Origin of the sequence: Ancylobacter sp. FA202, from assembly GCF_000380205.1 — a bacterium.
Taxonomy (GTDB): domain Bacteria; phylum Pseudomonadota; class Alphaproteobacteria; order Rhizobiales; family Xanthobacteraceae; genus Ancylobacter.
This window is the reverse complement of sequence record NZ_KB904818.1, coordinates 2,716,592-2,771,662: the sequence shown is the minus strand read 5'-3', so window position 1 is coordinate 2,771,662 and position 55,071 is coordinate 2,716,592. Positions and strand designations below refer to the sequence as shown.

The 55,071-nt window shown below is 66.2% G+C and carries 57 protein-coding genes and 2 tRNA genes (1 of these 59 running past the window's edge); 25 read left to right on the top strand and 34 right to left on the bottom strand.

The genetic code is table 11. The annotated features are described in order from the left end of the window. From A3M1_RS25890 to A3M1_RS0112540, 7 genes are all read right to left on the bottom strand, one after another. On the bottom strand, nt 1–244 hold the 5' portion of the coding sequence (locus A3M1_RS25890) for a hypothetical protein (RefSeq protein ID WP_245261663.1). Its footprint begins 263 nt before the window's first position; the window shows 244 of its 507 coding nt (coding positions 1–244); the start codon lies at nt 242–244; the stop codon falls past the left edge of the window. A 150-nt stretch (nt 245–394) separates the two neighbouring features. Next, nucleotides 395–4,042 (bottom strand): hypothetical protein, encoded by a 3,648-nt coding sequence (locus tag A3M1_RS0112565; RefSeq protein ID WP_018389325.1) that lies wholly within the window; start codon nt 4,040–4,042, stop codon nt 395–397. Between the two features lie 124 nt (nt 4,043–4,166). Further along, nucleotides 4,167–4,664: a hypothetical protein gene (locus tag A3M1_RS0112560; RefSeq protein WP_156029633.1), complete on the bottom strand. Its 498-nt coding sequence runs from the start codon at nt 4,662–4,664 to the stop codon at nt 4,167–4,169. Nucleotides 4,665–4,856: 192 nt separating this feature from the next. Further along, nucleotides 4,857–5,039 (bottom strand): hypothetical protein, encoded by a 183-nt coding sequence (locus A3M1_RS0112555; protein ID WP_018389323.1) that lies wholly within the window; start codon nt 5,037–5,039, stop codon nt 4,857–4,859. 2 nt (nt 5,040–5,041) lie between these two features. Beyond that, on the bottom strand, nt 5,042–5,548 hold the full coding sequence (locus tag A3M1_RS26905; protein ID WP_245261662.1) for a hypothetical protein: 507 nt from the start codon (nt 5,546–5,548) through the stop codon (nt 5,042–5,044). 434 nt (nt 5,549–5,982) lie between these two features. Beyond that, nucleotides 5,983–6,324: a hypothetical protein gene (locus tag A3M1_RS0112545; protein WP_018389321.1), complete on the bottom strand. Its 342-nt coding sequence runs from the start codon at nt 6,322–6,324 to the stop codon at nt 5,983–5,985. A gap of 70 nt (nt 6,325–6,394) precedes the next feature. Continuing rightward, the gene (locus A3M1_RS0112540; RefSeq protein ID WP_018389320.1) at nt 6,395–6,793 is read right to left on the bottom strand and encodes a hypothetical protein; all 399 of its coding nucleotides are present in this window, start codon (nt 6,791–6,793) and stop codon (nt 6,395–6,397) included. A 291-nt stretch (nt 6,794–7,084) separates the two neighbouring features. Here A3M1_RS0112540 and rnk point away from each other — a divergent pair, with 291 nt between their 5' ends. Continuing rightward, nucleotides 7,085–7,516: a nucleoside diphosphate kinase regulator gene (gene rnk, locus A3M1_RS0112535; RefSeq protein WP_018389319.1), complete on the top strand. Its 432-nt coding sequence runs from the start codon at nt 7,085–7,087 to the stop codon at nt 7,514–7,516. Nucleotides 7,517–7,618: 102 nt separating this feature from the next. On the opposite strand, the gene A3M1_RS27180 is transcribed toward rnk, so the two are convergent. Further along, nucleotides 7,619–8,134: a Bro-N domain-containing protein gene (locus A3M1_RS27180; protein WP_371258747.1), complete on the bottom strand. Its 516-nt coding sequence runs from the start codon at nt 8,132–8,134 to the stop codon at nt 7,619–7,621. A 450-nt stretch (nt 8,135–8,584) separates the two neighbouring features. After that, complete coding sequence (locus A3M1_RS0112530) at nt 8,585–9,010, bottom strand: Rha family transcriptional regulator (protein ID WP_018389318.1); 426 nt, start codon at nt 9,008–9,010, stop codon at nt 8,585–8,587. A gap of 30 nt (nt 9,011–9,040) precedes the next feature. Between A3M1_RS0112530 and A3M1_RS26900 the strand changes: the two genes are divergently transcribed. Further along, complete coding sequence (locus A3M1_RS26900; protein WP_245261661.1) at nt 9,041–9,604, top strand: hypothetical protein; 564 nt, start codon at nt 9,041–9,043, stop codon at nt 9,602–9,604. Between the two features lie 212 nt (nt 9,605–9,816). Here the strand turns inward: A3M1_RS26900 and A3M1_RS26470 are convergent, their stop codons facing one another. Continuing rightward, nucleotides 9,817–10,155, bottom strand: a complete 339-nt coding sequence (locus A3M1_RS26470) for a hypothetical protein (protein WP_156029635.1) — start codon at nt 10,153–10,155, stop codon at nt 9,817–9,819. A gap of 200 nt (nt 10,156–10,355) precedes the next feature. Further along, a tRNA-Gln gene (locus tag A3M1_RS0112520) sits at nt 10,356–10,430 on the bottom strand. A 177-nt stretch (nt 10,431–10,607) separates the two neighbouring features. Between A3M1_RS0112520 and A3M1_RS0112515 the strand changes: the two genes are divergently transcribed. Together A3M1_RS0112515 and A3M1_RS0112510 are read left to right on the top strand one after the other, a co-directional pair. Next, a tRNA-Pro gene (locus A3M1_RS0112515) sits at nt 10,608–10,684 on the top strand. Nucleotides 10,685–10,823: 139 nt separating this feature from the next. Next, on the top strand, nt 10,824–11,726 hold the full coding sequence (locus A3M1_RS0112510; RefSeq protein WP_018389316.1) for an amidoligase family protein: 903 nt from the start codon (nt 10,824–10,826) through the stop codon (nt 11,724–11,726). Between the two features lie 123 nt (nt 11,727–11,849). Here the strand turns inward: A3M1_RS0112510 and A3M1_RS0112505 are convergent, their stop codons facing one another. Then, on the bottom strand, nt 11,850–12,395 hold the full coding sequence (locus A3M1_RS0112505; protein WP_018389315.1) for a ferritin-like domain-containing protein: 546 nt from the start codon (nt 12,393–12,395) through the stop codon (nt 11,850–11,852). Nucleotides 12,396–12,492: 97 nt separating this feature from the next. After that, a complete protein-coding gene (locus A3M1_RS0112500) occupies nt 12,493–13,107 on the bottom strand; it encodes a carbonic anhydrase (protein WP_018389314.1) in 615 nt (204 codons plus the stop codon). A gap of 110 nt (nt 13,108–13,217) precedes the next feature. Here A3M1_RS0112500 and A3M1_RS0112495 point away from each other — a divergent pair, with 110 nt between their 5' ends. Further along, nucleotides 13,218–14,129, top strand: a complete 912-nt coding sequence (locus A3M1_RS0112495; RefSeq protein WP_018389313.1) for an MBL fold metallo-hydrolase — start codon at nt 13,218–13,220, stop codon at nt 14,127–14,129. Nucleotides 14,130–14,194: 65 nt separating this feature from the next. Here A3M1_RS0112495 and A3M1_RS0112490 read toward each other — a convergent pair whose 3' ends face one another. Beyond that, a complete protein-coding gene (locus A3M1_RS0112490) occupies nt 14,195–14,980 on the bottom strand; it encodes a DUF1499 domain-containing protein (RefSeq protein WP_018389312.1) in 786 nt (261 codons plus the stop codon). 22 nt (nt 14,981–15,002) lie between these two features. Further along, nucleotides 15,003–15,731 carry an HAD family hydrolase gene (locus A3M1_RS0112485; RefSeq protein ID WP_018389311.1) on the bottom strand — a complete coding sequence of 243 codons (729 nt, stop codon included), beginning with the start codon at nt 15,729–15,731 and terminating at the stop codon, nt 15,003–15,005. Between the two features lie 58 nt (nt 15,732–15,789). On the opposite strand from A3M1_RS0112485, the gene A3M1_RS0112480 reads away from it, so the two are divergent. Together A3M1_RS0112480 and A3M1_RS0112475 are read left to right on the top strand one after the other, a co-directional pair. Further along, on the top strand, nt 15,790–17,148 hold the full coding sequence (locus A3M1_RS0112480) for an extensin family protein (protein WP_018389310.1): 1,359 nt from the start codon (nt 15,790–15,792) through the stop codon (nt 17,146–17,148). Between the two features lie 91 nt (nt 17,149–17,239). After that, nucleotides 17,240–18,622 carry an aminotransferase gene (locus A3M1_RS0112475; protein ID WP_018389309.1) on the top strand — a complete coding sequence of 461 codons (1,383 nt, stop codon included), beginning with the start codon at nt 17,240–17,242 and terminating at the stop codon, nt 18,620–18,622. A gap of 222 nt (nt 18,623–18,844) precedes the next feature. Here the strand turns inward: A3M1_RS0112475 and A3M1_RS0112470 are convergent, their stop codons facing one another. Beyond that, a complete protein-coding gene (locus A3M1_RS0112470; RefSeq protein ID WP_026221297.1) occupies nt 18,845–19,447 on the bottom strand; it encodes a L,D-transpeptidase in 603 nt (200 codons plus the stop codon). A 294-nt stretch (nt 19,448–19,741) separates the two neighbouring features. Between A3M1_RS0112470 and A3M1_RS0112465 the strand changes: the two genes are divergently transcribed. Both A3M1_RS0112465 and A3M1_RS0112460 read left to right on the top strand, forming a co-directional pair. Next, nucleotides 19,742–19,990, top strand: a complete 249-nt coding sequence (locus A3M1_RS0112465) for a hypothetical protein (RefSeq protein ID WP_018389307.1) — start codon at nt 19,742–19,744, stop codon at nt 19,988–19,990. A gap of 253 nt (nt 19,991–20,243) precedes the next feature. Beyond that, a complete protein-coding gene (locus A3M1_RS0112460; RefSeq protein ID WP_018389306.1) occupies nt 20,244–21,221 on the top strand; it encodes a magnesium transporter CorA family protein in 978 nt (325 codons plus the stop codon). A 78-nt stretch (nt 21,222–21,299) separates the two neighbouring features. Here the strand turns inward: A3M1_RS0112460 and A3M1_RS0112455 are convergent, their stop codons facing one another. Both A3M1_RS0112455 and pdxH read right to left on the bottom strand, forming a co-directional pair. Beyond that, nucleotides 21,300–22,040 (bottom strand): SDR family NAD(P)-dependent oxidoreductase, encoded by a 741-nt coding sequence (locus A3M1_RS0112455; protein ID WP_018389305.1) that lies wholly within the window; start codon nt 22,038–22,040, stop codon nt 21,300–21,302. A gap of 48 nt (nt 22,041–22,088) precedes the next feature. Next, nucleotides 22,089–22,715, bottom strand: coding sequence for a pyridoxamine 5'-phosphate oxidase (gene pdxH / locus A3M1_RS0112450; protein ID WP_018389304.1), 627 nt, complete (start codon nt 22,713–22,715; stop codon nt 22,089–22,091). 141 nt (nt 22,716–22,856) lie between these two features. On the opposite strand from pdxH, the gene A3M1_RS0112445 reads away from it, so the two are divergent. The 8 genes from A3M1_RS0112445 (at nt 22,857) to A3M1_RS0112410 (ending at nt 29,186) form a co-directional block, all read left to right on the top strand. After that, complete coding sequence (locus A3M1_RS0112445; protein WP_018389303.1) at nt 22,857–23,243, top strand: RT0821/Lpp0805 family surface protein; 387 nt, start codon at nt 22,857–22,859, stop codon at nt 23,241–23,243. 101 nt (nt 23,244–23,344) lie between these two features. Continuing rightward, complete coding sequence (locus tag A3M1_RS0112440) at nt 23,345–24,301, top strand: DnaJ C-terminal domain-containing protein (RefSeq protein WP_018389302.1); 957 nt, start codon at nt 23,345–23,347, stop codon at nt 24,299–24,301. A gap of 136 nt (nt 24,302–24,437) precedes the next feature. Further along, complete coding sequence (gene fabI, locus A3M1_RS0112435; RefSeq protein ID WP_018389301.1) at nt 24,438–25,235, top strand: enoyl-ACP reductase FabI; 798 nt, start codon at nt 24,438–24,440, stop codon at nt 25,233–25,235. Between the two features lie 23 nt (nt 25,236–25,258). Beyond that, nucleotides 25,259–25,867, top strand: coding sequence for a hypothetical protein (locus A3M1_RS0112430; protein WP_018389300.1), 609 nt, complete (start codon nt 25,259–25,261; stop codon nt 25,865–25,867). Then, nucleotides 25,864–26,451 carry a histidine phosphatase family protein gene (locus A3M1_RS0112425; RefSeq protein ID WP_018389299.1) on the top strand — a complete coding sequence of 196 codons (588 nt, stop codon included), beginning with the start codon at nt 25,864–25,866 and terminating at the stop codon, nt 26,449–26,451. Before A3M1_RS0112430 ends, A3M1_RS0112425 begins: the two co-directional genes overlap by 4 nt. Before the next feature lie 22 nt (nt 26,452–26,473). Further along, nucleotides 26,474–27,853: a M17 family metallopeptidase gene (locus A3M1_RS0112420; RefSeq protein ID WP_018389298.1), complete on the top strand. Its 1,380-nt coding sequence runs from the start codon at nt 26,474–26,476 to the stop codon at nt 27,851–27,853. A gap of 113 nt (nt 27,854–27,966) precedes the next feature. Continuing rightward, a complete protein-coding gene (locus A3M1_RS0112415; RefSeq protein WP_018389297.1) occupies nt 27,967–28,317 on the top strand; it encodes a MarR family transcriptional regulator in 351 nt (116 codons plus the stop codon). Nucleotides 28,318–28,337: 20 nt separating this feature from the next. Further along, on the top strand, nt 28,338–29,186 hold the full coding sequence (locus A3M1_RS0112410) for an NlpC/P60 family protein (protein WP_018389296.1): 849 nt from the start codon (nt 28,338–28,340) through the stop codon (nt 29,184–29,186). Here A3M1_RS0112410 and A3M1_RS0112405 read toward each other — a convergent pair. The 7 genes from A3M1_RS0112405 to A3M1_RS0112375 form a co-directional block, all read right to left on the bottom strand. After that, nucleotides 29,183–29,830 carry an NUDIX domain-containing protein gene (locus A3M1_RS0112405; protein ID WP_018389295.1) on the bottom strand — a complete coding sequence of 216 codons (648 nt, stop codon included), beginning with the start codon at nt 29,828–29,830 and terminating at the stop codon, nt 29,183–29,185. The two genes, A3M1_RS0112410 and A3M1_RS0112405, sit on opposite strands and share 4 nt — an antisense overlap. Further along, nucleotides 29,827–31,458 (bottom strand): ABC transporter ATP-binding protein, encoded by a 1,632-nt coding sequence (locus tag A3M1_RS0112400; RefSeq protein ID WP_018389294.1) that lies wholly within the window; start codon nt 31,456–31,458, stop codon nt 29,827–29,829. Before A3M1_RS0112400 ends, A3M1_RS0112405 begins: the two co-directional genes overlap by 4 nt. Further along, on the bottom strand, nt 31,455–32,621 hold the full coding sequence (locus tag A3M1_RS0112395) for an ABC transporter permease (protein ID WP_018389293.1): 1,167 nt from the start codon (nt 32,619–32,621) through the stop codon (nt 31,455–31,457). Before A3M1_RS0112395 ends, A3M1_RS0112400 begins: the two co-directional genes overlap by 4 nt. Before the next feature lie 2 nt (nt 32,622–32,623). Further along, on the bottom strand, nt 32,624–33,730 hold the full coding sequence (locus A3M1_RS0112390) for a microcin C ABC transporter permease YejB (protein ID WP_018389292.1): 1,107 nt from the start codon (nt 33,728–33,730) through the stop codon (nt 32,624–32,626). Nucleotides 33,731–33,888: 158 nt separating this feature from the next. Further along, a complete protein-coding gene (locus A3M1_RS0112385) occupies nt 33,889–35,748 on the bottom strand; it encodes an extracellular solute-binding protein (RefSeq protein ID WP_156029636.1) in 1,860 nt (619 codons plus the stop codon). 188 nt (nt 35,749–35,936) lie between these two features. Beyond that, complete coding sequence (locus A3M1_RS0112380) at nt 35,937–37,811, bottom strand: extracellular solute-binding protein (RefSeq protein ID WP_018389290.1); 1,875 nt, start codon at nt 37,809–37,811, stop codon at nt 35,937–35,939. 246 nt (nt 37,812–38,057) lie between these two features. After that, nucleotides 38,058–38,846: a cytochrome c family protein gene (locus A3M1_RS0112375; RefSeq protein ID WP_018389289.1), complete on the bottom strand. Its 789-nt coding sequence runs from the start codon at nt 38,844–38,846 to the stop codon at nt 38,058–38,060. A 217-nt stretch (nt 38,847–39,063) separates the two neighbouring features. On the opposite strand from A3M1_RS0112375, the gene A3M1_RS0112370 reads away from it, so the two are divergent. Then, nucleotides 39,064–39,846, top strand: a complete 783-nt coding sequence (locus A3M1_RS0112370; protein WP_081620349.1) for a 3-deoxy-manno-octulosonate cytidylyltransferase — start codon at nt 39,064–39,066, stop codon at nt 39,844–39,846. Then, nucleotides 39,843–40,694: a prephenate dehydratase gene (locus A3M1_RS0112365; protein WP_018389287.1), complete on the top strand. Its 852-nt coding sequence runs from the start codon at nt 39,843–39,845 to the stop codon at nt 40,692–40,694. Before A3M1_RS0112370 ends, A3M1_RS0112365 begins: the two co-directional genes overlap by 4 nt. Nucleotides 40,695–40,751: 57 nt before the next feature. On the opposite strand, the gene fabI (A3M1_RS0112360) is transcribed toward A3M1_RS0112365, so the two are convergent. The 3 genes from fabI (A3M1_RS0112360) to fabA all read right to left on the bottom strand — a co-directional run bounded on the left by fabI (A3M1_RS0112360) (nt 40,752) and on the right by fabA (nt 43,431). Then, a complete protein-coding gene (fabI, locus tag A3M1_RS0112360) occupies nt 40,752–41,585 on the bottom strand; it encodes an enoyl-ACP reductase FabI (protein ID WP_018389286.1) in 834 nt (277 codons plus the stop codon). A gap of 34 nt (nt 41,586–41,619) precedes the next feature. Beyond that, nucleotides 41,620–42,840, bottom strand: coding sequence for a beta-ketoacyl-ACP synthase I (fabB, locus tag A3M1_RS0112355; RefSeq protein ID WP_026221295.1), 1,221 nt, complete (start codon nt 42,838–42,840; stop codon nt 41,620–41,622). A gap of 84 nt (nt 42,841–42,924) precedes the next feature. Next, a complete protein-coding gene (fabA, locus tag A3M1_RS0112350) occupies nt 42,925–43,431 on the bottom strand; it encodes a 3-hydroxyacyl-[acyl-carrier-protein] dehydratase FabA (RefSeq protein WP_018389284.1) in 507 nt (168 codons plus the stop codon). A 451-nt stretch (nt 43,432–43,882) separates the two neighbouring features. On the opposite strand from fabA, the gene irrA reads away from it, so the two are divergent. Continuing rightward, nucleotides 43,883–44,407 carry an iron response transcriptional regulator IrrA gene (irrA, locus tag A3M1_RS0112345; RefSeq protein ID WP_018389283.1) on the top strand — a complete coding sequence of 175 codons (525 nt, stop codon included), beginning with the start codon at nt 43,883–43,885 and terminating at the stop codon, nt 44,405–44,407. A gap of 66 nt (nt 44,408–44,473) precedes the next feature. On the opposite strand, the gene A3M1_RS0112340 is transcribed toward irrA, so the two are convergent. Beyond that, nucleotides 44,474–45,316: a LysR family transcriptional regulator gene (locus A3M1_RS0112340; RefSeq protein WP_018389282.1), complete on the bottom strand. Its 843-nt coding sequence runs from the start codon at nt 45,314–45,316 to the stop codon at nt 44,474–44,476. A gap of 95 nt (nt 45,317–45,411) precedes the next feature. Here A3M1_RS0112340 and A3M1_RS0112335 point away from each other — a divergent pair, with 95 nt between their 5' ends. Further along, entirely contained in the window at nt 45,412–45,813 is a 402-nt protein-coding gene (locus A3M1_RS0112335) for a 4-oxalocrotonate tautomerase (RefSeq protein WP_018389281.1), read from the top strand. Nucleotides 45,814–45,816: 3 nt separating this feature from the next. On the opposite strand, the gene A3M1_RS0112330 is transcribed toward A3M1_RS0112335, so the two are convergent. Further along, nucleotides 45,817–46,365, bottom strand: coding sequence for an SH3 domain-containing protein (locus tag A3M1_RS0112330; protein ID WP_245261659.1), 549 nt, complete (start codon nt 46,363–46,365; stop codon nt 45,817–45,819). A 239-nt stretch (nt 46,366–46,604) separates the two neighbouring features. Between A3M1_RS0112330 and A3M1_RS0112325 the strand changes: the two genes are divergently transcribed. Next, entirely contained in the window at nt 46,605–47,606 is a 1,002-nt protein-coding gene (locus tag A3M1_RS0112325; protein ID WP_018389279.1) for a D-glycerate dehydrogenase, read from the top strand. Nucleotides 47,607–47,854: 248 nt separating this feature from the next. Here A3M1_RS0112325 and A3M1_RS26895 read toward each other — a convergent pair whose 3' ends face one another. Next, entirely contained in the window at nt 47,855–48,670 is an 816-nt protein-coding gene (locus A3M1_RS26895; RefSeq protein WP_245261658.1) for a hypothetical protein, read from the bottom strand. 26 nt (nt 48,671–48,696) lie between these two features. On the opposite strand from A3M1_RS26895, the gene A3M1_RS0112315 reads away from it, so the two are divergent. Further along, a complete protein-coding gene (locus tag A3M1_RS0112315) occupies nt 48,697–49,461 on the top strand; it encodes a hypothetical protein (protein ID WP_245261657.1) in 765 nt (254 codons plus the stop codon). Between the two features lie 357 nt (nt 49,462–49,818). On the opposite strand, the gene A3M1_RS0112310 is transcribed toward A3M1_RS0112315, so the two are convergent. Continuing rightward, nucleotides 49,819–50,667, bottom strand: coding sequence for a molybdopterin-synthase adenylyltransferase MoeB (locus tag A3M1_RS0112310; RefSeq protein ID WP_198291132.1), 849 nt, complete (start codon nt 50,665–50,667; stop codon nt 49,819–49,821). Nucleotides 50,668–50,760: 93 nt separating this feature from the next. Here A3M1_RS0112310 and A3M1_RS0112305 point away from each other — a divergent pair, with 93 nt between their 5' ends. Together A3M1_RS0112305 and A3M1_RS0112300 are read left to right on the top strand one after the other, a co-directional pair. Then, nucleotides 50,761–51,984: a hypothetical protein gene (locus A3M1_RS0112305; protein WP_018389275.1), complete on the top strand. Its 1,224-nt coding sequence runs from the start codon at nt 50,761–50,763 to the stop codon at nt 51,982–51,984. A gap of 112 nt (nt 51,985–52,096) precedes the next feature. Continuing rightward, nucleotides 52,097–53,782, top strand: coding sequence for an alpha-keto acid decarboxylase family protein (locus tag A3M1_RS0112300; protein ID WP_018389274.1), 1,686 nt, complete (start codon nt 52,097–52,099; stop codon nt 53,780–53,782). 211 nt (nt 53,783–53,993) lie between these two features. Here the strand turns inward: A3M1_RS0112300 and A3M1_RS0112295 are convergent, their stop codons facing one another. Further along, nucleotides 53,994–54,527, bottom strand: coding sequence for a hypothetical protein (locus A3M1_RS0112295; protein WP_018389273.1), 534 nt, complete (start codon nt 54,525–54,527; stop codon nt 53,994–53,996). Nucleotides 54,528–54,655: 128 nt separating this feature from the next. Further along, nucleotides 54,656–55,021, bottom strand: a complete 366-nt coding sequence (locus tag A3M1_RS0112290) for a type I restriction-modification enzyme R subunit C-terminal domain-containing protein (RefSeq protein WP_157626321.1) — start codon at nt 55,019–55,021, stop codon at nt 54,656–54,658. Nucleotides 55,022–55,071 lie beyond the last annotated feature (50 nt).

The following is a 55,071-nucleotide window of genomic DNA, read 5'->3' as shown; positions in this document are numbered from 1 at the left end:
GAATCCCTGCTCGGGAAATACGATACTCTCTCAATATGTCCAATAAATTGCTCCTGACATATTTAAGAGCATCTGGGACTTCAAATGCAGCAGGGATTATTATCTGCTCCACACTCTCGATGGCCTGCGCCTCTGAGTCGTATACCGCGAAGACCACGCCAGTCGGCGCTACTCTTATGCCAATTGTGTGCATGATACCCCCAACCGTGGAAGGGATGTTTGCTACTTTTCCATCGGCAATCAAGGTGCAATTTTGACTGCGCTCAACTTCGAAGCGGGTAAGGTGCTCCAGCCAGAAAAGGCCGCCACTGCACAGCGCGTACGCCTCCTGCGCCCGCGCTGATTCCCCAAGGCAGCGCTTTCACACCGCCTTGGGGTCTTTTTCATCCCGCTCTCACCGCCCCTTCGGCGCGAAGTCGGGAAGGTCGCGGGACATGGCGCCGAACAGCATCACCATGGGCAAGGTGTTCTGCCAAATGAGCGGCCGGAGGATATCCCGTATCTCGCCACGCGACATGCGGCGGTCATCCGCCAAGGCGGCCATCAGCGCCCGCATAGCCTTCGGGATGTCGTCCGCGAGGCCAGTGGTGGGGTTACCGAACCAGAGGTCCGAGGTCTGGTCGGTGGAACGGCTGTTGAAGACGCCCGGCTGCCCGAAGGCGCGCGCGAAGGTGTCCACCAGAAGCGGCAGAAGCGCCGTCATTCCCGTCCGCTGAAGGCCGCCCATCGCGATGCCCTGAAGGGACAGGCGTTCCTCAAGCTGCTTCTCGGAGAGCATCGGCGCGTTCGCCACCGTCTGCGCGATATGACCGAGCTGCCCCGCCACCATTGTGCCGAGGAACATGGACATGCTCTCGCGGTCCCTCCAGTGCATGGCGTGGAGCATCTGCTTGGAGTGGGCCGCGACGACGAAGGTGCGGAACTGGAGCACCGTGGCTGCCACCGGGTGAGACATCCACGGCGCGAGGAGGCCGGGGCTGTTCGTCATCACCATGCGGCTGCCCTGCACATGCACCGCGCGTTCAAAGTGCGCGGCGGCCTCAAGGTCATCCCACTGGTCCAGATTGAGCCGCGCCAGTTTGAAGGAAGAACCGTCCTTCAAGGTCCGGTGCTTCTTTATCTGGTTCAGAACCCGCTCTGCCATGGCGTCCGTCAGTCCCATCTTGCGGAGCCGCTCCACCGGCACCGTGATTTCCCCCGAGGCCGCGCGAGAGAACCAGTGCACCACCGCAGAGGTGGACCAGCGGTGCAGCCATGTGTTCATGGCGTTGAGCCCTGATATCTCCATGGTGGCCCGCTTGGCCGCCCCAAGGGCTCTCTCTACGCGCACCATGAGGGGGCTGCGGTCGAAGGCCGTTCCGAACTCCCCTTCGGTGGACAGATTCCAGTCGCCAGCCGTGCGGATGCGCTCGGCACCGCGCCCGAAGACGCCCTCCAGCTCAGCCGCGAACTCGTCCTTGAGTTTGCCTGTGCGGACATCTCTCAGGAGCGCCCGCAAGCTCGGCATGCTGGACATGGCCGCCTTGAAGCCGGAGGAGAAGATGGCACCCACCTCGGGGAACTGAGCGAACCCGATCTGCCCCGCGACACGGACGAAGCCGTATTCGCGCCACAGCCGGAGCCACTGCGCATAGGCCGCGCTATGGTCGTGCAGGGGAACGCCCGCCGCGCTCTTATGGAGATATTCGATGCGCCGCTGGTCCTTCACCAAGGCGGCCTGCGGCTGGTCTATTTCATCCGCAACGGCGGCCATCTTCTGTAGATAGTGCTCCAGCTTCCCCGGCCCCGCGAGGCCGTCAATGAGAAGATGCCGCTGCCCCTCCACCACCTTCTCGACGAGCACCTGAGACAGGGCAACATGGCCGGCCATCTGATGGTTATAGGACGCCATCAGCTTGCCGATGTCCTCCTCAAGGAGCAATTCCCCGATGGTGGTCTCAAGGCCATCCGGCATCCTGATGCGGAGCCCCTCATCCAGAAGGACGCGGTGCTTGGCACGGGTGACGGAGCCCCTGTCCACCGGCCGTGCCATCGTCGCCATGACGTTCTCGATGGCCTCCGGGTCCACGCCGGGGATGTCGTGCAGGGCCGCGCGAAGGCCCTCAAGGTCATTCGAGAAGAGCCCGTCCGCCGCGCGCGCCTCCATCCCACGGGCCACCTTGCGGTGCGTGGTGAGCCATCCCCGGCTGATAGCGTGGAGCGCCTTCGGGTCGATATCGGGCTGAGCTTGGCGCATCGCTGCGGCAAACGCATCGGCCACCCCGTTATGCCCGTAGCGGCGCAGGGCGTCCCCGAGCTTGGTGTGGGAGATGACACGGTTCACATAGTTGGGCAGGGATGGCACCGTGGGGTCGAAGCCGGGGACCGGACGGCGCTGTCCGGGGAGACCTATGGCGCGGCCGGGGTCCACCGCGAGGGTGTGATAGTCGTCATACCATCTGCCCACGTCCTTCACGGCCTTCAGCACCTCCGGGTCGAAGGTGCGGGTGGGGTCCTGATTGCGCCGCGCGCGGGTGACTTCCTTCTGGAACTCCACGCGCGCTTTCTCGCGCGCGAAAGGACCAAGCCCGCGTGCATCGGCCCACGCCTTCAGATGCGGCTCAATGGCAAGCGCGCGGCGCGTGTCCATGACCTGCTGGAGCCGTGCGCGCTCCTGCGTGGCACTCCACAGGGCCGGGACATCCTTGTCCAGATTGCCCGTGCCGTCTTCCCCTAGGGCGTTTCCGAGCATGCGGGTAAGCTGGTTCTCGGAAGCCTTGGTCCGGCCGGTAGCATCGAAGCGCACGGGTGCCATGCCGGTCTTCGGGGCGTTCGTTCCATCAGCAAGGCGGATGAAGTCGTTGGCGTCCTGAGCAAGGGGCACCTGTTCTATGCCCTGAGCGGCGCCCACGGAGCTGTCCTTCGGCCGCAGGGGCTCCACGCCGTACTTGGCCTCCGTCTTCTCCACCGCCTCCTTCGAGGTTTCACGAATAACCTGCGCTTCGGGTGCCATGTGCGGCATCTTGCTCAGCGCGCCGAAAGCCGCCCCCATGAACGCTCCACCGGCGCCCGCGAGGAGCACCGCGTCCCACTCCGGGTTCGGCTTGAGGTTCTCCTCCACGCCCGCGAGGCCGGCATTGACCGCCGCCCCGGCCACCCCCGCGCTGAGGACACGCTGCATGCGGGAGAGCTTGGTGCCCCACATGATGGCGTTGCCGGTGCCTGCCGTGGCGACACCCACGCCGATGCCGATAGGGTCCCCGATGGCGGCGCCTACGGAGAGCAGAGCGCCCGTGATGCCGGCCTCGGAGAGTGTCCGCTGCCGGTCCATCTGAGCGAGCAGCTCGCGCCGGATCGAGTCCGCTTGATCGGCCGAATACGCGTTCTCAAAGGCCCGCCACCGGTCGCTCGGGATGCCCTGAGTGAGGGCCTTGAGGCGCTCATCGGTCATCTGGAAGTCGGGGTCATCGGGCAGGAGCCACGGCTTGGTGACGAGCCACCCGGTGAGGGAATGCTCGCGCGCCGCTGCCATGGCGGTTTCCCCGATACCTGGCCCCGGAGCGGCCTCAGCCGCCATCTGCTCGGGCACCGTGATGGGCCGCGTGGGGGAACGGTCGGCAACGGTGATGTCCTGCCCGCCAAGGAGGGCCGCAGCCTTGGCCTTATGGTCCGCCATCTGCGTTTCCACCTTGTCCCTGACGGTGCCCGGAGCGCCACCAGCGGCGGCGTCTGAGCGGTCGTAGAGCCCCACCCCGCCCGCGTTGATGGCGCTGTAGATATCGAGGAGGCCCATGCCGGGCTTCACCCCGGCGTCCTTCAGATAGCGCTCAGCGGCCTCTACCTGCGCCGTGATGGGCATGTCCTGCGTCACGCCGTACTTGGCGCGCTGCGGCTCGCCCCACTGTATGAGGCCGCGATGCTCGCCCCATTTGGTGGTGGGGCCTTTCTTCCACGGGTCGAAGGTGCCGCCCGTCTCGTAGGACATCGCCGTAGCGAGGTGGATAGGCTCCACCCCGAGGCGCTTGGAGGACGCGCGGATGGCGTCTGCGAGTTCGGTGTTCATGGCGATGTTCAGGGGCTCGTTAGGCGGTCGCGAGGGGGACCGGCCGGACATAGAAAAGCCCCCGCTCCGGGTGTCTGAACGGGGGCGGGAGGGGCGGCGGATAGATGGCCGGCGACGGTAATCTTTACTCGTCGATGCTGAAGCCAAACTCCCCACTCGTGTCAGGCAGATCATCTTGCAATTCCGGAAGCTCAACCAGAGCATCCAGCATCACCTCTAGAGCGCAACCAAAGCGGCGATGGGGGTGGGGTCCCCTTCTTCCGCCAGACGACGCGTCGACACGGCCTTCTAGCGCCTCGCCACAACCAGTTAGCGCCGGCCGCTCGCACAACTGATGCCAAGCATCGTAGATCTTCTGCACCTCTGAGAACCTAGTCGAAGGAGGCATGTCCGACAACATCGCGCGGAAATTTGTAAGGTCGTTGAGCAGGTTATCAACCTCCGCAATAGCCTCTTTCCTGTATTCAGACACCCACCACTCAACCGTTATACCGTCATTCATTTCATCGAATTTGGTGGAGGCGCTGCCATTCGGACTCATTTTGGAGGCTAATCCACGACCATCCGCCGACCGGCCATTCGTCGATGTAAAAGGTAGGATGTCATTCACGCGCGCGACCATAATTTGATACCTTATATCTGTTCTGCGGGAGTTGGGCAGAGACGAAAGACGCCCGCCACGACCACCGAAGGGTTCGGCAGGGGGCGGGCGAATGATCCGTAATTGCGATAGTGAGGGGTTAGCTCGACAGGGCCGGCGAGGCGGGCGATTGATCCGTAATCGCGATAGTGAGGGGTTAGCCGCAAACCGTTGTCAGCGAACGATTTGCACCAGCACGCTCACGGCTCCGAACCATGGCAGGATGAGCGACAGCACGACGCCCAAGAGCCAGCCCTTCGCGCCCCAAAAGATCATCCCGAGGGGCGCGCTGGCGATGTAGCCGAGCACGAGGACGCATGCCCCGAAGGACCCGAGGCGTTCCATGAGGTCCCTCATGTTCACGCTCCAGCGGCTGCGGGGCGTTCAGCGAGGCGGCGCTCTACCTCAGCCTCAAGGGCCGCCTCTTCGGCCACCTTCCGCTCAGCCTCGCGCGCCACATAAAGCCGCACCATTTCCTCGTGGTCGCTCGCCTTCGTCGCCCACGCGCGTGCCTTCGTATCCAATTGCTCCGGCCATATCTTCCACGCGAGGCGCAGGGCAAGGCGTTTCAGCCGCCACCGGAAGGGGTTAGTGAGGGCGGTAAGAAGCGCCACAAAGAGCAGGATGGCGATGAGCAGCGGCAAGCCGAGAACGAGCCACGGCACAGAGGCAGCCAGTCGCGCCGCGCGGGGCCAGTGATAGGCCGGCTCCGAGAGGTCGGCTTGGATCGTCGCGCGCCCGCATCCAATCTCAATGGAGCCCGCCCGTTGAAGGTCGAGCGAGAAGAAATCACGCCACGTCATGCCGGCTGATTGCCGGTAGAAGTTCCAGTCGAAGAAGGCCCCGCCGATAAGCGGCAGGGTCACGGACACCCCAAGCCGTTGCGGAGGCGGGCACGTGGCGGCAATGTAGGCCCCCCGCTCATCGGCACTGAGGAACGACCATGGGCGCTGAAGCAGGAGATGGAGGCGTCCGGCGCGAAGCTCCAAATCGCCCCTACCGTCGCTCCAGCAATCAAAGAAGTGCCCCTCAGCCGTCGGCCACCACTCGGCCACAACGCCACCGATGCCCGGTATGCGCAGGGATAGATGCTCAAACCAGCGCCCACGGGGGGCCGGGCCTTCCGCCTTATGGGGCTGTTCGGTGGTGGCAGGGGCATCGGAGGCGGCGGAGGAGGTCATCGTTAATGAGCCCTTTATGGAGACGTGAGGGCACCTGAGTAATGGCGTCGAGAATCTGCCGTCCAACGAGTTTTTGGAATCCATCCGCCATTTGGATTCACGATGCTGATGGATCGAAATCAGCTCCCCACCGTGCTCCTCCCGCTGCCGCCGCCCTCGATCTGCTCCAGAACCCGCCTCCCCGCCTTGGTGAGGTGTATCGCCACCGCCCGGCCATCCTCATGGGGGAGCGCCGCCACGAGGTTCAGTCCTGGCCCCGTGTAGTCACCACTTCCGAGACGCTGAAGCTGCCGGAAATACTGCCGTCCTACACCCAACAGCCGGCCTATCTCGGAGGACGTGGCGCCCTCCCTCTCCGCGACCGTGAGGAGCATTATCGCCAGCGGCAGGGGCATCTCTGAGAAAGTGTCACGGATTTGGATGAGGGACCGGAGAAGGTCATCCGTGGCTATCTTCGGCATCCCCGAGCGGCTCCCCTAGCGTGCCCTAACTGTATGAATCCAAGGAGATTCGGGGTCAAGGCGCTGTGCTCTAGGAACAACCTTCCCTCCCTATACTGGACCCGTAAGCGCCCCGTGGCCGCCTCTCGGGGGTCGCCGCGAGGTCCGTGTCGAGGATGCGGGGCTCGTTGTCGATGGTGGCGATGGTGAGGGCGTGATTGCGGCCGGCGCGGGATAGGAAGATGAGGCCGCGATTGGGGAACGGGCTACTGTGTGGATTTCCCACCATAGAGCGCGTGACCACTAGGCGCCCATGCTTGAGGACGTTGAAGTAACCGAGGTAACGCCGAGCCGCGCCCGCCTCCATGTCGTAGCCGGCAGTCCGCAGCAAGTCCCGCGCCGCCATAAGGTCGCCCTTCTCCGGGTGGTCTTTGGCGAGGGTTTCGGTGCCGCCCGGCCGCTTCAGAACGCCGCCCTGCTTTACCGCCATGGGGCACAGAACACCCCTCCCGCCTGCCGCTACGGCAGAGATTTGACTTTGGCGGGGACAGCCCCCAACTTCCGGGTATGACTATCGCGCGCGCACAGCATCAGCACTTTCGGGTGTGTCCCATCGCGGGACACTAGACCCCGGCTCGGTCGCTCAGCGCCCTAGCACCGGGGCGCGCGGGGACACTCTGTAGACCGCTAAGCCGCCTTGGGCGGCAACAATCCACATCATCAGACCAACGACACGCGAAGCGCGCGCCGCGCTCTGCGTCCATTTTAATTGGAGACTTCAATGACGCTCGCAAGCCGCAAGCCGGCCATCCTCATCACCCGCGACGACCGCGCACGCCTGACGAAGCTCGCGGACAGCTATGCGACCAGCCATCCCGACCTTGCCGAGGAGCTTTACACGGAGCTGGACCGGGCGCGGGTTGTCGTCACGGAGAAGCCCGGCTCCCCGTTCGTGCGCCTCGGCTCGCGGTTCAGGTTCACCACGGATGACGGGGACGACCGCACCGTGACGCTCGTTCTCCCGGGAGAGGCCGATATCTTGGCGGGGAAGGTGTCCGTGATGACGCCCATGGGGGTCGCGTTGATCGGGCTTTCAGGGGGGCAGTCGATGAAGTGGACGGCTCGTGATGGCACTGTCCATACGCTCACGGTCGTCAGCGTGGAGGCGGACAAGGAGGCTGTCAGCGGCGAGCTGGCTGGCGCCGGCTCCTGAGGGGGCGGATGGCCGGCTTTCCGGGGTCGTCTGGAGCATGCGGGGTTGTCGTTGATATTGGCGATGGCGAGGGCGCGGCCCCTCAGGGACAACCTTCCCTCCCTATACAGGACCCGTAAACTCATCTCCCCCCCCTCGTCCGGCATCTCGGCCACCGTGCCCTCGCCTACGGTCGCCCGGTCGGCGCCCTGAAGGACGTAGCCGCCCGTCTTGCAGGCGCCTCCGGCGCTGGGGGATGGTGGGCAGCAGCTCTCCGAACACCCAATCCTTGAAGGCGCGCGCTTCCGGCTTGTTGCTCCGGGCGATCAACTCGTAGAGGCCGGCTTCGGAGACCAGGGCATTAGGCCGCCCACCCTGCGGGCCGGTATCAACCCTCCCACGGCGAACATCAATCGGATTGAGGTTCGTCAGGTGGCGGGAAGAGCCGCCAGCGAGAGTGAGGCCGAGGGCGCGGCAAACGTCGTCGCAACGAACCACGGGTTCCCCTCCAGAGGCACCACGCGGATGCGGTAGGTGGTCGTTGCGTTGCCGTTGCGGGTGCCTAAAGACGCTGCGATGGTAACATGACGCCAGAGAAGGGAGGCGCGTGTGGACTATTATGAAGGGGTCGTCCTGCACTATTTGCGGGCTGACCGCGCGATATTCGTGAACTCAGAGTGCTGTGTCCAAGTCAACGCGGCTGAGAACCCCGATATGAGCGGCCCGCATTGGTATTGTGACGCAGCGGCAGTGGACTTCCGGCAGCAGACTGTATTTCTGTGCGAAATCTCATACAGCGTCGGACTTTCAACGCTCGCGAAAAGGCTCATGGCGTGGCAAGCGCATTGGGACGACATTCGAGTTGCTCTTGTGCGCGATAGCTTCCTACCCCAAGGCTGGCCAGTACGGCCGTGGCTCTTCGTCCCTGAGGCTCTCATTCCGCTTCTGCTGAGACGGCTTGAGCAGGCAGGCGCGGGCGCCCCGCCTCGGTTCACGCCTCGCATAACCCCCCTCGAAATGACACAGCCGTGGCGGTTCAGGTCGTGGAACCGTGTGGGGGAGGCAGCAAAGCCGGACAGCATCCCGCCCTCAATGCAGAAATAGAAACGCGCGATGGCCGCCTCTCCGGGGTCCCTCCAGCGCCGATACGGCGCCTATGAAGTTTGGGAGCTGGGGAGCCTGAGGGGCCTTCAACTGCGCCTCCATGCGGTTGAACTCCTCGATGTAGCGGACCTTGAAGGCGAGCGCCGTCTTGCCGGTGAAGCCCATCGCGAGGAGCGTGAAGCCGTCGCGGGTCATCTCGTAGGCTGGGAGAGTGCGGCCTGTGCTGTCCGTGTAGGAGCTGAGCGCAAAATTGCGTTCAGTGCTTGGGGCCTCCGAGGTGAGGGCCTGAATGCTGCGGATCACGTCCGCGTGCCGCTTCCCGAAGAACGCCGCAACGTCCCGGCTGGAGGCGTAGACGGTGCCGTTTCGGGTGTACACGGCGGGCGTGGAGGTGGAGGCTAATGCCCGCACCAATAACTCCCCAATCCATAGGAATAAATCGTGGCAACAATTTCAATCCATGAACGGCGGCGACGAGCGCCCGGACATTACTACGCGAACGCGGATAATGCGCGTTTCAGTTCACACCTCCTGTCTGTGATTGGAGTGGCGTCTTCTACAGAGGCGGCGGATGCAATTGGTTACAATGGCAGCACTTCCATAGCGCTTGCTGAAGCCGTGCGGCGAGAGATGAGCCTTGCAATGGAATTGATAATCAAAGCCGTGATTGCTCAGCGACTGGAGAACGGCGAGAGCCTTTCCGTGGCATCGGTCCCGATGTCTCACAATATTCCCACACTTTGGAAGCAAGCGCGGTTGCCATCGCTCGACGAAGCCGATCAGAAGCGCCTCCAAGCGCTTGGTGTAATAATGACTTGGGCCGGTCGCTACGCGGCGCCAGTCCCCGCAAAAGAAGATAACCCGGACTTCTCATATCCGGTAACTCAGGTGGGCAAGATTGGCGACGCGCCGCTGCTTCGCCTCGTATCAGTCTGTTGGGACGACTTTGACCGCATTTATCAAATCGCTCAGCGGACACTATGGCACCTCTCGCCCACTTTTTAAATCGCCCTCACATAGCCCCAAGACGCCTCCTTGCGGGCCTCTTCAAGCGCCGCCTCTAGGAACTGCTGGCCTATCAGAAGGGCGCGTATGGCCGCCCTAGGGTCCCCTGAGCAGGTCGCTATCACCTCGTCTATGTCCCCCAGCGCCGAAAGGCGCCTGCCTCGGTGATGTCGAAGGCGGGCGCTTCGGGGGCGTCAGGCAGGGCCAGCGACTCACCATCCACGCTTGTAAAGCTCGTCCCAGCCCAGCAACGGCCTATATGCATCGTCAAATCCACTCACGTGTCGCATAGCGGTCGAATCGTAGATTCTTCGAAGAACCTTATTCATCTCCAAGAGCCGAGCAGTCTCTTCTGTTGACACCAGAGAGTTGGCGTCCACCAATGACGAAATTCTCGATGTCTCGGCTTGAATTTTATCAAGAATATCCACGACATTTGAATCCTGTCTTTGTGCAAAATAGCCACGCGCCATTATCTCTGATGCCATTCCATTCTGAAATATAAGCTTTTTCTGCTCATTGAGCCGCCTCTTCTTCAGCCAGCCAAACATGCTCCCACCTCCTAGCTGCCTCATCGGTCGGAAAACAGTCTCGCACCGAAATACCTTTCCGTCATGTGCTGGAGACGACAACACGGAAATCACTATCCGCCTGCGGCATCAAATGGCACATCACGACGGGTGTATTCGTGGGTGTATTTGTCGGGTGTAGCCGCAGATTAAATCCTTTGATTTCAAAGGCTTATCTGGATTGGCTGGGGCGGGAGGATTCGAACCTCCGCATGGGGGAATCAAAATCCCCTGCCTTACCGCTTGGCGACGCCCCAACGGGTTCGCGACCGGGCCGGCGCGTTCCGTGGGCGCGGAGATAGCCACAGCTGGCCGCCGCTTTCAACCTCGACGCTCGGGCAGGCCACAGGCAGCTTATCCACCGATCCCCCAAGCAAGTGGTGGCAGGGGCCTTGTCGGCCCGCTCATTCGCATGCTAGAGGCTCGCGCCAAGGCGGAGTGTAGCGCAGCCTGGTAGCGCACCTCGTTCGGGACGAGGGGGTCGCAGGTTCAAATCCTGCCACTCCGACCATACTTTCCCGAGACTATCCATGTTTCTGCCGAGACGACCCACCGCCCCTCGGGGCGGTGGCGGCGGCATGCGAGCGATCTGGACATGGCCTGCGCCCTCCCCATATCGGGCTGATGAGCCAGCCCCCTTGGCGCCTCGCGTGAGCGCGCCTTCCCCGTCTTTTCTGCCGCTCCCCTCGCCACTGACCGTGGAGGGGCGCCCGCGTCTGGTCGGCGTCGAGATCGAATTCGTCGATCTGTCCGAGCGAAGGGCGGCGGAATGCCTGCAGGCGGTGCTCGGCGGCACGGTCGAGGAAGAAGACCCCTATGCCTTCCGGCTGGCAGATTCGCGACTCGGCAATATCGGCATCGAGCTCGACATGCGTCATGTCCACCCCCGGCGCGACGGGCCCGGGCGCTGGCTGGGGCCGCCGCTGGCCTCCTGGCTGGGTGCGGCCATGCAGCCCTTCGTGCCGCGCGAGATGATCGCCGCGCCGCTGGCGCCGAAACGGCTTGGCGAGCTCGACACGGTTATGCTGACGCTGCGCGAGGCGGGAGCGGGCGGCGAAGGAGCGATCCTCACCGATTCGCTGGGCCTGCACTTCAACATCATGCCCGTGGCGACGGATGCGCCGACCCTGCTGCGGCTGCTGCAGGCCTATCTGGTACTGGAGCCCTCCCTGCGGGCCGAAATCCTCATCAGCCGGCTGATGCGCTTTCACGCGCCGCCGCCCTATCCCTCAGCCTATGTGCGGCGGGTGCTGTCACCCGACTACCGGCCCAACCTCGACGATCTCTGCACCGACTATCTGGCGGCCAATCCGACGCGCAAGCGCTCGCTCGATCTGCTCCCGCTGTTTCTGCAGCTGTTTCCCGAGCGGGTCGGACCGCGTATTCGCGGCAAAGTGAAGCCGCGCTCCGTGCTGCATTACCGGCTGCCGCTGGCCTATGTCGGGCGGCCGGGCTGGAGCCTCGCGGCGGACTGGAACCGCTGGGTCGCTGTCGAGGTACTTGCCAACGACCCGGACCGGCTCGCCGAGGCGTGCCGGCGCGCCAGCGCCTAGGCATTTTCGAGCGAAGTGGACACCGATTCGCGCGAAGAAATGTGTAGAACGATTAACTAGAGCACTGCTGGTGAAACGGTTTTCACCGGAGTGCTCTAAACGGCTGTAATCACGCGCAAGGCCTCAGCTGGCGATCGCCACGGCCACCGGCCCTTCGCCGCCTTTCCCCAGAGCACGGGGGTTCAGGCGCTTCTCGGCAAGCTGACGCATCGTCTGCGCTGTCCGCTGATGCTGAATCAGCCCGGCCTGCAACAGCCGGGCGCAATCGGGCCGTCCAACCGCATCCAGCCAACCCATCAGCGTGGCATAGCGCCCCGATGCATAGCTTGCGGCCGACTGGACGGCGCCGGCAATGGCGGTGTCGAGCACCCGGCAATCGTCGATCTCTCCGGAGAGCTCTTCCGCACTGATGAAAATGCCATCTATGGCCGGGCTTTCTGCCGCCCGGGGATGACAATCGCGCCGCTGGCAGACCTGTTCGATCTGAATGACATTCGCCGCGCCCGCGCTCGCGCAGGCGTCCAACGCCCGGCACAGCGCCGCGTCCGATGTCTTGCCCGCCATGATCGCCAGAGTCTTGGCAATCCGACGCTCGGTATAGAGAAGCTCGCCCAGACCCTGGACGAGGAGGTCATCGAGTGACCTGATATCTTTCGAGAGCAGTCCCATGGCACATCCTCCCGCCGTGACTGAAGGTCGGGACAACCCGGCCATCCGCGAAACGCTCGGGCGGGAGGCTGGGTTCCATGGGGATGCGCCGAAAGTATTAGGCTGGGGTGAAGGTCCCGTCCGGGCGCAATTTTTCAAGCACGCCGGTGGCTACGGCGAAATAGGCCCCCTGCAAGGCAAGCCGGCCGTCCTCGATCCTCTCTCGGACCCAGGGAAAGGTCTCGAGATTGCGCAGCGAGAGCTTGACGCACTGATATTCGAGAATGGTCCGGCGCTCGGCGGGATCATCGCTGAGCTTGAGTGCAATATCGCGTGCCGGGCCACCGATTCGGATCCAGTCGGGCAAAAAGTCCTGCGCCTGCGGCGGCGCGCCGTCGATCAATGCGCCGGCACCGCCGCACAGCGCGTGGCCGAGCACCACGATCTCGCGCACCTCCAGGACCCGAACCGCAAACTCGATGGCCGCGCTGGTGCCGTGGTGCAGGTGATCGGGGATCGTGTAGGGCGGAACCAGATTGGCGACGTTGCGCACCACAAAAAGCTCGCCCGGCCCGGCGTCGAAAATCATGGACGGATCGACGCGGCTGTCGGAACAGGCGATGACTAGCGTCTGCGGCTTCTGGCCGAGAGCAGCCAGCCTTTCAAATAGCGCCTTGCGCTCCGGCCAGGCGGTGGCACGAAAGCGGCGATAGCCGTCAAGCAGTTTGTCCATCCCTCATCCTTGCGATAGGCAGGCCGCGCAATAGCTGAATAGACGCGCCGGGGCCGGCGCGCAAACGGGTCGGAGCCGACGGGCGAAGCCGCGGCCGCGAGAGGCACATCATGGCGGAAGACATTCCCTTCGACCGGCGCTTCGACGCCCTCCCGGGGGTGGTGGAAGAGGTTGCGTTGGGCGTGCGCCGGGTGCTGGCTCCCAATCCCGGGCCGTTCACCTTCACCGGCACCTGTACCTACATCGTCGGGCGCGGCGAGGTGGCCATCATCGACCCGGGGCCGGACGACGCCTCGCATGTCGCCGCCGTGCTTGCGGCGGTGAGTGGCGAGAGGGTGACGCACCTGATGCTCACCCACACCCATCGCGACCATAGCGGCGCGCTGGCGGCGCTGCAGGCGGCGACGGGGGCGCCGACCTATGCAGAGGGCCCGCACCGCGCCGCCCGCCCCCTGCACGCTGAGGAGACCCCTGCGCTCGATTCCGCCGGTGACCGTGCCTTCCTGCCTGATGTCGCGCTGGCCGACGGCGCCCGGGTGGAGGGCACCGGCTGGACGCTCACGGCATTGGCGACGCCCGGCCATACCGCCAACCACATGGCCTTCGTTCTGGAGCAGGCGGGCGCAATCTTTGTCGGCGACCATGTCATGGGCTGGTCTACCACCGTGGTGGCACCGCCCGACGGTTCGATGAACGACTATATAGAATCGCTCCACCGGCTCGGCGAGCGGCCGGAGACGGTGTATCTTCCCGGCCATGGCAACGTTATCGCGCAGGGGCCCGCCTTCGTCGAACGTTTCCTCCGTCACCGCCAGTCGCGCGAGACGGCCATTTTGCGAGCGCTGGAGCGGGGGCCTCGCTCGATACCGGACATTGTGCGGGCGATCTACTTCGGCCTCGACCCCCGTCTCGCCGGGGCGGCGGGGCTTTCCACGCTGGCTCATCTCGAAGATCTGGTGGAACGTGGCGACGTCCTCACCGAAGGCCCTGCGCTGCGCACCGGCCTCTACCGCCTGCCCTGAGCCGAAGTGGCGCGGGATCGGGACCGAAGCTGCCCGGAGGGCCAGCGACCGGCCTCGGGGCCGCCTCAGCGGCGCAACGGGCGGCCCTGCTGGTCGGCGAGTTCGGCGAAGAGCTGGGAAATGCGCCGGGCATTGGAGCCGAAATCGGCATCGCCGCTGCGCGCCGAGGAGCGCATGTCGACCCGTGTGCCGGTCGCGATCGGGCGGACGCGAATCACCAGATCGTCGCGCAGCCCGAAGGGCAGGCTGCGGGCCACGGCCTCGACCCGGCCATCGCGGCCATCGCCCGGCGGCACCGCATCGACGATCAGCCATTTATGGCGCTTGGCAAGCGTCAGCAGCCCGCGGAAAATTTCATCAGGGGGAGCATCGAAGGTCATCGGCTTGATGCCGGGATAAAGATCGAGCTGCATCACGGCCAGCCGGTCGCCGGGATAGACCAGGCTGTTGGCGGCACGCGAGCGAGCGGCACCCAAGGTGACGAAGTGCGGCGGGTCCAGGGGGTCGGTGGTCACATCGGGCAGGTTGCGCACGCCCATGCCGAAAGCCGCCAGCGTTGCCGTCGGCATGATCAGCACCAGCGCCAGCGCGGCGGCTCCAATAACGCGCCAAAGACCCTTGAGCCCCTCGTTCCAGATCACCACAAAGCCCGCCAGCGCCAACGCCAACGCCAACGCCGCCACTCCCACCCCTGCCAGCACGGTGTAGAGCGCGCTGCGGAAATCGAGCGTCTCGGTGGCAAAGAGCACCGCACCGATGAACGTGACCGGAAAGGCGAAGATGGCCGTGCGCAGGCTCCAGACGGCGAGCCGCGACATCCGCTCCTCAATGTAAAGCCGCCGGCGGATCATGGCTGGCTCTCCCCCGCTCGCCTCACGCCACGGCGACCTCGGCCCCCGCCGCGCCGAGGATCAGCGCGGCGAGTTCCTCCACCGTGTCGACGACAAGATCGGCTTCATGGGCAAAATCGTCCACAGGCGCCGGGCCGCACCGGACGAGCACGGCGATCGCGCCGGCGGCGCGGGCGGTTTCAAGGTCATGCCGCGTATCACCAACCAAAGCGATTGCGGACGGGGGCAGGCCGGTGAGCGCGGCGAAAGCCTGCACCATGCCGGGGGCCGGCTTCGAGCCATAACCCGAATCATGGCCATAGACCGCGCTCAGATAGGGCGAGAGGCCAAGACGGTCGGCCTGCAGGCGCGCATTCGGCTCCGCATCGTTGGTGGCGATGCCGAGCGGCAGTCCGAAGGCGTGCAATCGCGCCAGCGTTTCAGCCGGCCGGCCGATCGGCGTGAGGAAGCGCTCCCCCTCCTCGCAAAAGAGAACGTCCACCTGATGATAGAAGGCTGTATCGGCAACCCGCGCGAGAATCTCCGCCCAGAGCGGACCATATTGGCGGGAGGAACCGGCGATCAGTGGCGAGGTCTGCAGGAACCGCCGCTCGTCAGCGATATAGTGGCTGGCGTGGAACAGACGTTCCAGCGTAACACCCTCATCGCCCGCCAGACGCCGCATCACCGCACCGGCGGCGGGTCCCCAGGTGTGGTCAAAGTCGACAAGAGTACCATCCTTGTCGAACAGAATGGCGCGTGGCGCGTTCACTGTCTGTCGCAATCCCGTTCGTCCGGGCCTGTAAGCCGGCATTGGAAGGCCTGATAGCATGGATTTTCGTCGGCTCCCATCTGGCTCCGTTTTTCCCCTCGCGGCGCTCGCAGGCCTGGCCCTGGCGATGGTCAGCGCGCTTCCGCTCGCGGCCCAGCCTGTAGAGGAGCTGAAACAGTCGATCGACGAGGCCGGTACGGCGGTCAACCGTCAGCTCGGCGAATGGCTTGGGGTGACGCCGGAAAAACCCGCCCGGCGCAAGGCCTCGACCAAGCCGAGGGCGGATGCCAGCATCCCGCTGCCGCGCCCCCGACCGCAGGACATAGAGGCGGCGGCGAATACCCCGGCAGACATCCCGTCGCCCGCGCCGCGCGATGTGACCGACGCCGTGAGCGCCCCGGCGGACAGCGATGTTTCGGCCCCCGCAACACTGGCGCCGCCCGCCCCACCTGTGGTCCCGGTGGAGCCACGCCCCAGCCGGCGGGAGCCGGCCATCGTGGCCTCGCCTACTCCCGAAGGCACGGCTGAGCCGGTCGAATTGCCCTCATTGCCGGCGCGCACGGATGCGCCGGCTGAACCGATTATCGAGGTTACCGTCCCTCTCCCCCCGCCCGGGCCGGAGCGCCAGGTGGCTGCCCTGCCGCCGGTGCCGCCCTCAGACCCTTCGCCGGCGCCCGCAAGCGAAGCCCCGTCCAGCGTGGCTGTCCCCACCATCTGCCCGGAACTCTCGAATGAGAACCTTGGCGTGTTCTCCCCAGTTGCGGTGACAGCCACCAACGCCGCCTGCACCGTCGACAGGGGCGTCAGCCTCTCTGCCGTGCGGATGAAGGACGGGCGGCTGGTGACTCTGGAGCCGGCGGCGACGCTGCGCTGCGAAATGGCCGCCGCCGTCGCCCGCTGGGTACGCGACGGGGTAGAGCCGGCCGTGGCCACGCTCGGCGCGCCGCTCGACAAGGTGCTGGTCGCTGCCTCGCAGCAATGCCGGCCGCGCAACCGCGTCGCCGGGGCCAAGATCAGCGAGCATGGCAGAGGCAACGCCATCGACACCGGCGGCTATGTGCTGAAGGATGGCCGCCGCTTCATCATCGGCGTGCCCGCGCCGGGCAGCGCCGACCAGCCCATGCCGGTAGCCTTTCAGGAATTGCTGAAGGCGAGCGCCTGCGCCGAGTTCACTACCATTCTCGGGCCCGGCTCTGACGGTTATCACGAGTTGCACCTGCACGTGGACCGGGCCGAGCGGCGCAGCGGGGCGGTGCTTTGCCGCTGGGCCGTCGCCGAGGCGAAAGCCAAGGTGCCGCGCCCGCCGAAAAAGCCGGATATTCCAGCCGCGACTGACGATGGGGAAGATGCCGAAAGGGCGGATCACACGTCCCCGGACGGCGGATCTGCCACCGAAAACCCCGGAACAAGTCAATAGGAACGCGGTTCCGACCAAGGGCGCGCTTCCGGCGCGCCCGCTGGCGCTTTAGGGTAGGCCCCGGTTCCACCCGGCCGGCGGAGTAGCTGCCATGCTTACCAATCTTCAGGCTCGCGACGTCGAGACCCTCATCCACCCCTATACCAATCTCGCCACCATTCGCGAGACCGGGCCGCTCATCCTCGAACGTGGAAAGGGCGTGTGGGTGCACGATGTGGACGGCAAGCCCTATCTCGAAGGCATGGCCGGCCTCTGGTGCACGGCTCTCGGCTATGGAAACGACGAACTGGTCGATGCGGCGGCGACGCAGATGCGCAAGCTGCCCTTCACCCACATCTTCGGCGGCAAGAGCCACGACCCCGCGATCGAGCTCGCGGAAAAGCTGAAGGAGATGGCCCCAGTGCCGATCTCCAAGGTGTTCTTCACCAATTCCGGTTCAGAGGCCAACGACACCCAGATGAAGCTCGTCTGGTATATGAACAATGCGCTGGGCCGTCCGAAGAAGAAGAAGATCATTTCCCGCATGCGCGCCTATCACGGCGTGACCATAGCCTCGGCCTCCCTCACCGGCCTGGCCGGCAATCACAATGATTTCGACCTGCCGATCGCCGGCGTGCGGCACACCAGCTGCCCGCATTATTATCGGCTGGCGGAAGCGGGGGAGAGCGAGGAAGACTTCGCCACCCGCCTCGCCGCCGACCTGGAAGCCCTCATCATCGCCGAGGGGCCGGAGACGGTCGCCGCCTTCATCGCCGAGCCGGTGATGGGCGCCGGCGGGGTAATCGTGCCGCCGAAGACCTACTACCCGAAGATCCAGGCGGTGCTGAAGAAGTACGACGTGTTCTTCATCGGCGACGAGGTCATCACCGGCTTCGGGCGCCTGGGCACTGCCTTCGGCAGCGAAGCGATGGAGATGCAGCCCGACTCGATCTCCGTCGCCAAGGCACTCTCCTCCGCCTACCAGCCGATCGGCGCGGTGATGATTCCGGAGATGATGTATGAGGCCATGCTGACCGAGAGCACCAAGCTCGGCAACTTCGGCCATGGATACACCTATTCCGGGCACCCGGTAGCCGCCGCCGTGGCGGTGAAGACGCTGGAAATCTACGAGCGCGAGAGCATCTTCGAGCGGGTGCGGGCGAAGATCCCGCAGTTCGACGCCCGCTGCGCGGCGCTGGAAGACCACCCACTGGTGGGCGAAGCCCGCCGCAAGGGACTGGTGGCCGGCATTGAGCTGGTGGCGGACAAGAAGACCAAGCACCAGTTCGACCCCAAGCTCGCCATGGCGGCCAAGTGCGTCGCCTTCTGCCAGCAGGAAGGGCTGATCCTGCGCAACGTGTTTAGCGATGCCGTCACCATCTGCCCGCCGTTGGTTATTTCCCCGGCGGAGATCGACGAATTGTTCGACCGCCTCACCCGGGCGCTCGACAAGACGCTGGACTATGCCGTGCGCGAGAACCTTCTGGCGGCGTAAGGCGCGGCGTCCATGGCGTCATCCCCGGGCTTGGCCCGGGGATGTATGACTTTGGACGACCCACACGAAAAGGCGTGGGATGGCCGGGGCAGGCCCGGCTGGAACGTTCCTCAATCTGCACCACCGACGGGACGGCGGCACCAAGGGCCACATTCGTACCGCACAAACAAAAAGGGCGCTGCCGGCGGCAGCGCCCTTTTCATATGAACCGTGCCGCCAGCGTCAGAGGACGACGACGTTGGCCCCCTGCGGGACGCGGGTATAGAGGTCGATAACGTCCTCGTTGAGCATGCGGATGCAGCCCGAGGAGATCGCGAAGCCGATATATTCGGGCTGGTTGGTGCCGTGGATGCGGAACAGCGTGTCCTTATTGCCCTGGTAGAGGTAGAGCGCGCGCGCTCCCATCGGGTTGTGCGGGCCGGGGCCGACGAAGTTCGGGATACCCGTGAGCCGCTGCTTGATTTCCGGGGTCGGCGTCCAGGTCGGCCATTCGGCCTTGCGACCCACCTTGGCCTCGCCCTTGAACGCCAAGCCTTCCTCGCCGACGGTCACGCCATAGCGGATCGCCTTGCCGTTGCCCTCGACGAGATAAAGGAACTTCTTGTCCGTATCGACGACGATGGTACCCGGCTTCTCGGTGCCGGCATAATCGACGATCGCCCGCTGATACATCTCCGGCGGCAGTACCTTCTTGTAGGGCGCACTGGCCAGCAGCTTCTTGTCCCGCGGCGTCAACGACGCCTCGGGTGCCGCCTGCCGCTGTGCATTGCTGCACGCACCCAGAAGAACCGCCAACAGGACAACCCCCGCCCCGCGCAAAACCATTTCCAAAGCTCCGAATCCCGCCACGCGCGCCTCGCGCGTCAAATCGCTCGCTACCCGTCGATTAGCCCATGTGCGATCCGCCTTGAAGGGGCCACATGAGAGACACCGGTTCGTCGCCATAAGTTGTTGCGCAAAAACATCAGTTCCGTTGGAAGAGGTCGAAAAAGCCGAGAGCAGGCCGGCTACGCAACGAGAGGCCTTATCTCGGACCCCGACTTTGCATATTTTTGACGCAGTCGGCGCCCACTTCGTCGGCAGCCACCCGGAGCGGGGTGGTCCAACCTGGAGAACGTCATGTCTACCGAAGAAGAAAGCCCGGCCCAACAGAGCCGCGCGACCGAGAGCCGGCCTAGCGAGCGCTGGGACCGCGCTGAGCAGAGTGCCCATTGGCGTGAGATCGGCATTTCGGCCGTTGCCGCCGCTGCCCGCTACGCCTCCTCCAAGAAGACGGTATCCGATGCCCCCGTTCCGGGCGCGGCGCGGACCGACGATGCGGAAGCCAAGGTCATCACGCTTCGCGACGTGGAATATTTCGCGGCCTGACGCCGCCCCCTTCTCCCACTGCCGATGAAGGACTAACCGCCCCCCGACCGGGTGCCGCGCTGGCGTGCGCCCGGACAGGACAGGCGCGTCCGATTTGCACTGGGAGACCGCACTGGTGCGGCTCTGCGCCTTGGCATTTTCTGATTGATCGGGTGATTTCACCCGATCGGAAAAGGCATTGGGCAGGGGCCGGCTGGAATCCGCCTGCGATCCAGAGCATGGTCGGCCCCGGCGCGAGACGGCCGGAGGAATCATGATCACCGCCTATTGCATCCGCGAGGGACTGCTCGCCCCGGTTCCCGTGCGGACCGTGGACGACATGCCCGACGACGCCGTCTGGGTCGACTTGTTCCGCCCCTGCGAGGGGGAGGATCGGATCATTGAGGCCGCGCTGGCCCTTTCCGTGCCGACGCGCGAGGAAATGGTCGAGATCGAACCCTCAAGCCGCCTTCGGGTGGAAAATGGCGCGCGCTACATGACCGGCGCGATCGTCTGCAACAGCGAGGGCGAGAAACCGGCTCTGGCCGAAATCTCCTTCATCCTCGCCGGCAGCCGGCTCGTAACCGTGCGCTATGAGGAGCCCAAGCCGTTCCGCCTTGTCATCGCCAAGCTGGATCGCGCCTGTCCACCGGGCACGCGGGGGGAACGGCTGCTGCTGATTCTGCTCGACACTATCATCGACCGCGCCGCCGACATCATCGAAAGGCTGGCCGCCGACATTGACGCCGATTCGCAGGAGGTTTTCGCCAGCGAGTCCGCGCGCTCGGGCGACAGTCATCGTTTCCGCACCATCCTGAAGCTACTCGGCCGGCGAGGCGATCTCGCCTCCAAGGTGCGGGAGAGCCTCGTCTCCATGGGGCGGCTCGTCACCTTCCTGGCGACCGAGGGCGAAGCGCAGCGCTTCGACAAGGACCAGCGTGCGCTGCTGAAAAGCATGCAGCGCGATGTCGTCTCGCTGAACGACCATGTGTCCTATCTCGGCAACAAGATCACCTTCCTGCTCGACGCCACGCTCGGCATGGTGGGGATCGAGCAAAACAACATCATCAAGATCTTCGCGGTGCTGTCGGTGGTGTTCATGCCCCCGACCCTGATCGCCTCGATCTACGGCATGAACTTTCAGCACATGCCGGAACTCGACGATCGCTGGGGCTACCCGCTCGCGCTCATCGCCATGCTGGCGGCGGCCATCGGCCCCTATCTCTTCTTCAAGTGGAAACGCTGGCTCTAGCGCCAGCATTCCCTCAGGGGCCCGTTGCCCGGCCGGGCCACGGCCGGCCATCACGCACAGGGCGCCAAGCCCGCCGCCTCAGACGTGCTGGCCGCCATTGATGTGGATTTCGGCGCCGTTCAGATAGGACGAGGTCTCCGTGCACAGCACATAGATGATCTTGGCCACCTCGTCGGGCGTGCCCAGCCGCTGCATCGGGATCTGCTCGACAATCTTCTCCGTGCCCGGCGACAGGATCGAGGTGTCGATCTCACCCGGGGCAATGGCGTTCACCCTGACGCCCAGCCGGCCGAAATCGGCCGCCATCTCACGGGTCAGGCCGGCCAGCGCCGACTTGGAGGTCGCATAGGCCGCACCGGCGAAGGGGTGCACCCGCGAGCCGGCGATGGAGGTGACATTCACCACCGCGCCATGGGTGCGCTTCAACTCCTCCAGCAGGCCGCGCGCCAGCAGGATCGGGGCGAAGAAGTTCACCTGGAACACCCGCCGCCAGTCTTCTTCCGGCGTGTTGAGCGTGCCGAGCCGCGCGCCGCCCGCTCCCTTCGGCGAAATGCCGGCATTGTTCACCAGCGCATGCAGTTCGCCATTGGCCAGCCGATTCTTGATTTCGTCCACCGCCCGCAATGTGTCCACCGGGTCGGAGAGGTCGACCTGGATATGGTCCTCCGGGCCCATCTCCCACGGACAGTTTTCGGGAAAGGCATGGCGCGAGCAGGTGATGACGCGCCACCCCGCCGCGGAGAAGCGCTTGACGGTGGCGTGGCCGATGCCGCGCGAGGCGCCGGTGAGCAGGAGGGTGCGGCGAGGCTGATTGTTCATGGGCGATGTCTTAGCTCAGAGGGGGGGCGGTGTCAGGGACAAAGCCACTCAGGGAAAAAGGCGGGTCTTGGTCCAGTCGGACATGTCGGCAGTGTCGCGCGAAAACACGACACGGTCATGCAGGCGGAACGGCCGATCGTGCCAGAATTCGATCTGAATCGGGCGGATGCGGAAGCCAGTCCAATGCGCCGGACGCGGCACCGAGCCGAGGGCGTATTGCGCCGTGACCTTCGCCACCGCCGCCTCCAGCGCGAAGCGCCCTTCCATGGGGCGCGACTGCTGGCTTGCCCAGGCGCCGATCTGCGACAGGCGCGGGCGCGAGGCGAAATAGGCGTCGGCCTCCGCGTCACTCACCGTTTCCACCGCGCCCCGCACCCGCACTTGCCGGCGCATCGATTTCCAGTGGAACACGGCCGCCGCCTTCGGCACGGCCGCCAGTTCGCGCCCCTTGGCGCTGCCTGTATTGGTGAAGAACACGAAGCCGCGCGCATCGCGCTGGTTCAGCAGCACCATCCGCACATCGGGCAGGCCATCCGCGTCCACCGTGGCCAGGGCCATGGCGTTGGGATCGTTCGGCTCGCTCTTCTTGGCCTCATCAAACCATTCCTCGAACAGGAGAAAAGGCTCCGTTGAGGCCGTGAAATCACCGGATGTTAACTGTTCAGGCGCTTCCATGAGGGTCTCTTCAAGCGGAAGAATACGGGACCCATGGGCATGTTCCACAGGCAGCGGAGGTTTGAGGTGGGCGGTGCAGCGAGCACTCGCCCCCCATATAAGCCCGCGGCATCGTTCCGCACAGCACCCTGCGCACTCACTTTGCTGGCCATCGCCCTTCTGGCTGGCGGATGCTCCACCGGGCCGGACCTCGACACCTTGGCCACCGGCTCGGTGACGCCCCGCGCCTATGCCCGCGAGCCGGTGCCCAAAGGCATCGCGCCTGAGGATTGGGCCGCCGCGCGTACCGCCCTCGCCGAAGCGCTGCACGACAAGAACGCCGCGCCCAGCGTGCCGTGGGAAAACTATGCGAGCGCCACCCGCGGCACGGTGACGCCGCTCGGCGAGACGCGCGATGGCGGCAAATGCCGGGAATTCCTCATGAGCTTCGTGCATGAGGCACGCGAGGACTGGCTGCAGGGCGAGGCCTGTCACGCGGGCAAGAGCGGCTGGAAGGTCGACCAGGCGCGCCTGCTCGATCGGAGCTGATCCACTCACACGCGTTCTTGCCTGGGCCTCGTGCCGTTGCATCCCGGCAACACCGTCACTACATGCTCGAGAGCCGGAACCGCCGGACGAGAACACCATCCATGCGCGATCCCTATGACATCCTCGGCGTCGCTCGCAATGCCGACCAGAATGAGATCAAGCGGGCTTTCCGTAAGCTCGCGAAGAAACTGCACCCGGACGCGAACAAGGACAGTCCGAAGGCGCAGGAGCAGTTCGCCGAGCTGAACGCGGCGCATGAGATTCTGTCCGACGTTGACAAGCGCGGTCAGTTCGACCGTGGCGAAATCGACGCCGAAGGCAAGCCACGCGGCTTCGAGGGCTTTCCCGGCGGCGGGTTCAATCGCGGCTTCCGTCGCGGTGCCCCGGGTGAGAACCCCTATGAGAGCTTCTCCTTCGGCCCTGAGGGCGCGCGCCGTTCCGGTCATGGCCCTCATGACGCTGGCGGCTTCGACGACGTGATCGCCGACATACTCGGCGGCCTAGGGGGGCGCGGACGGAGCAAGGCGCGTGGCGCGGGTGGCGAGATGCCGCGCGGCGGCGACGTGGATATCACTGTGCCGGTCGCGCTGGAACGGGTCGTCGAGGGCGGGTCGGTGAAGGTCCACCTGCCCAATGGACGCGCCGTCGAGGTCAAGATCCCCGCCGGCGCGGTCGAAGGCCATCGCATGCGGCTGAAGGGGCAGGGCGAGCCAAGCCCGTTTGGCGGCGCGCCGGGCGATGCCTATGTGGTCGTCGCCTATGCCCCGCACCGACACTTCCGCATCGAGGGCACCGACCTGCGCGCCGATGTGCCGCTACCGCTGGCCGATGCCGTGCTCGGCGGCAAGGTGCGGGTGCCGACGCTGGGCGGTGAGGTCGCGCTTTCCGTTCCCGCCCACACCCAGTCGGGCCGCACCTTCCGCTTGCGTGGCAAGGGCCTGCCCAAGGCTGACGGCGCCGCCGGCGACCTGCTCGCCACCATGCGGATCATGCTTCCCGAGGCGCCGGATCCGGAGCTTGAAGCGCTGATGCGCCGTCGGCGTGAGGCTGCTCCCTGAGCCATGCCTCCGGCGGGAACCGCCCGCGCGCCACCGCTCGCTTGAGCGGGTCCTGTTGCTGTGCGATAGGAACCTGCGCCCAGAAAGGTGGGCAGCAGTACGGAGCATCGTGACGAGCATGGCATCGGGCGGATTGATGAGCGGCAAGCGCGGCCTGGTGATGGGAGTGGCGAATAACCGCTCCATTGCCTGGGGTATCGCGAAGGCGGCCCACGCGCAGGGGGCGAAGCTCGCCCTCACCTATCAGGGCGAACCGCTGCGCAAGCGCGTCGAGCCTCTCGCCGCTGAACTTGACGCCGCCATCGTCGGCCATTGCGACGTCACTGATCCCGCCACCATCGACGCGGTGTTCGCCGAGACCGAGCGCCAGCTCGGCGGGCTGGACTTCCTCGTCCACGCCATCGCCTTCTCGGACAAGAACGAGCTGGATGGGCGCTATGTCGACACCACGGCGGAGAATTTCAGCAAGACCATGCTGATCTCCTGCTACAGCTTCACGGCGGTCGCCCAGCGGGCCGAGAAGCTGATGTCCAAGGGTGGCTCGATGCTCACCCTCACCTATTACGGCGCCGAGAAATGGATGCCGCACTACAACGTCATGGGCGTCGCCAAGGCCGCACTGGAGGCCAGCGTGCGTTATCTCGCGGCTGATCTCGGTCCGAAGAACATTCGGGTCAATGCCATTTCCGCCGGCCCGATCAAGACCTTGGCTGCCTCCGGTATCGGTGATTTCCGCTACATTCTGAAGTGGAACGAGCTGAACGCACCGCTGCGCCGCACCGTCACCATCGATGAGGTGGGCGATGCCGGTATGTATTTGCTCTCCGATCTCGGGCGCGCCGTCACCGGCGAGGTGCACCATGTGGATGCGGGCTACCATATTGTCGGCATGAAGAACCCGGACGCGCCCGACCTCACCCTCGATCGCGACTGAGTCGACCCCAGCGGAGCACGCGCATGATGAAGGCCCGTCTGAAAACGCTCTTCCGCCCGCTCGCCCTGGCGGCACTGGCGGCCGCGACGCTCGGCCTCGCTGGCACCGGGCCGGCGGCGGCGCAGTCGGGCCCCATCATCATCAATCCGCCGCCGGGGTCGGGCCTTCCCTATGTCCCGCCGCCAGACGCGCAGGACAGCGGCGTGCCGCCGACCTTCCAGCAATACCCGCTGATCAACCGCATCTTCGGGTTCGGCGGCGCCATCTTCCCCGGCTATGTGAGCCCGAGCGACGGCCGCAACGATTTCGACCGCCGCGGCTTCCTGACAGGGGGGCGCCAGGGTCGTGTGCTGTTCGCCGCCGGCTCTGCCGATTCGCTGTGCCAGATGACGCAGGCGCCGCAGGTGAAGGTGCTCTCGGCACCGCCGGGCGTGAAGCTGAACTTCACCATAGGTAAGTTCACGGCCACCGGTGTTGACGGCGGCTCGCATCGCTGCCTCGGCCGCACGGTCGGCGGCGTGCTGGTCACCGCCAAGGGCCGCGCGCCCGCCGGCTCCACTGTAACGCTACGGGTTTCCTACCCGTTCAAGCGGATCAGCTACACGCATGTCGTGAGCTTGCCGTCCAAATGACCCGTCGCATCTTCCTCGTCCGGCACGGTGAGACCGACTGGAACCTCGCCGGTCGCCTGCAAGGCACGCACGACATCCCGCTCAACGATCTCGGCCGCGAGCAGGCGGCCGACACGGCGCGCGTGGTCGAGCGCCTGAGCGGCGGCGCACGCCATCTCGATTTCGTGGCCAGCCCCCTCAGCCGTGCCGCGCAGACCATGGCGATCCTGCGCGCCGAACTCGGCCTGCCGCCCGACACCTTCCGCCGCGACCCGCGCCTGCGCGAGATCAGTTTCGGCCGCTGGGAGGGCTCCACCTGGCCAGAACTGCGCCGGCGCGACCCGGTGAGTCTGGCCGCACGCGATGCCGACCCGTGGAACTTCGCCCCGCCGGGCGGTGAAAGCTATACCGAGCTTTCCACCCGGGTGCTGGCCGCCATCGGCGAGCTTCAGGGCGACAGCGTGGTGGTGACGCATGGCGGGGTGGTGCGGGCCATGCTGCACGCCTTTGCCGGCATGCCGCCCAGCGAGGCGGTGGAACTACCCGTCCGCCAGGGCGCGGTCTATCTGATTGAGAACGGCGCGTTTGAACTCGCCGTCGCCTGACGGCGCTTGCGGAGACGACCCCATGGCCGCCCAGCTGATCCACGCCGACGCGGCCCTCTCGCCCCGTCCGATCTGGTGCGTGACGCCGCAGAACTGGCGTAACGTGGCGAGCGACCTGCCCGCACCGGCGCTTGCCTTCGCAGAAGCCAGCGGATTCAAGGCGGAAGCCGGCGCGCTGCTGGTGCTGCCGGCGGCAGATGGGTCGATCGCTGGCGTGCTGTTTGGCTGCGAGGAGGCGCCACGCGACCCGCTGAGCTTTGGCAAGCTCGCCACCGCGCTGCCGGCGGGCGACTATGTCCTCGCCCACCCCCCCGCCAATCCGCGCCTCGCCGCGCTCGGCTTCCTGCTTGGAGGCTATCGCTTCACCCGCTATGGCAAGCGGCCCGTGGCCGATGTGCGTCTTGTGGTGCCCGATGGGACCGATGAGGCCGATCTGCGCCGCACCGCCGAGTCGGTGGCGCTGACCCGCGATCTCGTCAACACCCCCGCCAACGATCTGGGCCCGGCCGAGATCGAGGCGGCGGTTCGCGCGCTTGCCGCACGCTTTGGCGCGCAGGTGAGCGTGACCACCGGGGACGACCTGCTTGCCGCCAATTTCCCGCTCATCCACGCCGTCGGCCGCGCCTCGCCGCGCGCGCCGCGCCTAATCGACCTTTCCTGGGGCGAACCGGGCGCACCCAAGGTGACGCTGGTTGGCAAGGGCGTGGCTTTTGATACGGGCGGGCTCGACATCAAGCCGTCGAGCGGCATGCTCTTGATGAAGAAGGACATGGGCGGCGCCGCCAACGCCATCGGCCTCGCGCAGATGATCATGGGACGGGCGCTGCCGGTACGGCTGCGGCTCATCGTGGCGGCGGTGGAGAACGCCATTGACGGCTCGGCCTTCCGTCCCGGCGACGTCTTCCCCTCGCGCAAGGGTCTCACCGTCGAGATCGGCAATACCGACGCCGAGGGCCGGCTGATTCTCGCCGACGCTCTCAGCCTTGCCGACGAGGAAGCCCCCGAGCTGCTGATCGACTTCGCCACTCTCACCGGCGCCGCCCGCGTCGCGCTAGGCCCGCAGCTGCCGCCCGCCTACACCGAGGACGACGCGCTCGCCGCCGACCTCGCCCGCCACGGCGCGGCGGAAGCCGATCCGTCCTGGCGGATGCCGCTGTGGCAGCCCTACGCCTCCATGCTCGACAGTAAGATCGCCGACCTGAACAACGCCCCCGGTGGGGGCTTCGCCGGCTCGATCACCGCGGCGCTGTTCCTGCAGCGCTTCGTCTCCCGTGCGGGCGCGTGGCTGCATCTCGACATCTACGCCTGGAACCCCTCCTCCCGCCCCGGCCGGCCGGAAGGCGGCGAGGCACAGACCATCCGCGCGCTCGACGCGCTGCTCGCGGAGCGCTACGGCAGCTAGGGCCGCGCGACGTTGCGTCAGTCACGGCGCCGTTAATCCTTTCTTCGTCGCGAAGCCGCCATAGTCCGGGGAACAATCCGCAGCCGTAACGATTGCGGACCGGGGACACGGCAATGGCGATCGAACTGCGTCCATCGCAGGCGTTGCGTCTCCTGCACGAGCTTTCCCTCGCGCAGGTGCGCGACGACGCGCCCGATCTCAGCCCCCGCCAGCTCGCCATCCTGCTCAGCGTCTATCTGGAGGCCCCGCCGCACACGGTGCGTGGCCTTGCCGCCCGTCTCGGCGTCACCAAGCCGGTGATCACCCGCGCGCTCGACACGATGGGCCAACTCCGCCTCGTCTCCCGCAGGCGCGACGAGGCGGATCGACGCAATGTCATCATCCAGCGTACGGTAGAGGGTGCGCTCTATCTGGAACGGCTCGGCGATCTCGTCGTTGCCACGGCCCGCTCCCTGCCGCGCTGAACCTCGTGAGTGACCCCGCCGTGACGCTCGATCCCCGCCTCACCCCCGCCCGTCCAGACCTCGCGGCGCGCCAGCTCCAGGGGACGGTAGAGGCCGCTCGCTATGTCGAGGGCGCGCCCTATCGCATCGCCCACGCCGCCGCGCCGCTGCGGCGGGAGCCCGATCCCACGTCGCCGCTGGTGACCGAAGCGCTCCACGGCGAGACCATCACCGTCTACGAGATCGATCTCGAAGGCTGGGCCTGGGGCCAGCTCGACGCGGATTCCTATGTCGGCTGGCTGCCGGAGGATGCGCTGGCCCCGGCGGGCGCGGAAGCGACGCACAAGGTGGTCGCGCTGCGGACCCCCGTTTTTCCGGGCCCCAGCATCAAGCTGCCCCCCGTCGATCTGCTCTCCTTCGGCAGTCGCCTCGCCCTCATTGGCACGCGCGAGCGTTTCGCGGTGACGGCCGAGGGCGGCTTTGTCTTCGCCGGCCATCTCGCACCGCTCGATACCTTCGAGGAGGATTTCGTCGCGGTGGCGGCGCGGTTCCTCGGCGCCGCCTATCTCTGGGGCGGGCGCTCCAGCCTCGGGCTGGATTGTTCCGGCCTCGTGCAGGTGGCGCTCAACGCCTGCGGTGTCCCCTGCCCGCGCGACACCGACATGCAGGAAAACGCCATGGGGACGCCGGTGGCGTTCTCCGGCGACCTCGGGGAGTTGCGGCGCGGCGATCTGCTCTACTGGCCCGGCCATGTCGGCATCGTCGAGGACGGCGCGACGCTGCTGCACGCCACCGCCCATTTCATGTCCGTCGTGCGCGAACCCCTGGGCCCGGCGCTGGCCCGCATCGAGGCCTCCGGCACCCCGCTGCGCAGCGTGCGCCGACTCTAGCGGTTTGCCGCGACGAAGGCGTCCACCCGCGCCCGGTTCAGCGCGAACCATTGCAGGGCGATTAGCACGAAGCCATTGGCGAAAGGCGTGGGGAACGGAGCAGCAAGGCCAGCCAGCGCCTCGTCCACGGAGATGAGGAATGGCCGCGTCAGCTCTGTCTCGCCCGGCTCGCCAGCCACGTCCGGCACATCGGCGGAATCGATGAGGCCGAGATAGACCGTGGCATATTCGTCGCTTACGCCCGGGCTGGGGAGAAAGCGGGCGATGGGCAGCAGCGCGCGCGGCGCCACGCCGAGCTCCTCAACGCATTCGCGACGCGCGGCCGCCTCGGCTTCCTCCTCCGGATCGATGAGGCCGGCGGCGATCTCCACCAGTTCGCCCGCACCGGTGGCCAGTTGCGCGCCGAGGCGGAACTGGCGGATGAGAACGAAGCAATCCGCCGCCGGGTCATAGGCAAGCACGCCCACCACCGAACCGACCCGCAATATGTCGCGTCGCTGGCGCAGCCGGGCGCCGCCGGCTCCCTCCAAGGTGGCAATGAAGCGATGATAGGGGCGGAAGCCCGCGCCGACCTCCTCGGGCCCTGTGAGATCGAGGTCGATGGAGCGATCGGCGAGCTCGCCGACCTTCGCGCGCCCGCTCATAGCGGCGCCGCCTCCATGTCGAAAGCCGCGGCGAACAACGCGCGGGTATAGTCGGTCTTCGGCTGGGCGAAGAGATCGGCCGCCGGTCCCTCCTCCACCACCACGCCGCTCTTCATCACCATCACCCGCGAGGCCAGCGCCGCAACGACGCGCAGATCATGGCTGATGAACAGATAGGTGAGGCCTCGCTTCTGCTGCAGGTCGCGCAGCAGGTCGACGATCTGCGCCTGAACGATCATGTCGAGCGCGCTGGTCGGCTCGTCCAGCACAATGAAAGACGGCTCCAGAACGATGGCGCGGGCGATAGCGACACGCTGGCGCTGGCCGCCGGAGAATTCATGGGGGTAGCGGTGGCGGGCCTCCGGATCGAGCCCGACATCGATAAGCGCCGCGACGACGCGGGCGTCGCGCTCTTCGGCACTCAGCTTGGGCTGATGGACCCGCAGCCCCTCGCCGATGATGTCCGTGACCGACATACGCGGGCTGAGCGAACCGAACGGGTCCTGGAACACCACCTGCATCGCCTGCCGCCGGGAGCGCATCTGCTTGAAGCCGAGCGTATCGATGGGATCGCCCATGAACACGATCGGCCCCTCGCTGGAGATGAGCCGCAGCAGGGCGAGGCCAAGCGTCGTCTTGCCCGAGCCGCTTTCCCCCACCACGCCCAATGTCTCGCCGCGCCTTATCTCAACCGAGATACCATCCACCGCCTTGATGTGGCCTACGGTCTTGCGCATCACCCCCGCCTTGATCGGGAACCAGACCTTGAGGCCGGTCGTCTCCAGCACAACAGGCGCTTCCGGGTGGGGCGAGGCGGGGTTGCCACGCGGCTGAGCGGCGATCAGCGCCTGCGTGTAGGGATGCCGAGGGTGGGCGAAGAGCTCCCCCACCGGCCCTTCCTCAACGATCTTGCCATGGTTCATCACGCAGACCCGATCGGCGATCTTGCGCACGATGCCGAGGTCATGAGTGATGAACAGCATCGCCATGCCAAGCCGGCGCTGAAGATCCTTCAGCAAGGCGAGAATCTGCGCCTGCACCGTGACGTCGAGCGCCGTGGTCGGCTCGTCGGCGATGAGCAGTTGCGGCTCGTTGGCGAGCGCCATGGCGATCATCACCCGCTGGCGCTGGCCGCCCGAGAGCTGATGCGGGTAGGAGCCGAGCCGCGTCTCAGGCTGGGGAATGCCGACCTCGGTGAGGAGTTCAATCACCCGTGCCCGCGCCGCCGGCCCGCGCATGCCGCGATGCAGGAAGAGGATTTCTGCGATCTGCTGCTCGACCGTGTGCAACGGGTTGAGCGAACTCATCGGCTCCTGGAACACCATGGTGATGTCGTTGCCGCGCACCCGGCGTATCTCGCGCTCCTCCATGGCGAGAAGGTTCTCGCCCTGGAACAGCACCTCGCCGGAGGGGTGGCTGGCGGCGGGATATTGCAGCAGCTTGAGGATGGAGAGCGCCGTGACCGACTTGCCGGAGCCGCTCTCGCCCACCAGCGCGACCGTTTCGCCACGGTGGACATCGAAGGACACGCGGTCGACCGCCAGCGTGCTCCGCCCGCCTTGCGCGAAGGCGACGGAGAGATCACGGACGGAGAGGAGGGGGGCGTCTTGCAACGGCGTTTCGCTCACTGGAAGGTCTTCCGGGGATCAAAGGCGTCGCGGACCGCTTCGCCGATGAAGATGAGCAGGCTCAGCATGATGGCGACGGTGAAGAAGCCGGTGAGGCCGAGCCAGGGCGCCTGCACGTTCGACTTGCCCTGTGCCAGCAATTCACCGAGCGAGGGTGAGCCGGGGGGCAGGCCGAAGCCGAGAAAGTCCAGCGCGGTCAGCGTCATCACCGAGGAGGAAACGATGAAGGGCAGCATGGTCAGCGTCGCCACCATCGCGTTGGGCAGCATGTGCCGCCACATGATGACGCCGTTGGACACCCCCAGCGCCCGCGCGGCCTGCACATATTCGAAGTTCCGGGCGCGCAAAAACTCTGCCCGCACCAGCCCGACCAGCGACACCCAGGAGAACAGCAGCAAGATGCCCAGCAGCACCCAGAACCCGGGCGCCAGAATCGAGGAGATGATCAGCAGGAGATAGAGCGCGGGGATCGAGGTCCATATCTCGATGAAGCGCTGGAAGATCAGGTCGGTCCAACCACCGAAATAGCCCTGCACCGCTCCCGCCGCGACGCCGATGACGGAGGAGATGATGGTGAGCACGAGGCCGAACACCACCGAGAGGCGGAAGCCGTAGATCAGACGGGCCAGCACGTCGCGGCCCTGGTCATCCGTGCCCAGCCAGTTCCACTCCAGCGCACCGCAGCCGCCGGTGCGGCCGAGCTTCTCCACCACAGGAGCACATTGGGCGTCGGTCAGCATCCAGGTCGGCGGTGAAGGGGCGGGGGTCGGCAGATCGAGATTGTGGGTGGAATAGGAATAGCGGATCGGCGGCCACACCATCCAGCCGCCCTTTTCATGGATCAGGTTCTGCAGATAGGGGTCGCGGTAATCCGCCTCGGTCTCGAAATCGCCCCCGAACGTGGTTTCGGGATAGGCGACCAGACCGGGGAAGTAATAGCCGCCGTCATATTCAATCAGGAACGGCTTGTCGTTGGCGATGAACTCCGCCCCGAGGCTGAGGATGAACAGCACGGAGAAGAGCCAGAAGCTCCACCAGCCGCGGCGGTTGCGCTTGAAATTGGCCCAGCGGCGCTGGTTGAGCGGCGACAGAAACGGGCGGTGCGGCCGGTCGGATGCGGCATTCACCGGGGTGGTCGACACGGCAGTGTTGGCGGCGTCCATGCTCAGACGTCCCGCGTGTCAAAGTCGATGCGCGGATCGACCCAGGTATAGGTGAGGTCGGAAATCAGGTTCACTACCAGCCCGACCAGCGAGAAGATGAAGAGATTGGCGAACACGACGGGGTAGTCGCGGTTGAGCACGCTCTCGAACCCAAGCAGGCCCAGCCCGTCGAGCGAGAAGATGGTCTCGATCAGGAGCGAGCCGGAGAAGAACGCGGCGACAAACGCCCCGGGGAAGCCGGCGATGATGATCAGCATGGCGTTGCGGAACACATGGCGGTAGAGCACGGCCCGCTCCGACAGCCCCTTCATCCGCGCCGTGACGACATACTGCTTGCGGATCTCGTCAAGGAACGAGTTCTTGGTCAACAGCGCCATGGTGGCGAAGGCGCCCAGCACCATGGAAGTGATGGGCAGCGCCAGATGCCAGAAATAGTCGAGGATCTTTCCCCCCAGCGAGAGCTGGTCCCAGTTCTCCGAGGTCAGCCCGCGCAGGGGGAACCAAGAAAAGAACGAGCCGCCGGCAAACACGATGATGAGCAGGATCGCGAAGAGGAAGCTGGGAATGGCATAGCCGACGATGATGACCGCCGAGGTCCACACATCGAAGCGCGAGCCGTCGCGCACCGCCTTGGCGATGCCGAGCGGGATGGAGATGGCATAGGTGATGAGCGTCATCCACAGGCCGAGCGAGATCGACACCGGCATCTTCTCGGCGATCAGGTCGATCACCGAGACGTCGCGGAAGTAGGACCGGCCGAAATCGAAGCGGACATAGTCCCACATCATCTTCAGGAAGCGCTCATGGGCCGGTCGGTCGAAGCCAAACTGCTTCTCCAGGTCCTTGATGAAGGCCGGGTCCAGCCCCTGCGCACCGCGATATTTGGAAGAGACCGGGTCGCCTCCCGGCGCGCTCTGCTGCATGCCACCAAAATCACCGCCCCCACCTGAAATGCGGGCGGTGGCGGAGGTGCCCTGCCCGGTCAGCTCGGCGATCACCCGCTCGACCGGCCCGCCCGGCGCGAACTGCACGACAGCGAAGGAAACCAGCATGATGCCGATGACGGTGGGCACCATCAGGGCGATGCGTCGGACGATATAGGCCAGCATACGATCGGGTTTCCTCCGCGAGGCGGGCACAAGGTGGAGGGCGGGCGCACCCGCGTCAACTTAACGTCCGTTCATGCAGGAGCGTTGCCAGCTGCACGACTTACGACAAGGCCGGCCTGACAGATCGCCCCGCTCGGATGACGTCGCGCGCATGTTTCTCATCCCGCCGACCTCGTGCGCGCCGACCAGAGTTCCGGAATGGCGCGGGCATAGGTCGGGCGCGGCGCGGAGGGCCAGCCGAATTCGTCCCAGAAGGCGATGCGGAACTCGGCGGAGTACCATTGCGGCACCCAGTAGCGTCCCGCGCGCAGCCGGCGGTCGAGCACGCGGCAGGCGGTGCGCAGCTGATCGCGCGTCGGCGCGGCGATCACCTCCTCGATCAACAGGTCGACGATCGGATCGGCAATGCCGGACAGGTTATTGGAACCCGGAGTGTTGGCCGCGCTCGAGCCAAAATAGTTGCGCAGCGATTCGCCCGGCACGGTGGAGAGCGAGAAGCGCCGCACCGTGGCATCGAAATCGAAGTCGTTGAGCCGGCGCTGGTATTGCGGGGAATCGACCAGACGGAAGTTGGCCGCGATGCCGAGCAGTTCGAGGTTCTTGATGAAGGGAGCAGTGTGGCGCTCCAGCCCGTTCTCGTCGTCGAGAAACTCGATGGTCAGACCCTCGCCCTGTGGGTCGACGAGGCGGCCGTTCTTGACGGTCCACCCCGCTTCCCGCAGAAGCTGCGTGCCGCGCCGCCGCAGCGCCCGGTCCTGCCCCGAGCCGTCAGAGACGGGCGGCGACCAGGGCGGGGCCTTCAGCACCGCCACGTCTTCGGCGCTGAGCCGATCACCCAGGCGCGCGATAAGCGCCACCTCGTCCGGGCCGGCCGGGCCTTCCGCCTTGAGGTCGGAATTCTCGAAGAAGGATGTCGTGCGCCTATAGGCGTCGTACATCAGGTTCTTGTTGGTCCACTCGAAATCGAAGGCGTAGGAAAGCGCCTCGCGCACGCGGGGATCGGCGAATTTCAGCCGGCGCAGATTGAGGAACCAACCCTGCGCACCCGATGGCGTGCGATCGGGCAGGATCTCGCGCTTCACCCGTCCCTCGTTCAGCGCCGGAAAATCATAGCCGGTAGCCCAGGTCCGGGCCGTGAACTCCTGCCGGAACAGATAGGCCCGTGCCTTGAACGCCTCGAACCCAACCTCTCGGTCGCGGAAATACTCGTAGCGTAAAACGTCGAAGTTGTTCACGCCGGCATTCACCGGAAGGTCCTTGGCCCAGTAGTCGGGATCGCGGCGATACTCGATGAAGCGACCAACCTCGAACCGGCCAACCTTATAGGCGCCCGAGCCGAGCGGGGGCTCCAGCGAGCTCGCGTCGAACGGGGTGGAACTGTAGTAGGCCTTTGAGAAGATCGGCAGCGAGGCGGCGAACAACGGCACGTCGCGCGCCCGCCGGGGCGCAAAGCGCAACGTGACGATCTCGGCGCCCTCGGCCTCGGCGCCCTCCATGTCCCGCAGGTTTTGCGCGATAATGGGATGGCCCTTGCTCTTCAACAGGTTAAGCGAGAAGGCGACATCTTCGGCGGTGAGCTTCGTTCCATCGTGGAAGCGCGCCTGCGGCCGCAGGCGGAAGCGGTAGAGCGTGCCGTCTTCTGAAACTGCGACGCTCTGCGCCACCAGACCATAAATGGCGTCCGGCTCGTCAAAGGCCCGCGCCATCAGTGTATCGAAGATGAGATCGAGGCCCTGCGCGCCGTCGCCCTTCAAGATGTAGCCGTTCAGCGAATTGAAGGTCTGGAACGACTGGTTGAACGCTGCGGTCGGGCCGACCTGCGAGAAGGTGCCGCCCGTGGGCGAGGCAGGGTCGACATAGTCGAAATGGGCGAAGTCGATAGGATATTTCAGATCACCGAACACCGACAGGCCATGCCGCTCCGGTCCGAAGCCGGACACCGGCGCACCGGCAGCCGAAGGGACAGTGGATTGGGGCGCGGTCTCCTGAGCAACACTCCGCCGGCCGAGCCAGGGCACGAGCGACGCGCCGGCGGCGAAGGCCAGAAGCGCGCGGCGGGAGACGGCACCGCCATCGTCCCGGACGGCCGGAACGGCCGATCCGGGATCGCGTGCCGAAAACGGATGAGGGAGATGACGATCCCGGCTCTCCGGCTTCGCCTCCGGCCGGGAGGACGGCGGCCCGCCCCGACGCGCCCCCGCGCCGCTCACCGGGCGGCCCCGGTCTTGGCCGCCTTCTCCGCGTCCCACCACCAGATGGTGGGGAAGCCGTCGGAATATTCCGGCAGCTTTTCGGGGTGGCCGAACCGGTTCCAGCGGGCGGTGCGGGTGTTGGGGTAGTTCCAGCTGGGAACCACATAGTCATGCGCCAGTAGTACCCGATCGAGCGCGCGGGTAGCCGCCACCAGTTCCTCGCGGCTGGTGGCGTAGATGACCTTCTCGATCAGCGCGTCGATGCCGGGATCCTTGATGCCGGCATAATTGTTCGAGCCCTCGCGGTCGGCCGCGCTGGAGCCCCAGTAATCGCGCTGCTCATTGCCCGGCGAGAGCGACTGGCCCCAGCCGGTGATGATCATGTCGTAGTCGCGCGCGCGCACCCGGTTGATATACTGTGACGTGTCGACCTGACGGACGTTCACGGAGATGCCGAGACGTTCGAGTGAAGGTTTGTAGAATAGCGCCACCCGCTCGAAGGCGGGATTGGCGATCAGGATCTCCATCGTGAAGGGCTCGCCCTTGGCGTTGACCAGCTTGCCGCCCTTCACCTCATAGCCGGCCTGCTTAAGCAGGTTCGCCGCCTCGCGCAGATTGCCGCGCCGCAGGCCCTCGCTCCAGCCTTCCGGATTGGCGTAGGGCGTGGTGAAGACGCTGGCGGGGATCTTGTCCTTCACGCTTTCCAAAATCTGCAGTTCCAACCCCTGCGGCAGGCCGGAGGAGGCCAGTTCGGTATTCTGGAAGTAGCTCGACGTGCGCTTGTACTGGCCGAAGAAAAGGGTGCGATTCATGCCGTCGAAATCGAGCGCCAGATTGAGAGCGCGGCGCACTCGCTGGTCCTGGAATTTCTCGCGCCGCAAATTGGGGATGAAGGCTTGCATCGCCCCAGAGGCGCGCTCCGGGAATTCCTCCAGTACGACCTTGCCCTCCTTCACCGCCGGGAAATTATAGGCGGTGGCCCAGTCCTTGGCCGAGGTCTCAACCCGAAAATCGTACTGGTCGCCCTTGAAGGCCTCCAGCTCGACGGTGGAATCACGGAAATACTCGTAGCGCTGCTCGGCGAAATTGTTGGTGCCGATGTTCACCGGCAGATCCTTCCCCCAATAGTCGGACACGCGCTCGAAGGAGATGGAGCGACCGGGCTGAACCTGCTTCACCTTATACGGACCCGAGCCAAGCGGCACTTCCAGCGTGCCCTGGCTGATATCGCGTGGCTTGCCGTCCGGCCCGTTCGCCGTCCACCAGTGCTTGGGCATCACGCGCAGCTGGCCGACGATCTGCGGCAGTTCGCGGTTGCCCGCCTGGTCGAAGGTGAAGGTCACCTCGCGCTCGCCAGTGACGGCGGCGCCCTTCACATGGCTGTAGTAATAGGCCTGCCGAGGGTTGTTCTTGGTCAGCTGCTCGAAGGACCAGACGACGTCGTCAGCAGTGATAGGCTGCCCATCATGCCACTTCGCCTCGGGGCGTAGTCGGTAGGTGACGGAGGAGAAATCGGCCGGGTAGCGCACGCTTTCCGCAATCAGCCCGTATTCCGTCGCCACCTCGTCATAGGCCGAACTCATCAGCGTATCGTATATCAGTTGAAGCCCGGCGGCCGGCGTGCCGCGCGGAACAATATCGTTTAGCGAATCGAAGGTGCCATCGACCGAGAGCCGCAGCAGGCCGGCCTTGGTCGCATCCGGGTTCACATAGTCGAAATGCTTGAAGTCAGCCGGGTATTTCGGCTGGCCCATCAGTGAGAGGCCGTGCCGCCAATCTCCGGCGCTTGCCGTCGATGCGGCGGCGGACGGGGCGGGCGCCGTCTCCTGAGCCAGGGCGGATCCGAACAGGCCGAAGCCGAGGGCGACGACCGCCAGGGACCGGGTCATCGCGCCGCTCCATGGCGGCGGGCGCCGGCCATGAGCGGCGGGGCGGTCGGAGCGGCGGAGCCGGGTCATGCGCATCATCCCTTTGGCACGTCGTCTGGCGAGGCAGCGCAAGGCGCAAGCCCCATGACGATTATGAACATTGGCGGTCAATATGAAGGGGGGAGTCCGGAAAAGAATAAGGCCGGCGACGCATTGCGCCGCCGGCCTGACGTGATCGTGAAAGCCTCGCCCCGCAGGGCGGGCGGCTCAGGGCGCAGCGGGCGCCGCAGGAGCGGGTTCGGCCGGAGCCGGTTCTGCCGGAACGGGAGCCGCCGGCGCAGGAGCCACTTCGGGTGCAGGCGCAGCCGGAGCCGGGGGCGCCTCGGGCGCAGGCGCAGCCGGCGCGGGCGCCGGAACGGTGGTGGCAGGCGCGGCGGAGCCGGCCGGCGGAGGGACGTTGCCACCGGTCTCGCCTGAAGCCGGCTGGGTCGCCGCAGGCTCAGCGGCGGCGGGCGTCGCCTCCGGCGAGGGCAGCGGGAGCGGGTTGTGCGACAGCGTGTTGAGATAGGCGATCAGGTCGGCGCGGTCGGTATCCTTGGCGATACCGGCGAAGCCCATCGAGGTGCCGGGAACATGCGTCTTCGGGCTCTTGATGAAGCCGTTGAGCTGCTCGAAAGTCCAGTCGCCGCCGTGCGCCTTCATCGCGGCGGAATAGGCGAAGCCTTCCGCACTCGCCACCGGGCGGCCGACGACGCCGTAGAGATCCGGACCGACCTTGGCACCGGCACCTTCCACGAAGTTGTGGCAGGCCGCGCACTTCTTCGACTGGGCCTCACCCTTCTGCGGGCTGGCGGCGGCGAGGAGTTGGGGAAGCGGGACGGCGGCAGGCTCGGCCTGCGCCTGGCCCGTCAGTTCCTCCTGCACGGCGATCTCGTAGCCCGCCTTCTCCGGCCCATGGCTGGAGAACAGGATGTCGGCGAACACGTTCAGACCGAGCGTCAACGTCAGCACGCCCAGGACCGCACCAGCAACCTTGTTCAGCTCGAAGCTGTCCATCGAAATATTCGCTCCCTCACCCGGCACGCGAGCCATCCGGCTGGCCCGCAATACCCTGCGCGCAATGTATCAGCGCTCGCTTGCGACCGCCAATGGCGCGCGGGAACTAATCATTTTGACGGTTCGCGTGCAACCCGTATAAGCGCGCTGCGGTGCTACGTTTCGCCACTCTGAGAGAGGCGCCCGGCACCACGCAGCACGATGACAGGGCACCGACATGTCCTCCCAGGACACACTTATTCTTATTCCAGCCCGCATGGCCTCGACCCGTTTGCCGGGAAAGCCGCTCGCCGATCTTGGCGGTCGCTCTATGATCGTCGAAGTGGCGCGGCGTTCCGCCGCGGCGGGCATCGGCCGGGTAGTGGTCGCCACGGATGACGAGGGCGTGCGCGCCGCGGTGGAAAGCGCCGGATTCGAGGTCGTCATGACCCGTGCCGATCATGTCAGCGGCTCGGACCGAATCTTCGAGGCGCTCGGGCGCATCGACCCGGATGGCCGTGTGACGCGGATCGTTAATGTGCAGGGCGACCTGCCGACGATCGACCCCGCCCTCATCCGTGCGGCGCTCGACCTGCTCGATGACCCGGCGGTGGACATCGGCACGCTGGCGGCCGAAATCACCGAGGCAGGCGAGCGCACCAATCCCAATGTGGTGAAAGCCGTCGGTAGCTCTATCACGCCACGACGGCTGCGCGCGCTCTATTTCACCCGCGCCACTGCCCCTTACGGCGAGGGGCAGCTGTTCCACCATATCGGCCTCTATGCCTATCGCCGCAGCGCGCTGGAGCGCTTTGTCGCCCTGCCGCCCTCGCCGCTGGAGAGCCGCGAGAAGCTGGAGCAGTTGCGCGCGCTGGAGGCCGGCATGAGGATCGATGTCGCCATTGTCGACACCGTGCCGCTCGGCGTCGATACGCCGGAAGATCTGGAAAAGGCCCGCGCCATGCTTGCCCGGGAAGCGGCACATCTCAAGGCCGCGGACGAATCAAGGACGCTCTCATGACCAGCCGCCGCACCATCGTCTTCCAGGGCGAACCGGGCGCGAACTCGCATATCGCCTGCCGCGAGGTTTATCCCGAGCACGAGGCCGTGCCCTGCGCCACCTTCGAAGACGCCTTCGCCGCGCTTCAGAATGGCGAGGCACATCTCGGCATGATCCCGATCGAGAATTCGGTCGCCGGGCGGGTGGCGGACATTCACCACCTGATGCCCACCTCCGGCCTCACCATCATCGGCGAGTTCTTCCTGCCGCTCTCGCATCAGCTGATGGCCATCAAGGGCGCGTCGCTGGCGACGGTGAAGTCGGCGGAAAGCCATGTGATGGCGCTCGGCCAGTGCCGCAACATCATCCGCAAGCTGGGGCTGAAGGCCATTGTCGGTGCCGACACAGCAGGCTCGGCGCGCCTGGTGGCGGAATCGCAGGACCCGACGCGCGCGGCCATTGCCTCACGGCTCGCCGCCGAGATCTACGGCCTCGACATCATCGCCGAGAACATCGAGGACGAGGCGCACAACACCACGCGCTTCGTCATCCTCGCCAAGGACGGCGAATGGGCGCCCGCCAATAACGGGCCAACCGTGACCACCTTCGTGTTTCGCGTGCGCAACGTGCCGGCGGCGCTGTACAAGGCGATGGGCGGCTTCGCCACCAATGGCGTGAACATGACCAAGCTGGAATCCTACCAGCTCGACGGCGAGTTCTTCGCCACCCAGTTCTATGCCGATGTCGACGGTCATCCCGACGACCCGAGCCTCAAGCTGGCGCTGGAAGAACTGTCGTTCTTCTCCAAGGAAGTGCGGATTCTCGGGGTCTACCCCGCCCACGCCTACCGGATCGCGCTGAGGGCGTAAAACGCAAAGGCCCGGCATAGCGCCGGGCCTTCCTTCATCCGATTTCGCGGAAAATCCCTACTCCGCCGCCTCGCCAGCGGCCCGTTCCTCGGCGTCCTCGATGGTCTTCAGAGCGTCGGGGTGCGGCATCGAGATGATGTTGTAGCCGGAATCGACGAAATGAACCTCTCCGGTGACACCCGAGGACAGGTCCGAGAGCAGGTAGAGCGCGGCGCCACCGACCTCGTCGAGGGTCACGGTACGGCGCAGCGGCGCGTGACGCTTCTGGTAGTTGAACATCAACCGCGCATCGGCGATTCCCGCCCCGGCCAGCGTGCGGATCGGGCCGGCGGAAATGGCGTTCACCCGCACGCCCTGCGGACCGTAATCGGCCGCGAGATAGCGCACGCTCGCCTCCAGCGCCGCCTTGGCGACGCCCATAACATTGTAGTTCGGCATCACCCGGGTCGAGCCGCCATAGGTGAGCGTGATCAGCGAGCCGCCTTCCGTCATCAACGGCGCCGCCCGCTTGGCCAGCTCGGTGAAGGAGAAGCAGGAAATCACCATGGTGCGGGTGAAGTTGGCCCGCGTGGTGTCGGCGTAGAGGCCCTTCAGCTCGTTCTTGTCCGAGAAGCCGATGGCGTGGACGAGAAAGTCGAGCGTGCCCCACTTCTCCTTCAGCGCCGCGAACACCGCGTCGACCGAGGCGAGGTCCTCGACATCGCAGGGCAGCAGCGTGTCGCTGCCCAGGCTCTGGGCGAGCGGCTTCACCCGGCGGCCCAGTGCCTCGCCCTGATAGGTGAAGGCGAGTTCGGCGCCCTGCGCCGCCAGCGTCCGGGCAATGCCCCAGGCGATGGAATGGTCGTTCGCGACGCCCATGATCAGGCCGCGCTTCCCCTGCATCAGACTCATGCTGACTGTCCCTTCCGCCGCCGCGCCGCGTCGATCAAGCTTCAGGATGCTGGAAAACCAGCACCGCATTCGCCCCGCCGAAACCGAATCCGTTGGAGAGCACCCGCTCAAGCCGTGCATTGTCGACGCGCTCGCGCACGATCGGCATGTCAGCAAAGGCGGGGTCGATCTCGTCGATATGAGCGCTGGCCGAGATGAAGCCGTTCTGCATCATCAGGATGGAATAGACCGCCTCGTGCACGCCGGTCGCGCCCTGCGAATGGCCGGTGAGCGACTTGGTGGCCGAGATCGGCGGTGCCTTGTCGCCGAATACGGCGCGGATCGCCTCGATCTCCTTGAGATCGCCGATTGGGGTCGAGGTGGCGTGCGGGTTGATATAGTCGATGCCGCCCTTCACGCCGGCCAGCGCGAGCTTCATGGCGCGGGCCGCGCCCTCGCCGGAAGGGGCGACCATGTCGGCGCCATCCGACGTGGCGCCGTAGCCGACGATCTCGGCATAGATGCGCGCGCCGCGCGCCTTGGCGTGCTCCAGCTCTTCCAGCACCAGCACGCCGGCGCCGCCGGAAATGACAAAGCCGTCGCGGTTCTTGTCATAGGGGCGCGAGGCGACGGCGGGGCGGTCATTATAGTCGGACGACATGGCGCCCATGGCGTCGAACAGGCACGACAGCGTCCAGTCGAGATCCTCGCAGCCACCAGCGAACATGATGTCCTGCTTGCCGTACTGGATCATCTCAGCGGCGTTGCCGATGCAGATATTGGTGGTCGCACAGGCAGCGGAGATGGAATAGCTCAGCCCCTTGATCTTGAACCAGGTGGAGAGCGTCGCGGAGGCGGTCGAGCCCATCGCCTTGGGCACGGCGAACGGGCCGACACGCTTGGGGCTGGAATTCTTGCGGGTGATGTCCGCCGCCTCGACGATGGTGCGGGTGGAAGAGCCGCCCGAACCCATGATGAGCCCGGTCCGCTCGTTGGAAATCTCGTGCTCTTCGAGGCCCGCGTCGCGGATCGCCTGATCCATGGCGACGTGATTCCACGCGGTGCCGCCGCCATGGAAGCGCATGGCGCGGCGGTCAACCACCTCACTGGCGTCGAGCTGCGGCGCGCCTTGCACCTGGCTGCGGAAGCCAAGCTCAACATATTTCTCGGCCCGGCTGATGCCGCTCCGTCCCTCGCGCAGGGAGGCGAGCACCTCCTGCGTGGAGTTGCCGATGGACGAGACGATGCCCATTCCGGTTACGACAACACGGCGCATAGGCTTCCTTTCCTTCAAAGCACGCGAGGGGATCCCAGGCACGCGAAATGGCCATGCGGGCAGAGCCTCGCAAGGGCGGCGGGATCAGGACTGGAACAGGCCGACCTTCAGATCGCCCGCCCGGTAGATGACGTCGCCATCGGCTTCCACCCAGCCATCGGCGATGCCGAGAACCAGCTTGGAGCGCATGACGCGCTTGAAATCGATCCCGTACACGACCTTCTTGACGGTCGGCAGAACCTGGCCGGAAAACTTGATCTCGCCGGCACCAAGCGCACGCCCGCGACCGGGAGAACCAAGCCAGCCGAGATGGAAGCCGACAAGCTGCCAGAGTGCATCAAGGCCGAGGCAGCCGGGCATGACAGGGTCGCCGATGAAATGGCAGCCGAAGAACCACAGGTCGGGCCGGATATCGAGCTCGGCCCGCACATGGCCCTTGCCGTTCGGGCCGCCATCCTCGGAAATCTCGGTGATGCGATCGAACATCAGCATCGGCGGCGCGGGCAGTTGCGCATTTCCCGGCCCGAAAAGCTCTCCGCGCCCGCACGCGAGCAGTTCCTCGTAAGTGAAGCTCGTCTGCCGCTCGACCATCGTTTCGGTAATACCCACGCTTGCTGTTTCCATTGCCTTGAGCAGCCCGCGGCCGCTGTTTGCGCGGCATTGGCATGGGCTGTCGCCGCCCCGGCCACCTGACGCAGCGCGCTTCCTATCACAGCGCCCCGCCCGCTCAAAGCCACCGCTCCCGCGCGGGGACATTCAAAATGTCACTCGCGCGACGGCATCCTGGCACCATCGTACAAACAAAACGGCCGCCGCCTGCCTGGGGCGCAAGCGGCCTCGGCGCCGCGCAGATTGGAACCATTACGATTATTCCGCACGATATTGCCCCGCCCCCCGCCGTGCCGATATAATGCTCGATGAAAATGGCACTGTGCGCGTGCCTCCCGCGTCGTCGGGCGGCGCGCCAAGTGCCTGTTATGCTGCGGATCGACCTTACCGCCTTCGGGGCGGGAAAGGCGGTAACGATGGTTCGGAAGAAAAGATGAGCGAAGGCTTTCGCCCCCAGAACCTGGCCTTCTCCCGCATGGTCGTGGAGGAAGACGGTCCCATCCTGCCCGTCGCCAAGCTGCGCGATGGCGCGGGCCGCACGGGCTGCCCGTTCCACGACGTGCGGCACATGCTGCGCGATGTCGGCCTGCGCCCCACCCGCCAGCGCCTCGCACTCGGCTGGCTGCTTTTCGCCAAGGGCGACCGTCACGTCTCGGCGGAAATCCTGCACGAAGAGGCGATCAAGGCCCGTTTCCCGGTGTCGCTGGCCACTGTGTACAACACGCTGCACCAGTTCACCGAGGTCGGCCTGCTGCGTGAGCTGGCGGTCGATGGGTCGAAGACCTATTTCGACACCAACCCTTCGGATCACCACCACTTCTTCCTCGAAGGCGAGAACAACCTCGTCGACATTCCCAGCACCTCGGTCGAGGTGGAGCGCATTCCCGAGCCGCCAGAAGGCTATGAGGTCGCGCGGGTCGACGTGGTGGTCCGGTTGCGCCCCAAGCGCCGTTCCTGATCGTCGCTCACCATCCCCGAAGGGCCGGTCGTTGACCGGCCCTTTTTCGTTGTCTGCGTCGATACCCTAGGCCCGCAGGAAAGCCGCCAGCTCGCGCAGCGCCACCTTGGCCGGCGCGTCGCCGGCGCGGGCCACCAGCATCACCGTGGCCACAGGGAGAGCCGGCAGGTTCAACGCCGGGCCGACATCCACACTGCCCGGGGGCGCGAGATGGGCGGCCAGCGGCGCCACGGCCAGCCTCGCCGCCACCGCAGCGCTGACCGAGGAGACGCTGCCGCCGGTGAAGGCCTCGTGCCAGGCAATACCGGAGGAGCCGAGCCCTTCGACCGCCGTGGCGCGCACCCCGCAGGGAGGCGCCAGCAAGGCCAGAGGCAGCGAATCGCCACGCGCCTGCCAGTCGCCGGCGGCAAACCAGCCATAGCGATCCTGCCGCAGAACCTCCCCGTCGCGCCGGCTGCCCTCGCGCCGCACCACGGCTGCGTCGAGTTCGCCGGCATCGAAGGCGTCGCAAAGCACCCGGGAGAATCCCATGCGAATGTCGAATGCGATGCCGGGGCTGACCGAGGAGAGCCGTCGCAGCAGCGCCGGCAGCGTATCGCCGGTGGTGTGGTCGCTGATGCCGAGCCGCAGCCGCCGCACGGGCGCCGCATCCCACAGGCGAGCCTCGCGGTCGGAAGCGAGCAGCCGGCGGGCGCGCTCCAGAAAGAGGGCGCCGTCAGCGGTGAGGCGGACGAGGCGGGGGGTGCGCTCGAGGAGTGTGCGACCAAGTCGGGCCTCCAGCTTGCGCAGTTTGAGGCTCACCCCCGCCTGCGTGCCGCCCAGCGCTTCGGCGGCGCGGGTGAAGCTGGAGAGATCGGCCACATGCACGAAGGCGCGGACGAGTTCGAGATCGAGGGGCCGATCATCCATAACAAATCGCTATCATTGCTAGTCTCAATGATAGCGTTCTATCATTTCTTGGCAGGCGCTACGACTCCCCTCACACCACTGAAGGGAGCCACGCCATGCCGATGATCCAGATTCGATTCGCCGCATCTCCTGCCGCCGGGCGGGAGGCCGCCCTTGCCGCATGCGCCGCGCAACTGGCGCGGCAATGGCTGGGCAAGGACCCCTCGGTCACCGCCGTTCTGGTCGAGCGGGCCGATCCGGCACACTGGTTCTGCGCCGGGATAAGCTTGTCGGAACAAAGCCTTGCCGCCTTCTGGCTCGACATCCGCGTGACAGAGGGCACCAACACCAAGGATGAGAAGGCGGCCTTCATCGCCGCGACCTTCGCCGCTTTCGGCGACGTTCTGGGCCCGCTCCACGCGGAAAGCTATGTGCATGTGGTGGAGGCGCGGGGCGACGCCTATGGCTATGGCGGCCTCACCCAGGAGCGGCGCTACATCGCCGCCCGTCCGGTGTGACGCCTACTCCAGCTTTTCACCGGGATAGACGCCCCAGAGCCGTTCCTGCTCGATGAAGCCGTCGAAGCCATTGTCGAAGAAGCGGCACCATTTGCCGTCGCAATGCTCGACCTTCCCGAGCACGCCGGCCTCCAGCCGGGCGCGGACCGCCGAGCCGGTAGAGGGTTCCGAATAAAGCGATATTTCCTCGCCGGCCTTCCACGGATTGACCAGCGCGGTGCGCCGGCCCGACAGCATGGAATGATAGACCCAGCCCTCGGCTCCGTCAGCATCGCGGATCCGCCGCCAGGTCTCGAATTCGGCCGTGATTTCAACGGGAAGCCCGGCGCGGGTGAACACCCAGGCGACGCCATGATCGCGGGTCGGGCCGGAGCGGACATTCACCTTGTCGGCCTTGAGGCTGACGAATCGCGGCACGGGCAGGCCGCTGGTGCGCCCTGCGGGGCCCGCCATATCGGCTGCCGCCGGCTCCTCCTGCGCTCTGGCCGATGAGTGCAGTGTGGTGGACAGTGAGGCCAGTGACGCCAAACAGGCCAGCAGAATATTCGTCATCCGCAGCTTCGTCCGACCTCGAAGCTTTTTGTTACGCATCGTCTCAATCATCCTTCGCCCATCGCGGCGGCGCTGTCCGGCAGCGCGATCGTGAAAACACGCCTGCACTGCGAATCGGTGCATTTTTGTGTTTCGCGGACCTGTCTGCTAAGGAACGCCTCGCCCGGTTTTGGCGCGAGTGTGGGGCCCGTAGCGTTAACGGGAGCTTGACCGCCACGGTGATTTGTACGGGGAGCAACATGGCCCGCAGGAAGCCGCTGGTCGTCGTGACGCGAAAGCTGCCCGACAAGATCGAAACCCGCATGCGCGAGCTGTTCGACGCGCGGCTCAATGTCGACGACGTGCCGATGAGCCAAGCCGACCTTTGCGAGGCGATGGCCACGGCCGATGTGCTGGTGCCGGCCATCTGCGACCGCATCGACACCAAGGTGATCGAGGCCGCCGGTCCGAACCTCAAGCTGATCGCCAATTTCGGCAATGGCGTCGACCATATCGACGTCACCGCCGCGACGGCACGCGGCATCACCATTACCAACACGCCCGGCGTCCTCACCGAGGACACCGCCGACATGACCATGGCGCTGATTCTCGCCGTGCCACGCCGGCTCACCGAGGGCGCGGCGCTGATCACCAGCGATGACGGCGCCTGGCCCGGCTGGTCGCCGACCTGGATGCTCGGCCACCGCATCTGGGGCAAGCGGCTCGGCATCATCGGCATGGGCCGCATCGGCCAGGCGGTGGCGCGCCGCGCCCGCGCCTTCGGCCTGCAGATCCATTATCACAACCGCCGTCCCCTGCCCGCCCAGATCGAGGAAGATCTGGAAGCCACCTATTGGGACAGCCTCGACCAGATGCTGGCGCGGATGGACATTCTCTCCATCAACTGCCCGCACACGCCGGCCACCTTCCATCTGCTCTCCGCCCGCCGGCTGAAGCTGGTGCGAAAGGACGCCTATATCGTCAATACCGCGCGCGGCGAGGTGATCGACGAGCACGCGCTGATCCGCATGATCGAGCATGGCGAGATCGCCGGCGCCGGCCTCGACGTGTTCGAGCGCGAGCCCGCGGTGAGCCCGAAGCTGCTCAAGCTCGCCCGCGCCGGCAAGGTGGTGCTGCTGCCGCATATGGGCTCGGCCACAGTGGAGGCCCGCGTCGACACCGGCGAGAAGGTGATCGTCAACATCAAGGCCTTCATGGACGGCCACCGCCCGCCCGACCGGGTGCTGCCCTCAATGCTGTAGGGCGGGGCGGGGGGCGGGCGCCTGCGCGCTTCAAGGCGCGCTGCGCGCGCATCTCAACATGACGGGCGCCTTATGTCCGGCGGCAGGACCCACGCACGATGACAATCGGAGCGCCGGGCCTGCGGGCTCATTGGAGTGGATCGGTCGAGCCCAGTACCAGCGCGAGGCGGATTGGCTGGAGTGGGTTCGCTCCCGTGGGGTGGGCCCGATTCTCGATGAGAAACGCGCCCCGCTGCCTGTTCAGTGCTTCATGGCGCATTCTCGTTGACGCAATCGGTCAGGCGAATAATCGCCTTTTGCGTGTCGCGGAGATTCCACTGGAGCTCGCGATTGCCGATCCAGACTTCGATCGAGCGGGCCGTCTCGAAAAGCTGGGACATGTCCCAGCTCATCACCGTCCAGGCGCGTTCGCGGTCGGATGCGAAGCGGAAATATTCCGGCTGGTTGCCATTGAAGCCGATGGTCCCATCGTTGCCGTTCCTGTGGCCCAGCGCCGGGACCGAGAGGCTGAAATCCGGCCCCTTGCCGTTATGGGCGACCCGCAGCACCTTGCCGTTCTGGTTGGTCTCGATGATGCAGCGGTTGAAATTGTTGTCTTTGTTGCGGTTCAGAATGACGCGCCAGATCCCGATATTGGCAAGGACGCGCTCACTCGCCAGGGCGGGAACGGTCGCCAAATGAAGACCGACTGCTGCGACGGCCAGCACCGAAAGGGCAGGTCTGATCATGATGTCTCTCGCATGGATGGCGCGCGGGCGAAAAGGCTGGCGGTTCAGAAAGCTACATACCTCTAGGACTATCAAGATACCGTTGAGCGGTCCCTGGTCAAGCGGTTCTCTGTTGTCCAGGGCCTTGCCGGCGCTGCGAATGCAGCCGCTCTGCGGGAGGCGCCGTCCTCCGTCGACATCCGCCTTGCATTTCCGGCAGAACGACTCTTGAACGGTATCAGGGAACGTGCAGAATGCGGCGCGCAGTACCCCGCAGCCAGAGCTATCGACACAGCTGACCCCTCGGTCGGAACGTCTGTCGATGCCCAAGCCGCGTTGGATTGCCCGCCCCTGCACGCTTCCTCCCTTTGCACGGTCACGCCATGGACACCCGCCTGGTCAGAATCCTTATTGCTATGGTTGCACTTGTGGCCGCCTGCGGGTCCGCGCGGGCGCAAAGCGAGCTTCTCTACAAATGCGGCGGCGATCTCGGCTTCGTCGTCGAGACGAACCCCGAATCCAGCAGTGGCAACTTCCATGGCGCCTTCAGTGCGCCCCTCGTGCCCGACGGCAACGGGGCCTGGGTCAACCCCGGGCGCGAACTGCAGTTTTGGCCGGAAGGCGAGGGTCCGAAACTTTTCATCGGCTCCGAGCAGTTCAGCTGCGAGCCCGTCGCCGATGAACCCGGCATGAATGCCGGCGGCGAGCCGGCCGACAGCGCGGCGCAGAACACTGCCGACCTCGAAATGTTGCCCTATGGCAGCACCCGTGGATGGGAGGTCGTTTCCCTGAGGGCGGGGTCGGACTTCGTCGGCTGCGCCGGGTCGATCAACCTTCCCGCCGGCTTCTTGATCCTTCAGAAAAAGACGCATGGTTGGGAACTGCGTGTCCCCGCCGACCAGACGGAAGGGTTTGAGGGCGGCGTCATCACGCTCGACGGGCGCCGCGTGGATGCCCAGTTCGGCTTTACCCCCGAAGGCGCGGGTGAGGCGGGGCTGGACGACGCCTTTGTCGCTGCCCTGAGGAACGGCAAGTTGCTGACCACCAAGATCAACGGCTCCCGGCCGGTCAAATGGCCGCTCAGCGGGTCGGCGGCGGTGGTGACCAAGATCGAGGAGTGCTTCAGCCGGCAGGGCCGTGTGCGCTGACAGTCATCGGCCCGGCAGGCAAATGACTGCCCTAACGACGGCCCTCCGGCGAACCGCCAATGGCTGAGCCGGATGATGGCCGGCGCGTTGGGCGCCTCGCGGCCCGACGGCAGCCTAATGGGCGGACTCGCAGAAGTGCGGCCGTCTGGCCTGCAGCCGGTTCTGCGGACACCAGGTTCAGCTAATTGAGCTCGCTCCTCGAACGCGATCGGGCGCTGATTGCTCCGCGTTGAGTGCCTGCGTCGGGATTGTGGAACCTCATGCCGCTTCCCTCGCGAAGAGGGATGCGATCCCGGCTCTCGCTTCGCTCGGCCGGGATGACGCCCCCCCCCTCCACGCCATGCGGAGAGTGGCGCTTCAGCGCATATGCCCCGACAGATCCTTGATCGTCGGGTTCTCCCCGGTCAGCGGGTTGTCCGGGTCCCAGCCATAGCTCAGCGTCTCGAAGCGCATGGTGAGGGTGTCGATCATCAGCAGCCGCCCGACCAGCCCCTCGCCGAAGCCAGCCACGGCGCGCACCGCCTCCAGCGCCACCAGCGTGCCGGCGACCCCGGCCACCGCGCCGAGAATGCCGGCCTCGGCGCAGCTCGGCACCGTGCCGGCCGGGGGCGGCTCCGGGAACAGGCAGCGATAGGTCGGGTTCGGCGTGCCGTCCGGCCCCTGCTCATGCGGGCGCAGCGTCGTCACCGTGGCATCAAAACGCCCCAGCGCCGCCGAGACCAGCGGCACCCCGGCCAGCGCGCAGGCATCCGAGACCAGATAGCGGGTGGAAAAATTGTCCGAGCCGTCGATCACCACATCCGCCTGCGCCACCAGCTCCAGCGCATTGCCGGCGGTGAGCCGGGCGTTGATGCCTTCAAACGCCACATGCGGGTTGAGCGCGGCGATGAACTCGCCCGCGCTCTCGGTCTTGCGCCGGCCGATGGCGGCGGTGGTGTGGATGATCTGCCGCTGCAAATTCGACAGCGACACCTCGTCATCGTCGATGACGGTGAGATGGCCGACGCCGGCGGCGGCGAGATACATCAGCGCCGGCGCGCCGAGCCCGCCCGCGCCCACGACCAGCATCCGCGCCTTTTTCAGCTTCTGCTGGCCCGGCCCGCCGATTTCACTGAGCACGAGATGGCGGGCATAGCGCTCCACTTCCTCAGGGGAGAACAGCGGCGCGCGGCGGGGCGCTGGGGGGCTGGCGGGGGTGTCTGTCATGGCTGAGCTATATAACAACCCGCCGCCCGCCCGCCACACTCTGCGTGGCGAGGCCGCATTGGCCGCGTGGCGATTAGCGGCTATCTCCGTGGCATGACTGGGGATCACGCAACGCTCTTCGCCGCCGCCGCGCGCCATGGCGACACGCTCGCCCGCCAGCGCCTCGTGCTCTATGCCGGCGCCAACCTGCCCTCGCCCGAGGTGATCGCCGCCTATGCCCCGGGCCTTGGTGCCATGCCCTCCATGGGGCCGAGCTTCGACAAGGAGCAGCCGGGCACGGAACTGGTCTCGCGGTTCGAGGTCGCGGTGCGGCAGGAAGCCTGCGCCCTCTTCCGCGCCGGCTGGGCCGAACCGCGCCTGCCGAGCGCGACCCTGTGCAATCTCGCCGTGTTCCATGCCTTCGCCCGGCCGGGCGACCTCATGCTGGCGCCTGACAAGGCGCAGGGCGGACATCTGAGCCAGCGGCGCGGCGGCACGCCTGACCTCGCCGGGCTCGTCTGCGAGGAACTGCCTTTCGACGCCGCCGGCCTCTGCCTCGATGCGACAGGCGCCGCGCGGATGGTGGAAGAGCGGCGGCCCCGCCTCGTCATGCTCGGGCGCAGCGTGATGGTCGGAGCGGACGACATCGCCCCGGTGGTCGCCGCCGCCCGCGCGGTGGGGGCGACGACGGTGTTCGACGCCTCGCATGTCGCCGGGCTGATTGCCGGCGGCACCTATCCCAACCCGCTGGATGCCGGCGTCGATGTGCTTGTCACCTCGACCTACAAGACCCTCCCCGGCCTGCCCCATGGGCTCATCCTCGGCCGCGACCCGGCGCAGGGCGAGGCGCTGGCGCGGCTGCTCGATGCGCGCTTTCTCGCCAATTATAACGCCGCCCTGCTGCCGCCGCTGCTGCGCCTGCTCACCGACATGCGCACCGGGGCGGCTGATTATGCTGGGCGCGTGGTGGCCAATACGGCCGCTCTGGCCAGTGCCTGCCGCGCGCGCGGCCTGCCGGTGATCGCGCCCGAAGCGGGCCATACGCACCAGATGCTGATCCCGATCGCAGCGGAGGCTGCGCCGCGCCCGCTCGTCGCCTCGCTGGCGGAAAGCGGCGTGATCCTCGGCCTCTGCCCCGACATCACCCGGCCGGGGGGAGCCGCGCTGCGGGTCGGCACGCAGTTTGTCGCGACGCTGGGGCTTCTCGCCCCCGCTATGGAGGCCGTCGCCGACATCCTCGCCGGCCTGCTGGCGGGCGAGGATGGTGTCGGCCTGCGCCCCGACGCGGCGCCGGGCACCCTGGCGCGGATCGCCGCCCTGCTCGCCGGGCAGGCGTGAGGGCGCCACGAGGGCGCCACGAGGGCGCGCGCGGCGTTCATTCGAGATACCGGCGGGCCGGGTATGCTGCTAGGTTCCGATAACCTTCCTCAAGGCAATCACCGAGCGCAACATGACGTACACCGTAGGTAGCTATCTTGCCGCCCGTCTCGCCCAGATCGGGCTCAAGCACCATTTCGCCGTGGCCGGCGACTTCAATCTGGCGCTGCTCGACCAATTGCTGACCAATGAGGAAACCGAGCAGGTCTATTGCTGCAACGAGCTCAATTGCGGCTATGCCGCCGAGGGTTATGCCCGGGCCAATGGCGCGGCGGCGGCTGTCGTCACCTTCAGCGTCGGCGGCCTGTCGATCATCAATGCCATTGCCGGCGCCAATGCGGAAAACCTGCCGGTCATCCTGATCTCAGGCGCGCCCAACACCAATGACCGCGCCACCGACCACCTGCTGCACCACACGATGGCGACGTCCGATCTCTCCTACCAGCTGGACATCGCCGCCCGGATCACCTGCTGCGCGGTGGCGATCACCTCGCCGGACAAGGCGCCCTCCCAGATCGATCGGGCGATCCGCGCCGCGCTGCGCGAAAGCAAGCCGGCCTATATCGAGATCGCCTGCAACATTGCCGGCGCCCCCTGCGCCGCGCCCGGGCCGGTGAGCAGCCTTCTCGCCCAAGCGCCCAGCGATGCCGACACGCTTGAGGCGGCAGTGAGCGCGGCGGCGGACTTCATCAAGGCGCGCAAGAAGCCACTCATCCTCATCGGCTCCAAGCTGCGCGCGGCCAAGGCCGAGCCCGCGGCGCAGGCGCTGGCGCAGGCGCTGGGCTGCCCGGTGGCTGTCATGGCGGCGGCCAAGAGCTTCTTCCCCGAGACGCACCCGCAATTCGCCGGGATCTATTGGGGTGAGGTCTCCTCGCCAACCACGCGCGAGATCGTCGACTGGTCGGATGGGCTGATCTGCATCGGCACGCTGTTCAACGACTATTCCACGGTCGGCTGGACCTCGAACCCGGCCGGGGCGAACGTGCTCACCCTCGACATCGACCATGTCAGCCTTGCCGGGCATGATTTCAGCGGCGTGCGGCTGGCCGAGGTGCTGGACGGCCTGGCGACGCGGGTGGAGGCTAACCCCACCGCCCTGAACGAGCTGCACCGGCTGCGCGCCGCGCCGGCCGCCGTGCCGGAGGCGCCGCCGGAGGCCAAGCTCTCGCGCACCGAGATGATGCGCCAGATCCAGGGGCTGCTGACCGGCGACAGCACGGTGCTCGTCGAGACCGGCGATTCCTGGTTCAACGGCATGAACCTCGCTCTGCCCGAGGGCGCGCGCTTCGAGATCGAGATGCAATGGGGCTCGATCGGCTGGGCGGTGCCGGCTACCTTCGGCTATGCGGTGGGGGCGCCCGGACGGCAGGTGATCGCGATGATCGGCGACGGCTCGTTCCAGCTGACCGCGCAGGAAGTGGCGCAGATGATCCGGCGCAAGCTGCCGATCCTCATCTTCCTCATCAATAATCGCGGCTACACGATCGAGGTCGAAATTCACGACGGCCCGTATAACAACATCAAGAACTGGGACTATGCCGGACTGATCAACGTCTTCAACGCCGAGGACGGCGAAGGGCTCGGCCTGCGCGCCGGCACGGGCGGCGAACTCGCCGAGGCGATCACCCGCGCGCGCGGCAATGCCAATGGCCCGACCCTGATCGAATGCGCGCTCGACCGCGACGACTGCTCGCCCAACCTCATTTCCTGGGGACGCCGCGTCGCCACCGCCAATGCCCGCCCGCCGCAGCCGAAGTGACGCGGGCCGTGCCGGCACGGCCCTCATGCGGGGCCTGCCAGCACGGTTCGGTGCGCCCGACGAACGGCCGCTCGCCCCCGGCTGCCGGGGGCGGCGGCAGCGACGCCACGGGGAGTGACAGGCCCGCCCGAGCAATGCCGCGACCTTAGGGCGACGACGGCGCAACGGGCCCCGATGTGCCGACGGCTTTGAAGTCCGGGCGTGGAGAGATCTACGACCCGTCTTGCTCTCGGATCCATTTTTCCACGGCGCGGACCATTCTCACGTCGCGGAGCCGGCTATCCTGATTCAAGGCGAGAGCGAGGGAAGGATTGAGCTTCTTGAAGCCCATCTCGGCCATCACGTCGCCGAGCTTGAGGCCTCGCCTGGCCATCAGTTGCTGGATGCGGGCCTTCGCCCAGGGCATCACATGGCCGAGCGAATCCACAGCCGCCGCCGAGGATGTGCCCGGCGCGGTCGGGGGCGCGGTCGGGGGCGCGGTCGACGGTGCGACAGACATCGCTGCCGCCCCGCGTAGCCTGGCGTATTCCAGCTTCAGCCATTGCATGAACGCCGCCTGCTCGGCTCTGGACGATTTGCGCCAGGCATTCTTGAGCTCGTGCAGCCGGGTTCGCTCCGACCGCAAGCCGGCGGCGACGAAGGCCTCACGCTCGGACGCATATTTGCCGTCCTTCAAGTCCTGGAAGATGGTGGGATGCTCGGTTTCGAGCCGCCTTCGATAGTAGGCATTGTCGCGCTTCGCCATCGCTCATCCGCCGTCAACATGCGCTCGGTTGAGCTGGGGCGCTCTCCGGCAGCATCCGAGATGCCGTAGACGCATCCACACTGCAAGCGGCGCGTTGACGCCCTCGCGCGCCCCTTCGCGGCTGCCGCCTAACCCCCAGCGCTGGCCTTCACCTCGTTGATGATCGAGACGAGCTTTTGGGCTCTGGAGAGCGTGAAAACCTGCTCCGGGCCGCTCGGCGCTATGTCCGTGAAGGGGCTCTCGTAGAGAAGCCCAGGGGGCCTGGAGCCATTTACGGTGAGGTGATCGATGACCATGTCCACGAACTCGATCTGCTGCGCGCTGGCGGCCGCGTCGCCGAGGAACGCGCTGAACAGCTCGGCAACGGCGCGACGGTCCAGCCCTATGAGCGGAAGCAGGAAACCGCCGAAGCCTGTCGCCGTGAACGCGCCGCCTTGATGTGCCGGCTTTCCGCTACAGCGTTCCGGAGGACGGCCTGTTGCGATAAGCGGCACACCTACGGCACCCCGCACGACCCGAACCTGCGACCTCTGCCGACGGCGGC

What these genes read in the sequence shown, in the direction of transcription:
- A3M1_RS0112295 (WP_018389273.1), bottom strand. Translation starts at nt 54,527, where the DNA reads ATGGCGAAGCGCGACAATGCCTACTATCGAAGGCGGCTCGAAACCGAG.
- A3M1_RS0112505 (WP_018389315.1), bottom strand. Translation starts at nt 12,395, where the DNA reads ATGGGACTGCTCTCGAAAGATATCAGGTCACTCGATGACCTCCTCGTC.
- A3M1_RS0112500 (WP_018389314.1), bottom strand. Translation starts at nt 13,107, where the DNA reads ATGGACAAACTGCTTGACGGCTATCGCCGCTTTCGTGCCACCGCCTGG.
- A3M1_RS0112465 (WP_018389307.1), top strand. Translation starts at nt 19,742, where the DNA reads ATGTCTACCGAAGAAGAAAGCCCGGCCCAACAGAGCCGCGCGACCGAG.
- A3M1_RS0112330 (WP_245261659.1), bottom strand. Translation starts at nt 46,365, where the DNA reads ATGACGAATATTCTGCTGGCCTGTTTGGCGTCACTGGCCTCACTGTCC.
- A3M1_RS0112540 (WP_018389320.1), bottom strand. Translation starts at nt 6,793, where the DNA reads ATGGCGGTAAAGCAGGGCGGCGTTCTGAAGCGGCCGGGCGGCACCGAA.
- A3M1_RS26470 (WP_156029635.1), bottom strand. Translation starts at nt 10,155, where the DNA reads ATGTTTGGCTGGCTGAAGAAGAGGCGGCTCAATGAGCAGAAAAAGCTT.
- A3M1_RS0112470 (WP_026221297.1), bottom strand. Translation starts at nt 19,447, where the DNA reads ATGGTTTTGCGCGGGGCGGGGGTTGTCCTGTTGGCGGTTCTTCTGGGT.
- A3M1_RS0112370 (WP_081620349.1), top strand. Translation starts at nt 39,064, where the DNA reads ATGTCCTCCCAGGACACACTTATTCTTATTCCAGCCCGCATGGCCTCG.
- A3M1_RS0112420 (WP_018389298.1), top strand. Translation starts at nt 26,474, where the DNA reads ATGGCCGCCCAGCTGATCCACGCCGACGCGGCCCTCTCGCCCCGTCCG.
- A3M1_RS0112325 (WP_018389279.1), top strand. Translation starts at nt 46,605, where the DNA reads ATGGCCCGCAGGAAGCCGCTGGTCGTCGTGACGCGAAAGCTGCCCGAC.
- fabI (WP_018389301.1), top strand. Translation starts at nt 24,438, where the DNA reads ATGAGCGGCAAGCGCGGCCTGGTGATGGGAGTGGCGAATAACCGCTCC.
- A3M1_RS0112415 (WP_018389297.1), top strand. Translation starts at nt 27,967, where the DNA reads ATGGCGATCGAACTGCGTCCATCGCAGGCGTTGCGTCTCCTGCACGAG.
- A3M1_RS0112380 (WP_018389290.1), bottom strand. Translation starts at nt 37,811, where the DNA reads ATGACCCGGTCCCTGGCGGTCGTCGCCCTCGGCTTCGGCCTGTTCGGA.
- A3M1_RS0112310 (WP_198291132.1), bottom strand. Translation starts at nt 50,667, where the DNA reads ATGACAGACACCCCCGCCAGCCCCCCAGCGCCCCGCCGCGCGCCGCTG.
- fabA (WP_018389284.1), bottom strand. Translation starts at nt 43,431, where the DNA reads ATGGTCGAGCGGCAGACGAGCTTCACTTACGAGGAACTGCTCGCGTGC.
- A3M1_RS0112555 (WP_018389323.1), bottom strand. Translation starts at nt 5,039, where the DNA reads ATGAGGGACCTCATGGAACGCCTCGGGTCCTTCGGGGCATGCGTCCTC.
- A3M1_RS0112375 (WP_018389289.1), bottom strand. Translation starts at nt 38,846, where the DNA reads ATGGACAGCTTCGAGCTGAACAAGGTTGCTGGTGCGGTCCTGGGCGTG.
- A3M1_RS0112365 (WP_018389287.1), top strand. Translation starts at nt 39,843, where the DNA reads ATGACCAGCCGCCGCACCATCGTCTTCCAGGGCGAACCGGGCGCGAAC.
- A3M1_RS0112430 (WP_018389300.1), top strand. Translation starts at nt 25,259, where the DNA reads ATGATGAAGGCCCGTCTGAAAACGCTCTTCCGCCCGCTCGCCCTGGCG.
- rnk (WP_018389319.1), top strand. Translation starts at nt 7,085, where the DNA reads ATGACGCTCGCAAGCCGCAAGCCGGCCATCCTCATCACCCGCGACGAC.
- fabB (WP_026221295.1), bottom strand. Translation starts at nt 42,840, where the DNA reads ATGCGCCGTGTTGTCGTAACCGGAATGGGCATCGTCTCGTCCATCGGC.
- A3M1_RS0112340 (WP_018389282.1), bottom strand. Translation starts at nt 45,316, where the DNA reads ATGGATGATCGGCCCCTCGATCTCGAACTCGTCCGCGCCTTCGTGCAT.
- A3M1_RS0112455 (WP_018389305.1), bottom strand. Translation starts at nt 22,040, where the DNA reads ATGAACAATCAGCCTCGCCGCACCCTCCTGCTCACCGGCGCCTCGCGC.
- A3M1_RS0112495 (WP_018389313.1), top strand. Translation starts at nt 13,218, where the DNA reads ATGGCGGAAGACATTCCCTTCGACCGGCGCTTCGACGCCCTCCCGGGG.
- fabI (WP_018389286.1), bottom strand. Translation starts at nt 41,585, where the DNA reads ATGAGTCTGATGCAGGGGAAGCGCGGCCTGATCATGGGCGTCGCGAAC.
- A3M1_RS0112460 (WP_018389306.1), top strand. Translation starts at nt 20,244, where the DNA reads ATGATCACCGCCTATTGCATCCGCGAGGGACTGCTCGCCCCGGTTCCC.
- A3M1_RS0112545 (WP_018389321.1), bottom strand. Translation starts at nt 6,324, where the DNA reads ATGCCGAAGATAGCCACGGATGACCTTCTCCGGTCCCTCATCCAAATC.
- A3M1_RS0112305 (WP_018389275.1), top strand. Translation starts at nt 50,761, where the DNA reads ATGACTGGGGATCACGCAACGCTCTTCGCCGCCGCCGCGCGCCATGGC.
- A3M1_RS0112335 (WP_018389281.1), top strand. Translation starts at nt 45,412, where the DNA reads ATGCCGATGATCCAGATTCGATTCGCCGCATCTCCTGCCGCCGGGCGG.
- A3M1_RS0112405 (WP_018389295.1), bottom strand. Translation starts at nt 29,830, where the DNA reads ATGAGCGGGCGCGCGAAGGTCGGCGAGCTCGCCGATCGCTCCATCGAC.
- A3M1_RS0112490 (WP_018389312.1), bottom strand. Translation starts at nt 14,980, where the DNA reads ATGATCCGCCGGCGGCTTTACATTGAGGAGCGGATGTCGCGGCTCGCC.
- A3M1_RS0112440 (WP_018389302.1), top strand. Translation starts at nt 23,345, where the DNA reads ATGCGCGATCCCTATGACATCCTCGGCGTCGCTCGCAATGCCGACCAG.
- pdxH (WP_018389304.1), bottom strand. Translation starts at nt 22,715, where the DNA reads ATGGAAGCGCCTGAACAGTTAACATCCGGTGATTTCACGGCCTCAACG.
- A3M1_RS0112480 (WP_018389310.1), top strand. Translation starts at nt 15,790, where the DNA reads ATGGATTTTCGTCGGCTCCCATCTGGCTCCGTTTTTCCCCTCGCGGCG.
- A3M1_RS0112560 (WP_156029633.1), bottom strand. Translation starts at nt 4,664, where the DNA reads ATGGTCGCGCGCGTGAATGACATCCTACCTTTTACATCGACGAATGGC.
- A3M1_RS0112390 (WP_018389292.1), bottom strand. Translation starts at nt 33,730, where the DNA reads ATGCTGGCCTATATCGTCCGACGCATCGCCCTGATGGTGCCCACCGTC.
- irrA (WP_018389283.1), top strand. Translation starts at nt 43,883, where the DNA reads ATGAGCGAAGGCTTTCGCCCCCAGAACCTGGCCTTCTCCCGCATGGTC.
- A3M1_RS0112300 (WP_018389274.1), top strand. Translation starts at nt 52,097, where the DNA reads ATGACGTACACCGTAGGTAGCTATCTTGCCGCCCGTCTCGCCCAGATC.
- A3M1_RS0112425 (WP_018389299.1), top strand. Translation starts at nt 25,864, where the DNA reads ATGACCCGTCGCATCTTCCTCGTCCGGCACGGTGAGACCGACTGGAAC.
- A3M1_RS0112565 (WP_018389325.1), bottom strand. Translation starts at nt 4,042, where the DNA reads ATGAACACCGAACTCGCAGACGCCATCCGCGCGTCCTCCAAGCGCCTC.
- A3M1_RS0112395 (WP_018389293.1), bottom strand. Translation starts at nt 32,621, where the DNA reads ATGGACGCCGCCAACACTGCCGTGTCGACCACCCCGGTGAATGCCGCA.
- A3M1_RS0112315 (WP_245261657.1), top strand. Translation starts at nt 48,697, where the DNA reads ATGGACACCCGCCTGGTCAGAATCCTTATTGCTATGGTTGCACTTGTG.
- A3M1_RS0112475 (WP_018389309.1), top strand. Translation starts at nt 17,240, where the DNA reads ATGCTTACCAATCTTCAGGCTCGCGACGTCGAGACCCTCATCCACCCC.